The sequence below is a fragment of the Paenibacillus sp. BIHB 4019 genome, from assembly GCF_002741035.1.
Taxonomy (GTDB): Bacteria; Bacillota; Bacilli; order Paenibacillales; family Paenibacillaceae; genus Pristimantibacillus.
Map to the genome: position 1 here is coordinate 576,580 of NZ_CP016808.1, position 57,671 is coordinate 634,250.

At 46.3% G+C, this 57,671-nt stretch carries 47 protein-coding genes and 1 pseudogene (1 of these 48 running past the window's edge); 6 read left to right on the plus strand and 42 right to left on the minus strand.

Annotated elements, in window-relative coordinates:
* From BBD42_RS02620 to BBD42_RS02650, 7 genes are all read right to left on the minus strand, one after another.
* On the minus strand, nt 1-31 hold the beginning of the coding sequence (locus tag BBD42_RS02620; RefSeq protein WP_099516869.1) for a S8 family serine peptidase. 5,774 nt of this gene lie to the left of the window's left edge; 31 of the gene's 5,805 nt are visible here — the first part of the coding sequence; its start codon is at nt 29-31; its stop codon lies beyond the left edge, outside the window.
* Nucleotides 32-197: 166 nt separating this feature from the next.
* The gene (locus BBD42_RS02625) at nt 198-392 is read right to left on the minus strand and encodes a hypothetical protein (RefSeq protein WP_099516870.1); all 195 of its coding nucleotides are present in this window, start codon (nt 390-392) and stop codon (nt 198-200) included.
* A gap of 280 nt (nt 393-672) precedes the next feature.
* The gene (locus BBD42_RS02630; protein WP_099516871.1) at nt 673-2,244 is read right to left on the minus strand and encodes an ABC transporter substrate-binding protein; all 1,572 of its coding nucleotides are present in this window, start codon (nt 2,242-2,244) and stop codon (nt 673-675) included.
* 69 nt (nt 2,245-2,313) lie between these two features.
* Complete coding sequence (locus BBD42_RS02635; protein WP_237163342.1) at nt 2,314-3,240, minus strand: carbohydrate ABC transporter permease; 927 nt, start codon at nt 3,238-3,240, stop codon at nt 2,314-2,316.
* A 15-nt stretch (nt 3,241-3,255) separates the two neighbouring features.
* Nucleotides 3,256-4,176, minus strand: a complete 921-nt coding sequence (locus tag BBD42_RS02640) for an ABC transporter permease (RefSeq protein ID WP_099516873.1) — start codon at nt 4,174-4,176, stop codon at nt 3,256-3,258.
* Between the two features lie 178 nt (nt 4,177-4,354).
* Entirely contained in the window at nt 4,355-5,929 is a 1,575-nt protein-coding gene (locus tag BBD42_RS02645) for a response regulator (protein WP_099516874.1), read from the minus strand.
* Nucleotides 5,930-5,954: 25 nt separating this feature from the next.
* Nucleotides 5,955-7,748: a sensor histidine kinase gene (locus tag BBD42_RS02650; protein WP_099516875.1), complete on the minus strand. Its 1,794-nt coding sequence runs from the start codon at nt 7,746-7,748 to the stop codon at nt 5,955-5,957.
* A gap of 686 nt (nt 7,749-8,434) precedes the next feature.
* Between BBD42_RS02650 and BBD42_RS32650 the strand changes: the two genes are divergently transcribed.
* Together BBD42_RS32650 and BBD42_RS02660 are read left to right on the plus strand one after the other, a co-directional pair.
* Nucleotides 8,435-8,782, plus strand: coding sequence for an ATP-binding cassette domain-containing protein (locus BBD42_RS32650; RefSeq protein WP_099516876.1), 348 nt, complete (start codon nt 8,435-8,437; stop codon nt 8,780-8,782).
* A gap of 149 nt (nt 8,783-8,931) precedes the next feature.
* Nucleotides 8,932-9,897, plus strand: coding sequence for a hypothetical protein (locus BBD42_RS02660; RefSeq protein ID WP_099516877.1), 966 nt, complete (start codon nt 8,932-8,934; stop codon nt 9,895-9,897).
* A gap of 140 nt (nt 9,898-10,037) precedes the next feature.
* Here the strand turns inward: BBD42_RS02660 and BBD42_RS02665 are convergent, their stop codons facing one another.
* The 4 genes from BBD42_RS02665 to BBD42_RS02680 all read right to left on the minus strand — a co-directional run bounded on the left by BBD42_RS02665 (nt 10,038) and on the right by BBD42_RS02680 (nt 17,670).
* The gene (locus tag BBD42_RS02665) at nt 10,038-11,990 is read right to left on the minus strand and encodes an AraC family transcriptional regulator (RefSeq protein ID WP_237163343.1); all 1,953 of its coding nucleotides are present in this window, start codon (nt 11,988-11,990) and stop codon (nt 10,038-10,040) included.
* A 359-nt stretch (nt 11,991-12,349) separates the two neighbouring features.
* Nucleotides 12,350-14,407, minus strand: a complete 2,058-nt coding sequence (locus BBD42_RS02670) for an iron ABC transporter permease (RefSeq protein WP_099516878.1) — start codon at nt 14,405-14,407, stop codon at nt 12,350-12,352.
* Between the two features lie 8 nt (nt 14,408-14,415).
* Complete coding sequence (locus BBD42_RS02675; RefSeq protein WP_099516879.1) at nt 14,416-15,444, minus strand: ABC transporter substrate-binding protein; 1,029 nt, start codon at nt 15,442-15,444, stop codon at nt 14,416-14,418.
* 288 nt (nt 15,445-15,732) lie between these two features.
* A complete protein-coding gene (locus BBD42_RS02680) occupies nt 15,733-17,670 on the minus strand; it encodes a glycoside hydrolase family 127 protein (protein ID WP_099516880.1) in 1,938 nt (645 codons plus the stop codon).
* 130 nt (nt 17,671-17,800) lie between these two features.
* On the opposite strand from BBD42_RS02680, the gene BBD42_RS02685 reads away from it, so the two are divergent.
* Nucleotides 17,801-18,652: a helix-turn-helix transcriptional regulator gene (locus BBD42_RS02685; protein ID WP_237163344.1), complete on the plus strand. Its 852-nt coding sequence runs from the start codon at nt 17,801-17,803 to the stop codon at nt 18,650-18,652.
* A gap of 147 nt (nt 18,653-18,799) precedes the next feature.
* Here the strand turns inward: BBD42_RS02685 and BBD42_RS02690 are convergent, their stop codons facing one another.
* The 11 genes from BBD42_RS02690 to BBD42_RS02740 all read right to left on the minus strand — a co-directional run bounded on the left by BBD42_RS02690 (nt 18,800) and on the right by BBD42_RS02740 (nt 31,235).
* Entirely contained in the window at nt 18,800-19,258 is a 459-nt protein-coding gene (locus BBD42_RS02690) for a heme-degrading domain-containing protein (protein WP_099516882.1), read from the minus strand.
* A gap of 42 nt (nt 19,259-19,300) precedes the next feature.
* A complete protein-coding gene (locus BBD42_RS02695; RefSeq protein WP_099516883.1) occupies nt 19,301-20,317 on the minus strand; it encodes a Gfo/Idh/MocA family protein in 1,017 nt (338 codons plus the stop codon).
* Between the two features lie 136 nt (nt 20,318-20,453).
* The gene (locus tag BBD42_RS02700) at nt 20,454-22,094 is read right to left on the minus strand and encodes a response regulator transcription factor (protein WP_099516884.1); all 1,641 of its coding nucleotides are present in this window, start codon (nt 22,092-22,094) and stop codon (nt 20,454-20,456) included.
* On the minus strand, nt 22,078-23,808 hold the full coding sequence (locus tag BBD42_RS02705) for a sensor histidine kinase (protein WP_172455370.1): 1,731 nt from the start codon (nt 23,806-23,808) through the stop codon (nt 22,078-22,080). The genes BBD42_RS02700 and BBD42_RS02705 overlap by 17 nt, the downstream gene beginning before the upstream one ends.
* Nucleotides 23,809-23,888: 80 nt before the next feature.
* Nucleotides 23,889-24,767 carry a carbohydrate ABC transporter permease gene (locus BBD42_RS02710; protein WP_099516886.1) on the minus strand — a complete coding sequence of 293 codons (879 nt, stop codon included), beginning with the start codon at nt 24,765-24,767 and terminating at the stop codon, nt 23,889-23,891.
* A 112-nt stretch (nt 24,768-24,879) separates the two neighbouring features.
* Nucleotides 24,880-25,770: an ABC transporter permease gene (locus BBD42_RS02715; RefSeq protein ID WP_099521414.1), complete on the minus strand. Its 891-nt coding sequence runs from the start codon at nt 25,768-25,770 to the stop codon at nt 24,880-24,882.
* Between the two features lie 98 nt (nt 25,771-25,868).
* The gene (locus BBD42_RS02720; protein WP_099516887.1) at nt 25,869-27,638 is read right to left on the minus strand and encodes an extracellular solute-binding protein; all 1,770 of its coding nucleotides are present in this window, start codon (nt 27,636-27,638) and stop codon (nt 25,869-25,871) included.
* Nucleotides 27,639-27,936: 298 nt separating this feature from the next.
* Nucleotides 27,937-28,377, minus strand: a complete 441-nt coding sequence (locus BBD42_RS02725; protein ID WP_099516888.1) for a MarR family winged helix-turn-helix transcriptional regulator — start codon at nt 28,375-28,377, stop codon at nt 27,937-27,939.
* A gap of 312 nt (nt 28,378-28,689) precedes the next feature.
* The gene (locus tag BBD42_RS02730) at nt 28,690-29,712 is read right to left on the minus strand and encodes an NADH:flavin oxidoreductase/NADH oxidase (RefSeq protein ID WP_099516889.1); all 1,023 of its coding nucleotides are present in this window, start codon (nt 29,710-29,712) and stop codon (nt 28,690-28,692) included.
* Between the two features lie 104 nt (nt 29,713-29,816).
* Nucleotides 29,817-30,161 (minus strand): rhodanese-like domain-containing protein, encoded by a 345-nt coding sequence (locus BBD42_RS02735; protein ID WP_099516890.1) that lies wholly within the window; start codon nt 30,159-30,161, stop codon nt 29,817-29,819.
* 273 nt (nt 30,162-30,434) lie between these two features.
* Nucleotides 30,435-31,235: an AraC family transcriptional regulator gene (locus tag BBD42_RS02740; protein WP_172455371.1), complete on the minus strand. Its 801-nt coding sequence runs from the start codon at nt 31,233-31,235 to the stop codon at nt 30,435-30,437.
* Nucleotides 31,236-31,425: 190 nt separating this feature from the next.
* Between BBD42_RS02740 and BBD42_RS02745 the strand changes: the two genes are divergently transcribed.
* Nucleotides 31,426-32,628 carry an MFS transporter gene (locus BBD42_RS02745; protein ID WP_099516892.1) on the plus strand — a complete coding sequence of 401 codons (1,203 nt, stop codon included), beginning with the start codon at nt 31,426-31,428 and terminating at the stop codon, nt 32,626-32,628.
* Between the two features lie 191 nt (nt 32,629-32,819).
* On the opposite strand, the pseudogene BBD42_RS02750 reads toward BBD42_RS02745, so the two are convergent.
* The 5 genes and pseudogenes from BBD42_RS02750 to BBD42_RS02770 all read right to left on the minus strand — a co-directional run.
* Nucleotides 32,820-33,902 (minus strand): annotated as a pseudogene (locus tag BBD42_RS02750) (hemolysin family protein); the annotation flags it as partial.
* Between the two features lie 496 nt (nt 33,903-34,398).
* A complete protein-coding gene (locus BBD42_RS02755) occupies nt 34,399-36,660 on the minus strand; it encodes a glycoside hydrolase family 95 protein (protein ID WP_481855960.1) in 2,262 nt (753 codons plus the stop codon).
* A gap of 318 nt (nt 36,661-36,978) precedes the next feature.
* Nucleotides 36,979-38,250: an MFS transporter gene (locus tag BBD42_RS02760; protein WP_099516895.1), complete on the minus strand. Its 1,272-nt coding sequence runs from the start codon at nt 38,248-38,250 to the stop codon at nt 36,979-36,981.
* Nucleotides 38,251-38,379: 129 nt separating this feature from the next.
* A complete protein-coding gene (locus BBD42_RS02765; RefSeq protein WP_099516896.1) occupies nt 38,380-39,465 on the minus strand; it encodes a Gfo/Idh/MocA family protein in 1,086 nt (361 codons plus the stop codon).
* A 69-nt stretch (nt 39,466-39,534) separates the two neighbouring features.
* Nucleotides 39,535-40,629 (minus strand): Gfo/Idh/MocA family protein, encoded by a 1,095-nt coding sequence (locus BBD42_RS02770; RefSeq protein ID WP_099516897.1) that lies wholly within the window; start codon nt 40,627-40,629, stop codon nt 39,535-39,537.
* Between the two features lie 221 nt (nt 40,630-40,850).
* Between BBD42_RS02770 and BBD42_RS02775 the strand changes: the two genes are divergently transcribed.
* Nucleotides 40,851-42,119 carry a helix-turn-helix domain-containing protein gene (locus tag BBD42_RS02775; RefSeq protein WP_099516898.1) on the plus strand — a complete coding sequence of 423 codons (1,269 nt, stop codon included), beginning with the start codon at nt 40,851-40,853 and terminating at the stop codon, nt 42,117-42,119.
* A gap of 124 nt (nt 42,120-42,243) precedes the next feature.
* Here the strand turns inward: BBD42_RS02775 and BBD42_RS02780 are convergent, their stop codons facing one another.
* The 14 genes from BBD42_RS02780 to coxB all read right to left on the minus strand — a co-directional run bounded on the left by BBD42_RS02780 (nt 42,244) and on the right by coxB (nt 55,362).
* A complete protein-coding gene (locus tag BBD42_RS02780; protein WP_099516899.1) occupies nt 42,244-43,563 on the minus strand; it encodes an ABC transporter permease in 1,320 nt (439 codons plus the stop codon).
* Nucleotides 43,556-44,458, minus strand: coding sequence for an ABC transporter ATP-binding protein (locus tag BBD42_RS02785; protein ID WP_099516900.1), 903 nt, complete (start codon nt 44,456-44,458; stop codon nt 43,556-43,558). Before BBD42_RS02785 ends, BBD42_RS02780 begins: the two co-directional genes overlap by 8 nt.
* A 19-nt stretch (nt 44,459-44,477) precedes the next feature.
* Nucleotides 44,478-45,389, minus strand: a complete 912-nt coding sequence (locus BBD42_RS02790) for an ABC transporter ATP-binding protein (protein ID WP_099516901.1) — start codon at nt 45,387-45,389, stop codon at nt 44,478-44,480.
* Nucleotides 45,390-45,403: 14 nt separating this feature from the next.
* Complete coding sequence (locus BBD42_RS02795) at nt 45,404-45,799, minus strand: GntR family transcriptional regulator (RefSeq protein ID WP_099516902.1); 396 nt, start codon at nt 45,797-45,799, stop codon at nt 45,404-45,406.
* A 45-nt stretch (nt 45,800-45,844) separates the two neighbouring features.
* The gene (locus BBD42_RS02800) at nt 45,845-46,558 is read right to left on the minus strand and encodes a hypothetical protein (protein WP_150131499.1); all 714 of its coding nucleotides are present in this window, start codon (nt 46,556-46,558) and stop codon (nt 45,845-45,847) included.
* Between the two features lie 208 nt (nt 46,559-46,766).
* Entirely contained in the window at nt 46,767-47,393 is a 627-nt protein-coding gene (locus BBD42_RS02805) for an FMN-dependent NADH-azoreductase (protein ID WP_099516904.1), read from the minus strand.
* A gap of 155 nt (nt 47,394-47,548) precedes the next feature.
* Complete coding sequence (locus tag BBD42_RS02810; protein ID WP_099521415.1) at nt 47,549-48,268, minus strand: response regulator; 720 nt, start codon at nt 48,266-48,268, stop codon at nt 47,549-47,551.
* A 3-nt stretch (nt 48,269-48,271) separates the two neighbouring features.
* Nucleotides 48,272-49,909, minus strand: coding sequence for a GAF domain-containing sensor histidine kinase (locus BBD42_RS02815; RefSeq protein ID WP_099516905.1), 1,638 nt, complete (start codon nt 49,907-49,909; stop codon nt 48,272-48,274).
* Between the two features lie 64 nt (nt 49,910-49,973).
* Nucleotides 49,974-50,438, minus strand: coding sequence for a DUF420 domain-containing protein (locus BBD42_RS02820; protein ID WP_099516906.1), 465 nt, complete (start codon nt 50,436-50,438; stop codon nt 49,974-49,976).
* A gap of 45 nt (nt 50,439-50,483) precedes the next feature.
* Entirely contained in the window at nt 50,484-51,380 is an 897-nt protein-coding gene (gene ctaG, locus BBD42_RS02825; RefSeq protein WP_099516907.1) for a cytochrome c oxidase assembly factor CtaG, read from the minus strand.
* A gap of 80 nt (nt 51,381-51,460) precedes the next feature.
* A complete protein-coding gene (locus BBD42_RS02830; RefSeq protein ID WP_099516908.1) occupies nt 51,461-51,784 on the minus strand; it encodes a cytochrome C oxidase subunit IV family protein in 324 nt (107 codons plus the stop codon).
* A gap of 4 nt (nt 51,785-51,788) precedes the next feature.
* Nucleotides 51,789-52,406 (minus strand): cytochrome (ubi)quinol oxidase subunit III, encoded by a 618-nt coding sequence (locus BBD42_RS02835; RefSeq protein ID WP_099516909.1) that lies wholly within the window; start codon nt 52,404-52,406, stop codon nt 51,789-51,791.
* A complete protein-coding gene (gene ctaD, locus BBD42_RS02840; protein ID WP_099521416.1) occupies nt 52,403-54,244 on the minus strand; it encodes a cytochrome c oxidase subunit I in 1,842 nt (613 codons plus the stop codon). The genes BBD42_RS02835 and ctaD overlap by 4 nt, the downstream gene beginning before the upstream one ends.
* A 68-nt stretch (nt 54,245-54,312) precedes the next feature.
* Nucleotides 54,313-55,362: a cytochrome c oxidase subunit II gene (gene coxB / locus BBD42_RS02845; protein WP_099516910.1), complete on the minus strand. Its 1,050-nt coding sequence runs from the start codon at nt 55,360-55,362 to the stop codon at nt 54,313-54,315.
* Nucleotides 55,363-55,685: 323 nt separating this feature from the next.
* Here coxB and BBD42_RS02850 point away from each other — a divergent pair, with 323 nt between their 5' ends.
* Complete coding sequence (locus BBD42_RS02850; RefSeq protein WP_099516911.1) at nt 55,686-56,393, plus strand: YhcN/YlaJ family sporulation lipoprotein; 708 nt, start codon at nt 55,686-55,688, stop codon at nt 56,391-56,393.
* 80 nt (nt 56,394-56,473) lie between these two features.
* Here the strand turns inward: BBD42_RS02850 and BBD42_RS02855 are convergent, their stop codons facing one another.
* Nucleotides 56,474-57,622 (minus strand): MFS transporter, encoded by a 1,149-nt coding sequence (locus BBD42_RS02855; RefSeq protein ID WP_099516912.1) that lies wholly within the window; start codon nt 57,620-57,622, stop codon nt 56,474-56,476.
* Nucleotides 57,623-57,671 lie beyond the last annotated feature (49 nt).

The following is a 57,671-nucleotide window of genomic DNA, read 5'->3' on the forward strand; positions in this document are numbered from 1 at the left end:
TTGATTTCCATTTTCGAGATAATCCATACATGTGAAACAAAACTCCTTCTCCGATAAAATAATTGGATGACGCTAAAAACACAAAAAACCTTCCGCCGCATGGCAAGAAGGCCTACTAAAAACAGTCTCCCCCCTCCATCGTCAATCACAGTGAAAGAGGGTTTTACTCACAAAAACCACCTCTATAGCTTATTGCGTTATAATATTTCCGCCTGAGCTTGCGGCTGGTAATCAACAGTGTAGCGATACTGTTTACCGCAGGAGACAATAATCTCTTTTTGCCCCCGCTTAAGCAGCCTCATCTCGATTTTGATCTCCCCAAAACCATCATGCTCAAACACGGATTGATAGAGCTCTTGAATTTTGCCCAGCACTTGTTCGTGAGCATTCATCCCCGACTTCACCGCTTTCTACTACACATTCTCTCATTCTACTGCCCCATCAAAATCAGAGCTAATAGAACAACTAGATGAAGTATATTGAAAATGATTATTAATGTCAATTAGAAAAATCAATATTAGCAGCTGTTATGCTCAAAAGCTTGCAAACGCAGCATAATTTCAGGAACTTGTTTCAGTTTCCGCCTAAAAAAGAAAATACCCACAGTCGGAGCACCTGTTGCTTGGTGTCCCAACTATGGGTATGCTACAGCTCAATGGATTAGAGCTGCTATTATTTTTTGGCTGCTAGAAAAGCATCGATCTGGCTTTGCACTTCTGCGAGAATTTTATCAATGCCGGCCGCTTTCACCTGCTTGTTCAAATCCTCAAGGCCTTTATCTACATCCTTGATCGCGCCGTATTCCAGCGGAATTGCAAAGCGGAGCATCACATTGCCGACGTTAGCCACTTCCGTCTTCACCTTGCTGTTGTCAAAAACGAACGTTTCCAGTGGGTAGTGGTAAACCTTTCCTTCCCAATCGTTCGTGAGCGCGGTTGCTTCCTCTGGGAAGGATGCGTTGTCACGATTGAGCGGCGAGTTGAAGCCCCAGCTGGAGAAGCCTGTGAAGTTTACGCTTTTATCGGTCGAGTCGTATTTATCGTCGCCAACTGCTGTGAAATGTACGCCTGGGATACCGTATTGCACCAAGTCATGAAGCTCTCTGTCATTTTGCATCAAGTCGACGAACATCAGCGAACGCTCCGGATTTTTGGACGTTGCATGGATAGAAACGCCGTTTTGCGTCGATACGGCATTCGATTTTTTCGTATTCGGCGTAATGTCAGCAAGGGCAAGCTCGTAAGGAGATTTATCCATGCGCATCGTTGCGATGAGTGAGCCGAGTGTTCCCAAGTTATGCGTAATGGACGCTGTTTTGCCTTCCTTGAAATCCTGCTGATGGTCATTTTTATTATTCAATACGTTTTTCGACCAGGCATTATTGTCGGCAAGATCTTTGTAATAATAGAGCAAATCCTTGAATTCCTGTGTTTCATAGACGTTAAACACTTTGCCCGCTTCATCCGTCAGCTTAAAGCCGATTGGCAGGTCAAAATCTAGCATGTTCCAGTCATTTTTCTGCTTGAGCAGGATACGGTCTAAGTTATGCAGCTTCCAGTCGCCTGTTTCAGGAGTGAATGGCGTAATGCCCTTCTCATTTTGAGCGACCGCTTTCAAATAGTTAGCATAAGCTTCCGGGCTGTCGATAGCAGGAAGATTGTATTTTTTGCGCAGGTCCTCCCGGTACAAAATCAGCTTCTCTACCGACTCGCCTCTGTTTTGCGGAACCATGTACAGCTTGCCGTTTACTTTCGCCTGATCCCAGCCTACTTTGTCCATCGCTTTCCATGTTTGCGGCATATATTTGGACAGCATATCATCGGTTAGCTCCAAGAAGCCGCCTTTAAGCGCCTGATCGTTATAGCCCGCCCAGTTCGCGGAATAGATAAGGTCGAAATCTTCATTCGCCGCCAGCTTCAGCGGATATTTTTGCGCCCAATCGGACCAATCCAAAAACTCGGCATCGACGGTTGCATTGATTTTTTCCTTGAGCTTTTTGTTGATTTCCGCAAATACGCTATCATAATCAACCGGCTTTGGTCCAACGAACACCATTTTCAGCTTGACCTCTTTGGAAATATCTAAGCCGTCCTTTGTCTCTGCCGGCTGCGTGGCAGCATTGGTGCCTGTTGCTGGCGCTGTGCTCGCTTCTGTTCCTGTATTGCCACCGTTGCCGCATGCACCAAGAACCATGGCCAAAGTTAAGGCTACCGCCGGTATAACGATTGTTTTCTTCTTTTGCATATTGAATTTCCCCCTTTAAGGTAACTGTCCATCTATTGATCTATCATGATAAACCAAGTTTCCTTGGGATTATCCTTTCACGGCGCCAATCGTCAAGCCTTTTACAAAATACTTTTGGATGAAGGGATAGGCAAGCAGGATCGGGCCGCTCGCTACTACCGTCATCGCCATCTTGAGACCCTCTGTCGGCAGGCTTGTCGTCACGACAGCGCCCGAGCCCATCATCGCCTTGCGCATGCCATCCATATTGCCGAGCATTTTGTACAAATAATATTGCAGCGGCATCAGCTTGTCGTCGGCAACGAACAGCAGGGCGTTATACCAATCGTTCCAATACCCAAGGGCAAGGAAGAGGCCGATTGTGGCAAGAGCCGGCTTGGACAGCGGAAGAATAAGCTTCATGAAAATCAGGAAATCGCCAGCGCCATCGATTTTGGCAGATTCAACAATCGCTTCTGGAATATTGCTCATAAACGATTTCATGACGATAATATAAAACACGTTCAGCAGCAGCGGCACAATGAGCGCCAGCGCCGTATCCTTCATATGGAGATAGTTGACGATGAGCAGGTACCAAGGCACAAGCCCGCCGCTGAACAGCGTCGTAAAGAAAAAGAAGAAGGAAAAAAAATTGCGCCACTTGAAATCTTTGCGAGACAGGCAATAGGCGGTCATAGCCGTCAGGAACAGGCCGATCGCGGTACCGATAACGGTAACGGAGATGGTTACCCCATACGCCCGAATCATTTGTTCAGGATATTTGAACAGGATTTTATAAGGCTCCACAGAAAAGGCCGTCGGGAAAAATTGATAACCCTCACGCACAATGGTGCTTTCCTCGGTAAACGAAGAGGATACGATCAAAATAAAGGGCAATATGCACAGAACCGACAGTATGGTTAAGGAAGCATAGCCGATAATGGCAAGAAGTTGGCGGTCGAGCTGACCGCTTTTCACAGATTTGTTGCTGACGATATTAGCATCAGATACACTCATTTTCATGACCTCCCACTAGAATAAGGCGCGATCTTTGTCATACTTGCGAACGGCATAGTTAAACAGCATAATGGTGGTAAATCCGAGAACCGATTGATAAACCCCAGCTGCGGCCGACATGCCAATATCATTCGAAGTGATGAGCGATCTGAATACGAACGTATCAATAACATCAGTAGACGAGAACAGCACACCATTATTGCCAACCATATTGTAAAACATCCCAAAATCGCCTTTGAAAATATTGCCGACTGCCAGCAGCACCAATATAATGACGGTCGGATATAAATTAGGAATCGTCACCTTGAAGATACGCTGAAAAATATTCGCGCCATCGATTTCGGCTGCCTCATACATTTCGGTATCAATGCTCGTAATCGCCGCCAAATACATGATCGTACCATAACCGAGCGTTTTCCATGCCGCTACCAGTACGAGAATAACCGGCCAATAGGCGGGCGTATTGTAAATATCAATCGGCTCCATACCGATATTCCTCAGCAGGGAATTAACCGTGCCGATGTCAAAGCTGAGCAGGTTGTAGGCAATCGCCCCAACGACGACCCAGGAAATAAAATAAGGCAGAAACAAAATCGACTGGGCGATTTTGCGGAACCATTTGCCCCCAACCTCGAACAGCAAAATCGCTGTGAAAATTTGCAGCACATTGTTGACCACAATAAAAGCGATATTATAGAGCGCCGTATTTCTGGTTATGCGCCACGCATCCCCCGACTCAAAGAAAAATCGAAAGTTGTCCAGCCCATTCCACGCGCTGCCAAAGATCCCGCCAGCATAATCATAATGCTTGAAAGCAATAATAATGCCCGCCATCGGTATATAAGCAAATAGCAGAAAAAACAAAACGGCTGGCAGCAGCATGAGCAAAATAGCCCGATATTTGATAACATCCTGTATAAATCCGTATCGCTTCATCTGTGCTCCCCTCTCCTCTCTTGTCTGCTTTCATTATAAGAAATGCGGACCGTCCGCATAATTAAGGGGAACAACTAAAACTTATACTAATTCAACGATTGGAATGGTTATCATTTAAAAATAACCCGGAATCCGTCGGACCCCGGGCCATTACCATGAAATGAAAACAGAAATACGATTAAATATTATGCTTTTTCCGATATTCTCCCGGCGACATGCCAACCTGCTGCTTGAATTGACGATTAAAATAAATAATATTTTTATAGCCAGCCAGCTCGGCAATTTCGTAAATTTTCTTGGTCGGGTCCTCCAGAAGCTTGCACACATGCTTCATCCGCAGCTCGCTTAGAAAATCGCTGAACAGCGTATTCGTCTCGGCTTTGAACAGCTGGCCCAAATAGTTCGGCGTAAAGTCAAAGTGGGCCGCAACCTCATTAAGCGTAATTTTCTGATCAAGCCGCTGCTCGACATATAGCGCGATTTCTTCAATCAGCTTCCGCTTTTGCCGCTGCTTCTTCAAATACAGCAGCTCGGACAGCTCGAAAAACCGCCTTCTCAGCCAGGAGAGAATGTCATGCACCGTCTCGAATTGGAACAAAACAAACGGCTGATGGGAGTCCCATTTTAAAATTTCATATAAATGCTCGTTCATTTGCTGGAGATCGGCATGCAGCTTGGACGTAATGCGAATGATGAGGTCGTAGATGTCGTTTTTCCCGGTTAACGGCTGGTCGCCGCTGAACAGCTCCCGCAAGCAATCATCAACCGTCGTCAGGTCATATTCCAGCATCGCGCGCAGCATGCGGTCGACCGTCTCTTCGAGGCTGTAGGCCATCGCTTCTTTGGGCGACCAAGCCGCTGCATCGTGAATAAGCCTGTTTTTCCCGACGATCCATTTGATGCTGAGCGCTGCCTGTGCCTGCTGATAGGCGTCATGCAGCTTGGCAATAACCGTTGTATGCATGCCAGCGCCAATCGTAATCGAATAAGGAAAAGCTTCATTAAACGCTTGCACCAGCTTCTCAAGCAGCGCTTTGCATTCCGCCTCCTGCACCGTCGCCAGCAGCACAAAATGATAGTCATAGCTGGTCAGCACCATTCCAACTTGATGGCGATCTACGAAGGAACGAATAAACAATGCCATTTCCGCTGTTAAGGAACGGCGCTCGCCAGCTGCCATTTTGCCCAGCTTCCACTCCATATCGTCGATTTCAATAATGGCAACGGCTGCTCCGCCCTGCAGCAGCGGCAAGAGGAAGCTGTGAAGATGCTGCTCCACCCGCCCCGATGTCGGCTCGTTAAACCAGCGCAGCAGCAGCTCCTGATGCACAAGCGTCAGCGTCTCGGTCAGCGACTGGTTTTGCATCCGCTCCTGCTCGATTTTGTTGCACAGCTCCAGCAGCATATCATGAAGCTCATTGTCGTCAACCGGCTTAAGCAAATATCCAGAGGCATTCAGCTGGATCGCTTCCTTCGCATAGCTGAAGTCCTGATGGCCGCTTATAAAAACAAGATGAGCCTGCGGATTAATCGCCTTCGCCCTGCGCGCAAACTCCATCCCCGACATAATCGGCATGCGAATATCCGAGAGAATCAGGTCGATGCGCTTCTGCTCCATCATTTCCAGCGCCTCAAACCCGCTAGTGGCCACGGACACATCCTGCAAATGCAGGCGCTCATTGCCGACTACCCTTCGGCGGAGCCATTCCAAATCGATCGCCTCATCATCCACCAACAATATACTAATGTCCATCCCCGCACTCTCCCCTCTAAGCTGCCTATGGCCGAAGCCCTTCTGCATCCTCCCGCATCTCGGCGTTTTCGACCGGAAGAATAATTTGCACCGTTGTGCCTGCGCCATAATGGCTGCCAATTCGAATGCCAAAATCTGTGCCGTAGCGCAGCTTGATCCGCTCTTCGACGTTTTTCAGCCCATATTTATCCGATTGGCCTTCTTCCGCGCTATCCGTCGGGCCCGCATGAGCCGGCATAAGCAAAGCCGTATTCGAGAGCATTTTCCTCAGCGTATCCGGGCGCATTCCGATGCCGGTATCAATAATTTTCAGCTCAATGCGGTCGCCCAGCCGCCTGCCCGTTATGCGAATCGCTATCGTTTTGCCAAACCAGGCGTGCTTAAATATATTTTCGACAAATGGCTGTAAAATAAGCTTAATAATCGGCGTTTGCAAAATATCCGGCTCAACATCGTAATAAACCTCGAACGTGTCCGCATATTTGACCCGCTGAATGTCCAAATACGTCTTAACCTGCTCAAGCTCCTTCTCCAGCGTAATGTACACATTGCCGCCATTCAGCGTTAAACGGTAAAACTTCGACAGCCCCTGAACCATCGCGGTTACCTTGTCCGTCTCGCCCAAATTAGCCAAGCTGCCAATCGTCGAGAGCGTGTTATACAAAAAATGAGGGCTGATCTGCGCTTGCAGCACGTCCAGCTCCGCCTGTTTTTTCTGAATGCCCTGCACGTAAACGTTTTTAATCAGCTCTTGAATGCTGGTCGCCATCTGGTTGAAGGAATTGGCGATGTGGACAAACTCGTCATTGCCGGTAAAACCGATCCGCTTATGAAAGTTCCCCTCCTGGAAGGAGCGGACCAAGGTGACGATTCGCTTCATCTTCTTGCCGGAAAGCCGAGCGACGATGTAGCCAATAAACACCATGACCAGAAAGCTGATCAAGCACACGGCGAAAATAACCTTTTGCATACGGCTGGCGTCCTTGTTTAAATACGCATGCGGCACAATCGTTTCAATGATGAACGGGGTTCCGGGTATTTCCTCTTTTACACTAAGGTAAGAGGCCGAATTAGACTGGTCGCCTGTTATGCCGCGCGTATACATGACCTCGCCCGATTGGGTGTTTAGAAAACGCATGCTGATGCCCTCGTCGATCGGAAACGTATCGAAATTGCCAAGCAATTCATCGAACCGGGCTGTCACGCGCACATAACCGATAATAGATGCCATCCCGCTGGAGGATACCAGCTTGCGAAAATGCGATATATTGTCCAGCTTGCGGTCGGAATCCAGCTGCATCCAAAGATTATCCTGATTCGACGCCTGGAGGGACTTGAACCAATCGGTATTCTCGATCTGATGCACCGAAAGCACGTAATAGTCTCTGCGCTGAATGGGCTTGTCCATATCATCGCCCGGCACCTCATACATTTTCTCGTCTACGGTGTAGACGGCGAGCCTGATATTGTTCCCATACAGCTGGAGCGGCGCTCTCATCTGCGGTATGATGTCGTCCTTCATTTTCAGCATAATTTCCAGCGGTTCTCCCGTGTTTTGCAGGGCGTTCTGAAACGTTAGGCTGCTGAAAAGCGTGCTCGAAATGCGCTCTATTTCATCCATTTGATATTCAATATTGTTGCGCGTCTGCTCCATCGCGGTGCGAATATTCGTCTCCGCCATCTCCGTCCGCGATTGGATGAGCATCGTATACGATATATAGCCGACCAGCACATCCGTCAGCAGCACAAGCGCCATATAGGGAATCATCATTTTATACGTAAATGGTATATACAGCTTGCTCAGCTGGAAGCTCTTCATCTGTCTTCTCCTTTCGTATCATGCAGCACTTATGTGCATCATTCTACAATATGGGAGGGGATTTTGATATGGCAATAAAATCACTATTTTCTGCACTTATTTAAGCTTTACATTATAGCGAACTACACTAAAACACTAAAAACATCAACAGGCCAAAAGAACCGAAAAATTCCCAAATTTAATATTTAAATAATAATAATGCCAAATTATTCACACATTTGATATTGAATATATTTTCTATAAAGTTTAAAATTATTTTACAACTAGTAAAATCATAAAAAATAAAATAAAAAACGTAAGGAATTTTTTGATTTATGAAAAGAAAGGGATTTTTCGGTATTATGCGGGGTTACTTTGTGTGTATCATTAATCGGATCTATATTTCCTAATCATGCTATTGCATCAGTCACAACACAAGAAAAAGGATTCATTTTTCCAAATACAGTAAAGCTAGGTGGTATCGCGAAACAACAAACGTCCGTAGCCTCTTACCATATTTATAAATCCGATACCACATTAGGCGCTGGAACAGTCACACCATGGGGAGCAAAAAATATTTATGAAGTCGATTTCGCGGATTATATAAAGGGGGATAAATTAGGTAACTATAGCACATATTAAATAATTCAAATGAGGAAACATCAACTGCGTTATTAGTCGGTGTTTCCTTTTGAGGAGAAATAACAATGATAGAAATTACTGATTTAACAAAAAGATATGGTAAACATATTGTGTTTAAAGATTTGAACATTACCTTTCCTAAAAACAAATTCACTCTCATAACTGGACCCAATGGTTCTGGGAAAACAACGTTATTAAAATGTCTTCTCGGTCTAGAAAGATATACGGGAATCATTAAATTTTCCAATAGATGCATCTATGATATTTTAGATGATGTCCAAGTTGTTTATGATAATTGTCCACTTTATGCTAATTTGTCCGGCTATCAAAATATCAATTTACTAGGTAATAACATCCTAGATCAAGTTGAAGAACTTCTGCCAAATATACGAATCCCTCTTGCAAATCAGTGATATCTTGAAAAATTCAGATCAACTAATGACAATTATAGCTATCGGTTATTCTCTTGAGTTTTATTCTCCACTAGTAAATCATCTTGTAATCATTAAAAATAACACGGTTGTGTCACAAGAAGTTTTAACGTTTAGTGGAGGTGGTTTGGTTGATCTCTACAAACAAAATATTTAATTGCTATAAAGACGAACTTAAATATCAAATATACTCCAAAACATTATTACTTATTTTCATAATAACTATCGGCCTTTCAACTCTTAATCTATTTGGGCTTGTAAGTAAAGCAGAGGGTACATATGATGTTTATGTTAAAACTTACAATGAGTTTAAAGATGCTGGCATAGATGTTGAAGCCATGTTAAAAAGCCCAATTAACCGAGATATAAAACAAAACGGGTCAGATCGATTGACTAAGGTAGATAATCCTGTACGCTTTCAATTTGAAGAGGCTGGAGCAGCGAGCCAACTCTTAAAAGGTACTAATATAATTACGAATACTCTTGAATGGTTGGACTTTGTCTTTTTCCCTATCATATTCACTTTATTAGGAATACATTTTGTTTCCTATGATTACAAATATAAAACATACAAACTAAAAGTTATTAAAGCCAAATGGAATAAACTATTTGCAGGAAAGCTTTTTGCTTTATTTACTTGCACATTTTTTATATTTATCTTCACTTTAATTGCCTCATATATGATAGGACTTTATTTTCATTCACAAGTAGTTAATCGAATTCCAATCGAGCAATTTTCAAGCTTGCCTCAAATCGAAAATAACAAGTTTATTATACAATTGGTATTCAGTTTGTTTATTTGCATCTTTTTCTCACTAATCGGTTTTTTAATGGGTATCTTATTTAAAAGCTTTATATTACCGACGATCATTTTTCTAGTTTTCAATTTACTTCTCCCTGTCCTTGGAAAATATGATATTAGGAATATGATTGCCATCATCTCACATGAAATTTTTGAGTTTAAAGGCCGATTTATACTTTTCATGCCTGCTTATATTCCGCTCTATCAATCCATTATGTTATTAGTCTCAATAACTTGTTTTATGATAGCTACTTCTTTCTTTTATCTTTATAAACAAGGAATATACTATAATTAGATGCTATTCCCCTCTTAATTCCTATTTATTAATGATCAAGAACCCACCCCTTCCTTGATAGAGGGTGGGTTTTTTGATTATTTGGAGCCATATACCTGAGTGGCTCCAACCATATATTTTTCAGCTTTCTACCTGAAAATTTATTTCACAATACTCTCAAGCACATCATCAATCATCTGCGAGTTGGCAATCGTTCCTGTATACAGCCAACTGGCGTTGTTGTCATACGCGTAGACGTTGTTATTTTTAACCGCAGGAATGCCCTGCCAGATTGGATCGCTCAAAATTTCCTCTTTCGTCGCTTCCCTGCTGTTCACAATAAACAGGTAATCGGCGTCCAGCTCGGCCAGCTTCTCCTTGGAAATCGCACTCCAATTCGCCTTCGCTGTCGACGATATTTCCGCAACAACATTCGGAACGGTTAAGCCCAGATCCCGATAAAGCAAATCGCCGCTGGATAAGTTTTGGTTGACGACGTACACATTTTTAGCCGTAACCCAGAGAACCGCAGCCGACTTGTCACCAATCGCCTGTTGCAGCTTTTCCTTGGCATCCGCTGCTTTCGCTTCATAATCAGCCAGCACCTGCTTCGCTTCCTCGCTCTTATTCAGCACTTCGCCTACCGTCAGCAGCTCCTGCCGCCAATCATTGTTGACATCGCTGCCTACCGTATAGGTTGGGGCAATTTTAGCATATTGAGCATACTTATCTCCCATTACCATTTCCGCATTGTCGATAATAATAAGATCAGGCTGGTAGCTCATCACGACTTCATAGGGAAGCTCGGACGGAATAGCAGGGATATTCGCCAGCTCCTTCTGCAAATAATTTTGCACCTTCCCATCACTGACCGACCACTGAGCAACCGGAATAACGCCTAGCGCCACCAAATGATCTTCCAGATAAGAGGCTATAACCCGTTTAGGATTAGCCGGAACCTTTACTTCATTGCCCAAACCATCCTTCAGTGTCCGCTCACTCGCTGTCTGTTCCGCTGCATTGCTGCTTGCGGCTGGCGCAGTGCCATTTGTCGCTGGAGAATTTGCCGGACTTGCGCATGCACTGACCAATAAAGTCATCGCAAGCAGCATCATAATGGCAATGGATTGTTTCGAACCTCTGTTCATTTTTAATGCCCCTTCACTACTATTTTGATAATGATTATCACCAATAACAGTATGCCCGCTGCGTCTTCTCGACACAATAGGGTATCGGGACATCAATAATGGATTATAAGGGCGTTTTCGCGGAGCGCTCGCTTCCGTTTTATAATGGATCGGCGAAATGCCTGTATGCTTTTTAAAAATGCGACTGAAAAAATAGACGTCCGGATAACCGACACCGGCAGCGATTTCCTGTAAAGTTCCCTCCGTGCTCGTCAGCAGCTCCTTCGCCTTCTCGATACGAAGCTGGATGAGATAATCGATCGGACTATGCTGGATTTGATTTTTGAATAGGCGTGTTAAATGCCTTGGCGTGCACTCCAGCACCTTCGCCAGCCGCTCCAGTGTAATGGCCTCGGCATAATGCTCATGGATGAACCTGACCGCCTGGGCGACCAGATCCGCTTTTATAACGGAAACCTCCTGCTCACTGAGCTGCTGCATCCATTCGTATATAAAATCGTAAAACAATGTTTTCACATGCAGCTCGGCAAGCTTGCCGCCCTTGTGAAACTCCTCGTCCAGCTGCTTCAGCTTCTCATAAAGAGCTATTGGAAAAGCAGGCGTAACGCCGTATTGCATGCGAAAAGGATTTTTCTCCAGCAGCCGCTGTTTCTCCGGCATATTCAGAAGCGGCTGAACCGCTTTGTAGAGAATGAGATAATATTCAAAAAGCTCCTCCGTCGAGCGAATATCCAAATAGAAGCCTTTTCCGCCATGCAGCAATTGAAATTTTTTGAATGCATACTCCCGGTTGTCCAATGCGACCGCCGCACTGCCTCGCAGTGCAAACAAAAACGCATGGGCCGGAAGCCGATAGGCGCTAAGCGCTTCCCCTAGCTTCATTTTTATATGCCGAACGTCCATTACTTTAATGGCGCTATGCGTGAACCAATAAAGCTGCTCGTCGATATTTATCTTGTCATTCATGACTTCCACCCTATCTTCACTCCTTGCTCTAACGCTCCACTCGTCTATATTTGAAAAAACGGACAAAAAAGCAAAAAACAGGCCAATCATGGTAATATCTAACCATAATCGAACTGTTTCATGCAACTAACTTTGATACCTTTAAATGTTGAAGGACTGAGGTTCCGCTTTTTTGGGCTTTTGACTCGATTTCAGGCCATAAGCGGACAGGAAATCCGTTATTGCCCTCAATATCCCGTCAAAATGGCTTATGGCCGTGCATTAGCTGCCCCTGAGTCCGCAGCCTGTGCCATATCCGTGATTTTGCCGTAATAGCGGCTGTTTTGTCCGTCAAACCTCCTGAAACTTCCTGAAACCTTCTAAAATTTCCTAATCACCGAGCGGTACATGAGGAACAGGAAATACGGACTGCCAATCAGCATAATAATTAGGCCTGACGGAATTTCTTTCGGCGCCATGATCGTTCTTCCGAGCGTATCGGCAATGACGAGCAGCAAGCCGCCGAGCAGTCCTGACAAAATAATGGAGCGTCTCGTGTGATGCCCAATCATCATGCGCACGACATGCGGCGCCATAAGTCCAAGAAAACCTATCGTACCTACGCTCGCAACAGCTCCCGCTGCCAGCAAAACGCCGATAATCATCGCCCAGAGACGCGTTCCTCGAACCGGAAGGCCAAGGCCTACCGAACTTTCATCGCCAAACGCCAGCAAATCAAATTTCCGTCCTAAATAGTAGGCAACCGGTAAAAGGATAAGCAGAAACAGCATAATGCTATAAAATTGGTTCCAGCCTCGCCCATAGGTCGTGCCCGTTAACCATATTAGCGCTGTACTGTTCCACAGGCTCGCCTTGACGATCATCGCCTGTATGCCCGCAGCGCCGATTGCCGATACTGCGATGCCAAGCAAAATAAGAACAGACGGATTTAAGGATTTGCGCCATGCTAAGAAAAATACAAAGGCTGCGGCAACAATCCCGCCTGCAATTGCAGCAAACGGAAGGGCGAAGATTGTTAAATTCGGCAGTGCAACCAATACGATTAGCGCGCCAAACCCCGCCCCTGACGTTACGCCAATAATTGAGGCGTCGGCCAGCGGATTTCGGACGGCGCTTTGAATCAAGACGCCGCTAATTGCAAGCGCAATACCGCCTCCAGCCGCAACAAGCGTACGCGGGAGCCTTAAATTCAGCAGCACAGAATAGGAGGAGTCTCCTCCACCGGCAAGGCTGCCCAGCAAATCGGCAATCGGTATTCTCGTTCCCCCAAGCGACAAGCTTACAAGAATGATAACGATGAGCAGCGCTGCCATGAATATAGCAGTCGGAGCAAAGCGCATGCGCAGCGCTACCCCGCCGATGTTCATAGATGACTGCCCAGAGCCTGCTCCGGATATATTTTTCATCTTGGCGAGTACGAGCCAAATGAGCCAAGGCGCACCAATAATCGCCATGACCGCGCCAACTGGCATTTCCCCTAAATTGCTCCGTACCATACGAGCAAGCAAATCCGCCGCCGTAATGAGCAGCGCTCCCCACAATGCGCTGGCAGGAATGAGCAGGCGATGCTTGCGAATACCGCTAAGCCGGACAAGATGGGGAGCTACCAAACCAACGAAGCCAATCGGGCCAACTACACTGACTACAATGGCAGCCAGCAGTACCGAGAGGCCAAGCCCCATTGCCCGTGTTAATCCTACACGCTGCCCAAGCGAACGCGCAGTAGACTCGTCGAGCTCCAAGGCATCAAATTGCCTTCCTGCGAGCAGCGCGATCCCAAGCAGGGCAATGACGAAAGGCCATGCATATTCGACGCCGCTCCAGTTCAGCTGAATCAAGGAGCCTGAGCCCCATAAAAATAAATTTTGCGTTTCCGTTTGCTTAAAAATTTGAATGGCCGTTGTAAACGCCCCAAGCACCATAGATACGATCATGCCTGATAAGGCAAGTCTGATAGGTGTGGCCTTCCGGCCGCCGCTCAGGAAATAGGCTATTAACGCCGCCAGCAAACCTCCCGCCGCCGCCAGCAAAAATGGGAACTGCTGCTGCAGAGCAGGAAAAGCTACCACGCCAAGGACAACCATAAAATAAGCCCCGGCATTGATACCTAATGTATCGGAGGCAGCGAGCGGATTTTTCGTTATCGTTTGCAGTAAAGCACCAGCCGCAGCGAGCGCGGCACCAGCTAAAATACCTATAACCGTGCGCGGCATACGGATATCCCAGAGCAGATTATGCTCCATTATATCCTGGCGGCCGAGCAACCCCTCTAATACGGTAGCTGCCGGGATTTTGGCCTCCCCGAAGCAAAGGCTTAAAATCGATAATACGAAAAGGGCGGCAATGCCGCCCCCAAATATTCCAATTACCCGCCAGGTCATTCTGATAGCAGCTTCATTGTTAAGATTTTCGTTCATCGTGCCACTCATTTCGTTAATGTATTTACAACTTCATCAACGATCACTTTAGAGGAGATTGGACCGCCGAACACCCAGGTCGCGCTATCTAATCCGAAGAAACGTTTTTCCTTAACGAAGGCAAGACCGTTCCAAACGGAGTTATCCTTTAGTTCTTTCGAAAAAATATCATCATCCTTTTGGACGATGTAGATTAGATTGGTATCTTGAACCGCAGGCAGCGCTTCAACCGTCGAAGTGCTAAATCCAAAAACCTCAAAATTTTCCGATTTCCAATCGTTTTTCAAGCCAATCCGATTCAACGTTTGTACGGCAAGCGAATTATCAGTAAAAAGACGCAACGTTGCTGCATTTTGGTAGCTGTACGCTTGTGTCAGTACATAATTCAAGCCGCCCTTGCCTGCCGCATCAAGCTTCGCCTTTGCATCTGCATAATGCGCATCCAGATCAGCTAGAACCTTCTTACCTTCTTCTGTTTTGCCAACGGCAGCTGCAATCGTTTTGAACACTTCTTCCATTTGGTCATATTGATTGGTTTCCCCTTCAAGCGGGTACAGGCTAAAAATCAACGTTGGCGCAATGCTTTTCAATTGATCATAGATTGCTTCGTGGCTATCCGTATTCGCAATAATCAAATCTGGCTTCAAAGCGGCAATCGTCTCCAGGTTCGGCTCTTCACGCAAACCAACATCCGTCACGTTTGCATCCAGTGATGCCTCTGATGTCACATACTGCTTATATTGTGCGTTATCGGTATTCCCCACTGGCTGCATGCCAAGCGCAATCACGTCTTCCGTAAACGTCCACTCTAGTACGACAACCTTTTGCGCGGGCTTATCCAGCTTAACCTCGCCTTTAGCATCCTTAAGTACAATAGGACCAGCCGCCGCCGCAGACTCCCCATTTGTATTTGCAGCAGCTGCATTATCAGTTGCCGTTCCTTCTGCTGCTGATTGATTCGTTGTGTTAGATCCACAGCCTGCCGCGACCAGCATAACCAGGATGGCCATAATTAAACCCATTAGCCTTTTGTTCATTTTATAGATCCCCCTATTTTTTCAAAAATCAAAGCTGCTCCAATGTGATAATGCTTATCATTATATTGATAATGATTATCATAATTAGACACAATAGCTATATTAGCTACCATTTCACCGAAAGTCAATGTTTAAATTTCCAATTCCCACTTTATCCGACCCGAATACAAAAAAAAGGACAGGATACGTTCTCCTGTCCCTTGCTACCTTATCTTGTCTTTCTGCCGCAAGCTGTATCTATGCCCCCGTTGCCGTTGCATCAATCCCGCAGCTAAACGCTCAAATCTTTCAGCTTCGCAGCCAGACGCTCATTTCGCCAGGCTGGCGATTGCCCCATAAATAATATGGGATGGACTTGAACCGCACAGCTGTTCTCTGCTTCGTAAATGGACGATATGGCTTGCCATCTGACCACGAAGCAGAGTCTGTCATTACGCCGTCTCCTTCTACAATAACGCAGCTGCCAAGAAGATTTTGTGCGGTATACTCCGTTAAATTTGGTTCCTCCGCCAATGAGAGCGAGGCAATCGGAGCTCCATTGTCCGCTTCCTCCAAGCAATAAACGAGCGGCCCGCGCTGAATAGCCACTTTGCCAGCATCAGCGCGAATGGACGGGTGGGCAGCAATAAACTTCGCCTCCATCGGAAGCAGCCACTCCAATGTATCGCCCTCTGACCAATTTCGCTCTACTTTCGCATAGCCATTTTCAACTCGATAAGGCTGCGCTGCGCCATTTACTTTTAACGTTGGCTGCTCGCTTTGGAACCAATCAGGTATGCGTAAGGCCATTTCAAATGCAGCACTTGCTGTGCCCTCCGGAAGGGAAACCGACCATTCAACATGCCCGCTCCAAGGCAGCTCGGAGCGTTGATGCAGCGTTACGTTGACGCCGCCCAGTTCAAAGGAAGCTTTGCTTCCGATAAACAAATGGGTGTACACCGTTCTGCCATCAGCAGACACGTCGTAAATATAATCGTTTAGCGAAGATAGCAGCCGTGCGACGTTGGGCGGACAGCAGGAGCAGCCGAACCATTTTTGCCGAACTGGCTTTACGTGATGCCGGTCTGGACTTTTGCAGCTTGCTTCTGGCCATACCTCTAGCGGGTTGACATAGAAAAAATGTTTGCCGTCGTTGGACATGCTGCCCAGCACATTGTTGTACAGCGCTCTCTCCATCACATCCGCATATTCGCTCCTTGCTTCAAGCTGCAGCATGCGGCGTGCCCAGAAAATCAAGCCGATAGAGGCACAGGTTTCTGCATAAACCGTATCGTTAGGAAGATCGTAGTCAAACGTGAAGGCTTCTCCGTGATGCGTTGAACCAATGCCCCCCGTAATGTACATTTGTTTGCCTGTCGTATTGGACCAAAGGCGCTCGCAAGCTTCGCGCAGCCCCGCGTCTTCCGTCAAACGGGCGAGGTCAGCCATCGCCGTGTACATGTAGACAGCTCTAACGGAGTGGCCGACAGCGACCGTTTGCTCACGTACGGGAAGATGGCATTGGTATACTTCCAAATTAGGCATGCCTTGTGACCAAATGTTCGTCCTGCCGCCGCGTTTCCATTCCTCTACAAAATAGTTTGGCTCGTTTCCACGCTCATCAATGAAGTAGCGGCTAAGGTTCAAATAACGCTCCTCCCCGGTAACTCCATACAGCTTGACCAAGGCCAATTCAATTTCCTGATGCCCGCAGTAAGCCCGGATCTGGCCCGGTTCGGTTCCAAACAAGCTTGCAATCAGGTCAGCGAAACGGCAAGAGAGGTCGAGCAATTTGCGCTTGCCTGTCGCTTCGTAATAAGCAACTGCTGCTTCAATCAAATGGCCTGCACAATAAAGCTCATGGGCCTCGTAAAGATTCGTCCACTGTTTTCCAGGCTCTTTAATCGTAAAATAGGTATTCAAATAGCCGTTGTTTTGCTGGGCTTGGCCGATCAGATCAATAGCTTCATCAGCCGTTTGCTCCAGCTCAGGATCGGGGTGGCGATGCAGCGAATAGGCAACAGCCTCCAGCCATTTGTACAGATCGCTATCTTGAAAAACCCAGCCGCCAAATTCCCCTTTCGCAAGTCCCGCAGCTATTTTAAAATTTCGAATGGCGTAGCTTGGCTCAGCACCTTCTATCCTATCGTTCAGTGCTTCCCACTGATAAGGGATAACGGTTTGGCGAACAAGCTCGGAATATTGGTTCCAAAAATCGTCTTGGATAAAAATCTGATTTTTTCGCATACATATCCACCTCGAAGCTATAAAATTTGACTCTCTATAGCATCGAGTATATGCTTTTTATAGCTGTCATCATAGAAACGGTTTGACCTTTTTTCTATAAAATATAACACAGAAAAATGAGGGTAATCATTTGAAGAACGAGTTAATGGTTTCGCTTCAGACCCCGACCCTTCCTTATTTTTGGGAAGCTGGCCGCGCAGACTTTCGCGCAGGAGATCGCCATCCGAATCGAAAGCATTTCGGCCTGTTCGATTTGCTGCTTGTAGTTAATGGAACCCTGCACATTGGTGAAGACGGGACAGAATGGCCGCTTGGCGCAGGGGATACGTTATTGCTGCTGCCGGAAGGGGAGCATTATTCGGTCAGGCCATGCGAGGAGGAAACGGTTTTTTACTGGGTTCATTTCGAGCACGAGGTATGGCGTCAAACTGCTGCGATTGCTGAAGCAGAAGCAGCGGCCCCATCATCTCCCTTCGATAATCCAAAATTAATCCATATCCCTAAGCACGCCTCGCTGCCTAACCCCCAGATCGCGTTTGATCTGATGAGGCAGCTTCTGGAGCTGCCGATCGGCGAAGCCTTCTGGGAGAAGCAGCACTTGCTGTTCCAACTGCTCGCTTTGCTGGAAAATGGAAGATCGGGGATGACTAGTACGCCCGCAACGCGTCTGGCTGAGAAAACTGCAGCTTACTTGCAGCGCAACTACCAAGAGGAAATTACCAATGAAACGCTGGCATTAGCGCTGCACTTCCACCCTAACTACATTGTGCGTTGCATGAAAATGAAATATGGGGTCACGCCCATTCATTATTTGCTGCAATTCCGGATGGAGCGGGCCAAGCAGCTTCTCGTCTCGACGGAATGGTCCATCGATCGCATAGCTGAGGAGGTCGGCTTCCGATATTCCCCTTACTTCTCGACCTGTTTCAAGCGCAGCGTTGGAATGACTCCACTCCACTTTCGCAAGAAATATTTGAATTAAAGGATTGCGATTACTATTTATCTGAGGTTTGAAATTTAGAAAAGGCACCGTATATTTATAGCCAACAAAAAAACAACGACCGATCATCATCGATGACCGGTCGTTGTTTTTAAAAGTTAGAGTGTTTGCTGCCTGCTCCATTATTTTTCAGCTTATACCCAAATAAGCGCTCAAACAACTTGTGATACGCTCATGTTCATCAACGTCCGAGGTGCCCGTAACCGCAATGGCCCCAATAAAGCCAACTCCCCTTACTACGATTGGGAATCCGCCTCCTGCTGCTACATAATCAACAGGGCTTAAATGGAGAGCCTCCTCCAGTGTCACACCTTGCTCCTTCAGCTTCAATTGAATGCCCAATGTGCTTTGATTGAGCCTATAAACCGTATTTTTCTTCTTCCGAAGCCATTCATCGTTGTCTACGGTCGTCCCTTCCAATGCAGCGTGGAAGATTTGTTGTCCGCATTTAGAAATATCTACTGCAATAGACTTTCCTTCACTTCTGGCTTTGTTTAGCAGCAATAAACCAATTTCTATTCCCATGTCATGACTAAACGTATCAAATTGCAATAACCTTTCTTGTTTGGCAATCATCTCAATATTCATCGTCTATTCCTCCATCCTTTTGCGATATATTAGCCTCTTCCCTTAATCCTCAAAAGGATATTTAAGCCCCCATTGACGCCGCAATTCATCGCACTGCTTCATAATGGACAGGCTTTGTTCCCAGGTCATAATGGGCGACTGCTTCAGATTTCCCCTTATGCATTCATTCACATGCGCAATTTCATATTGAAAGCCATCATCTTGAATGCCTTCGACACTTTGAGGCGCTTTTTCTTCATAGGTCGTAATATTGCCATTCTTCATCACATGGATTAAAGTAGGCTTCCAAAAGGACGGCACTTCAATATAGCCCCCAGTACCATAGATCATGGCAGTATCGACCATATCCGTTCTCACGCCACTGCTCATGACGACAAGCTCGCCTTTATCATACTTGGCAATATAGCTTGCTTGCTCGTCAACCTGTATATGGTATTCATCCGAATCAATAGTAGCGAATCCTGTAAGGGCAACGGGATTTTTCCCTAATACGGCTTCGGCAAAATGAAGATTATAAATGCCTGTATCCAGCAAGCCGCCACCAGCAAGCTCCGGATTCATCCATCGTTGATCACGGAATTCGCCCGGCATTCTAAAAGAAAACGCAATATTCATCGCTCTAACTTCACCGATGCCCTCATCATTTAAAAATGACCTTATCTTGTTCATCATCGGAAAAAATCTTGTCCACATGCCCTCCATGAAAAATACATTATTTTTCTTGGCACATTCTAAAACTTCAGTTAATTCGCCTGCATTGACACATGCCGGCTTTTCTACCAATACTGATTTTCCGTGCTCCATCGCCATGATTGCCATTTTTTTATGTGCGGGATGCGGGACGGGAATATAGACAACATCAATATCCGGCCTTTTTAGCAAAGCATCATACTCTAGCGCCAAGGGAATATCGTGCTTTTGAGCCATCTTCTGCGCACTTTCTATTGTTCGCGACGATACAGCCACAATTTCCACATCCTTGAGCTGTTTGGCGCCACAAATCCATCTGTCTACAATACCTCCTGACCCTAATAAACCCCATCTTATTTTTCTATCCATTGTTATACTCCTCCTTTTCGCTTCGCCTGACCTGATGCCTCAAACCTTGTATTCGCTTTCATTCTAGCTTCTAGTTTACATGGTGGAACGACGAATTCCGATTGTCCAAACCAAGGCGTTTTTACCCAAAACCGGGCTACACCCCCGTTCGATCGCGATATTCCTGGGGAGTCATGTTCGAAAATGTCCTAAACAGCTTAATGAAATGCGGTACGGCCTGATACCCTATGATTCGGGCGATTTCATAAATTTTCTTGTCGCTGCTGCGCAGCAAATACGCGGCCAATTCCATCCGGTATCGCAAAATATATTCGCTCAAATTGTTTCCTGTTTCTGCCCGGTACGCTCTCGACAAATAAGCGGGATGAAGACCGATTTGCGCCGCAAGCGTCTGCAGCGATAAATTGTCGTTCATGTTTTGCTCGATGAATTTATGGACTTTGTCCACCAATCCTGTCTGCTTGACGCATGAATCTTCCAATTGTTCTTTAAGGCAGCGGAATATGAAAAATGCCCACTTCTCCAACTGCTTAAGAGAAGGAGCAGTTGGCATGAGACCGAAGGAGGATGCCCCGAACTCGCTTAGCAGCTTTCCTTTCTTGTGCGCCATATACTGATAGGCGTTAGCAATGGCGAAATACGCTTCATTGGCATACTCGGGGGGATAATCTACGCTTTTCAGTTCCTTGAATATTTCGATTAGCTTTTCCTCCGCATGCAGCCAGTTTCCCGTATCGAGCAAATGAATGAGGAGAGGAGGGCGATATAGCGATGTCAGCGTTCCAATTCGAACCTGATCAAGTAGGCCCGTGATCCGCAAAAATAAGCTTTGCCGCCCTTCTTCTATCCGCCTCATGCCATCGATTACTGAGCGGTACAGCCCGGGAAGGCCTTCGGGAAAAGACACCCCGTTCACGGCTAGCGCGATGGACACACTGCCATTCAAGAGGGACTCCGCCTTTTTCTTCAGTGCAGCCACCCGGACGTCCATCGTAATCCGATCGATTGTCGTGGCTTGTTGAGCCTGCCCGTTCGTACTGGCTTCCCCTTTGGCCGAAACGACAAAGACGAGATATTCATTATGATCACGGCAGAACCACAAGTGAAAGACGTCCCTAAACAATTCTTCCGCCATATTCGTGACCGCATATTCAATAAGCCCTCTATCCATGCTTTCATATTCTTGCAGCCTGCCCTCCAGCCTTACGATGAACAAGCCTACCTCCTGTCCCAAGGTGAAAGGCAAGTCCAATAGGAAAAGCTTTCGTTCCAGCTCCGCGAACGGGATGCCGTTATCGTGCAGCAAACGATTCAACAGCTCGTTGCGCAGCGTAGGCAAATTTTCTCTGAAGGCGTATACGTCACGTTGCTGCTGCTGCTGTTGCCTCATCTCGCAGGTAATTTCTTCGGATAATTTGCCCAGCATCTCCCGAAGCTGTTCGGGATTTACCGGCTTCATTAAGTAGCCAGACGTATTATACGGTACAACACCTTGTGCATATTCGAAATCGGCATACCCCGAAATAACGATAATTTTGACTTTGCGTCCCATTTCACGTATTTCTCGAATGAGTTCAATTCCGTTCATCTCCGGCATTCGAATATCCGTAATGATGATATGAATGTTTTGTTCCCGATAAAGCTTTAAAGCCTCCTCACCCGTATGGGCTTTATGAATATGCCTGATTTTAAGTTCATCCTTTGGAATGGTAGCGGCTATGCTGTCAACCTGGGAGGGAATATCGTCTACGATCAGCACTTCAAATATCGGAATCACCTCCGTTCTTAATCATCAATCCCACGCGAAGCCCACCTAAAGAGGAATGGTCGATCAAAAGCCCTGAGGATTGTCCGAAGTAATGCCTTAGACGTTGATGAACGTTCCTTAGCCCAAGGCTGTGATCCGCGCTTGATTTCAACTGCAAGGAATGCCTTAAAGCATTCAATTCCGCTTGCTGCATTCCGACGCCGTTATCTTCTACGATGAGTTCCCAGCCTTCCTCGGTCTGTTTGCCGGTTATGACGATTTCAAATTTCCCCATCTTGCCTTCCATTCCATGCACAATCGCATTTTCGACAAGCGGCTGAAACAGCAAGCGGGGCATAAGCAAAGAAAACATGCCTAATTCGATCTGTTCATGAAATTGCAGGCGCTCGGACTGCATCCGGTGGATTTCCAAATAATTGCGAATCAATTCCATCTCTTCGGCCAATGAAGTCAATTGCTGCTCCGTTCTGGTCGTATAACGATAATACTGGCTCAAGTGCTGGGTGAAGGCGACAATCGCTTTCGTCCGTTCAAGCTGAGCCATGCTTTGGATATATGCGAAGTTGTTATACAGAAAATGCGGATTGATTTGCGCCTGCAAATGCTTGAGGGACGACTCTTTGGCCTGAAGCTGTTCCGTGTACACTTTATCGATTAGCGTCTGAATATCGTGGGACATCAGGTTAAACTGCTCGATCAAATAATAAAACTCATTATTCGATATATGCTTGACCCGATGACCGTATTCGCCCCGCCGAAGCGACTTCACCGCCCGAATTAAATCGTAGATCGGCTTCTGCACGTTGCGGTACAAAAGCGCTGCGGCGGCAACCCCGAGAACCAGCAAAAGCAAGCCTGCGGCATAAAACATTTTCTTGCTATGATCAATGGGCTCCAGCACTTTTTGCATCGGTTGGAAATCGATTAAATACCATCCCAACGAGGCGGATGCCACATAATTGACAAGATACGGTTCATTGCGAAACGTCAATTTGACCGACCCTTCGGTCGGGTTCTGCGCTTTGATTTTATCGAATTGCTTAGCCATGGCATTGATTAAATCGGGCTCCGACTCCCGCGGCATAATCGGCTCGAAGCCCGGACAATAGAGAAACGGCTCTCCGACGCTGCCTTGCTTAAAACGATCCAGCATTTTGACTAGATTTTCCGACGAGAACGAGACTTCGACATACAAATTCGGATTTTCCGGCTTGGCGTTTGATTCGAAAGGCGTTATTAAATCCCGCACAAATGCGTTTTCCGGTCCCCGCTCCGTAACAATCATGCGATAATCCCAGCGCTGCTGGCTCGAATTTCTGAAGTAATCCGCATCGTGCTGCTGCAAATAATTCGTAGAAACCATTACGTCCGAAACCGGGGAATACACGGTGAAATCATTTACCCATTGGAAGGTGGTAGACTGCATATCCAGCTTCTGCAGCAGAAGCGTCTTCGATTGCAGCATGGAATAGGAAGGTTCGGAAGAAGAGCGGAGCTGCAGCTGCAGCGCATCCGGGTCGGACGCAACGACGAAGGCGGCTCTCCATAAACGGTCTGCTTCAACGTCCATCTGCTCCACAAAAAAACGGATGCGATTCATATTGACTTGAAGCAGCTCCTGCTCAACAACGCCGGTACTGATCTTATTCGACGAATTATACATCATAACGACAGGGATGAGCATGAGAACGATCACGATCATGACTTTCGTGAATATATTCATTCTGCCTCCCATAACGCTTCTGCTGTATAACATAGGTCTCCTCCAATTCAATTCTATCTTATCGGCCGGGAAGAATTACCCTAGGACTTCACCGAGCCAAGCACAATTCCTTTAACAAAATACTTTTGCAAAAATGGATACACGAGTAAAATCGGCAACGCGCCGATAAAAATTTGCGCTGTTTTAACCGTACGGTTGGAGAAATTGGCTATACTTTCCGATGTTACACCAATCCGCGACATATTGTCACTAACAATCATGGAATGCAAATAAGTGGCGAGCGGATAGCCATCCGGATTGGTCATATAGATTACGCCGTCAAACCATGAATTCCAATGAGATACCATCGAAAATAAAGATAATGTCGCAATGGACGGCATCGATACGGGCAAATAAACGCTCCAAAGCACTCTCAAATGACCAGCTCCATCGATATGGGCAGCCTCTTCCAGCTCCTGTGGAATCGTCCGGAAGAAATTGAGCATCAAAATCATATTCCACACGCTGACGGCTGAAGGCAAGATCAACGCCCAAATAGTATCGATTAGATGCAGCTTGCTGACCAATATATACGAGGGAATCAGACCGCCCGAGAACAGCATCGTGAATACAAAAATCCAGATGTAAATTTGACGCCCCGGGAATTTGTAGCTGGACTTCGATAAGCTGTAGGAAGCCATCGTGACCACTACCATGGAAAGGATCGTGCCTAACACGGTCCTCTCTACGCCAATCCACATGGCTTTAAGAAATTTCCCGTTGGCTAGCGTCTGGACATAGGCGTCAGTCGTAAAGCCGACCGGCCAAAAATTGACGATATTCGCTGTTGCCGCAGCCCGTGAGCTGAAGGATACCGCTAGCACATGGACAAGAGGAAGAATGCAAATGAGCGCCAGCAGGCAGAGAAAGACGGTGTTCAGTATCGTAAATACGGTGTAGCCTCTAGAGCGGTAGTGCATGGTCGACCTCCTCAAGCTTAAACGGATGAAGCCGTCCTTTGGCGGCAAAGCAACCGTTTCGCGATGAAATATAAGTCTATTTATAAGAGTGAGGCTTATAAATTCTTATATTTTAAAAAATCCGGTAGTTAGCTAGTTTATATGCCAATCTGTAGCTGATGACGATTAGAATGAAGCCGATTAATGACTTGAATAGTCCAACCGCCGTTCCGAAGCTGAATTGTCCGTTGTTCAGACCTTCCCGGTAAACGAATGTATCAATGATATCTCCGTGCGAATACACGAGCGGATTGTACAAGTTCAAAATTTGATCGAAGCCGGCATCCAAAATCCGGCCAAGCGATAGCGTCGCTACCACGATTACGATTGGCAAAATGAGCGGAATGGATATGGATTTGACTTGCTGCCAACGGGTAGCCCCGTCGATTTCGGCCGCTTCATATAAAGCCGGATTAATGCCTATTAGGGTAGCTAAGAAAATAATGGCAGAGAAACCAAATTCCTTCCACACGTCGCTTAGAATGACCGTAAACCGGAACCATGGACCGTTTCCTAAGAAAAAGATGCTGTCTATGCCGAATGAATTAAGGACGCGATTGACAATTCCGCCCTCCGTCGATAAAATATCGAGCATAATGCCACCTAAGATGACCCATGACAAAAAGTGCGGCAAATACACAAGCGTCTGCACGACTCTCTTGAAAAAAATCTTCCTGACTTCATTGAGCAGCAGAGCGAATACAATGGGGATGAATAAATTCATAATTACTTTAAATGCGGCGATAATTAACGTATTCCATATGACCTGCTTGCCGTCCGGATACGTGAACAGATACCGGAAATGATCCAAGCCCACCCAAGTCGACCCCTTGATGCCAAGCCAAGGCTGATAATCTTGGAAAGCAATGACAACTCCAAACAACGGGATATATTGAAACACGATGCATAATAGTAAGGCCGGCAACAATAGCATGTGGAACGGCCATGTTTTTCTCCAGTACATTGCCACTTCATACCCATCCTTTCATCGGAAAAACGGAAAGGAGACCGGCAGCAAATGCTGCCCTCTCCTCCGTCCTCCATTCCTGTTGTCAGCGCGCGTTACTGGTTTTCCGCATACCACGCATTGACTTCATCCGTAATTTTCTGGCCGCCATTATCCAGCCATTCTTTGACGAATTCATCGAAATATTCGATCGGTTGATCGCCATAAATAATTTTGAGGTAGCTTTCAGTAGCAAGCTTCTTCAGCAATTCGCCTTTGGATTTCATCGTCGGCGTCATTGGGCCGGTAAAATAGTTTTTCCCCTCCGTGATGCCTTGGTTAATGCGGACGCCCTGACCATCGATTTGTTTCTTCTTCATTTGTTTAACGTCAAATTCTTTGGAACTTACGGGTTCAGCGTTAGGGTCGGCCAAAAACTTCTTGACTGGAGCCTCGTTGGAGTAAGGAATCGTCACGCTTGAACCGAGAATATTCGTCATCATGAATCTCATATCCATACTTCTTCCGTCTTTAAGCGGCCATTGGTCTGCCGGAACGCCCGCTGCTTCGTAGTCGCCCTTGATGAGCTTGCCGTTGTATTTCACATAATCGTATCCTTCATAGTAACCGTCTTTCCAACGTGGATCGAAGAACGGATCGCCTTCTTGCTCCAATTGCTTCGCGAACATTTTGTTGAAATAAGCAAACCATACTTCGATATCCTTGAAGTCTTTATTAAATACGGTGAAGCCCGAAACCAACATTTTCTCCGCACGTCCTACCAAGCCATCCGGACCAGCTGGAAGCGGATATGGCTCAAAGTCGGCTTTGGGGTCGTTCTTGGTCGCGTCGCTCAGCGGCCAGTCACCCATCCAAGCCGGACCGAACATAATGCCGGCTTTGCCGCTGGCAACCAATTCGGAGGATTTTGACGGATCCTTGATTCCAGCTTCTTTGTCCATATAACCTTTGCTCATCCAATCTTTCATCGTCTGCAAATACAATTTGGCATCTGGATTAATCGCGCCATAGGTCAGCTTGCCATCTTCCCCCTTATTCCAGAAACTGCGGATGTCAGAGGTATTGATCATTTGGGTGGTAAGGGCTGCAACAATGGCGTCCGTCTGCCCCATCCAAGTCCACGGTCCTTCTTTAAGCGGAACGGCCAGACCGATCGTATCGTTCTTTCCGTTTTTATCGGGGTCATTCTCCGTAAATTGCTTGAGCACGTTTTCGAACTCGGCCAGCGTCTTAGGCGGCTGAAGACCTAGATTATCAAGCCAGTCTTTGCGAATCCACATAACCGTGCCTTCGTCACCCATGAAGAAGGATGGCAAACCATAAATTTTGCCGTCTTTTTTCACTTCACCTAGTGTGTATCCATAATTTTTCAATAATTCCTTATAGCCTGGATGCGCATATTTCTCTATAGCTTCGTCCAGAGACATTAGTTTATTAGCTGCAAGCAAGCTTTGAAGCGGTTCCCCCTGGGCTCTGAAAGCATCAGGAAGCTTGGCGCCACTGGAAAGCAGGAGGCGAAGCTTCGTATCGTAATCTTCCGGCTTCGTTACAATAAAATCGAATTTCACGTTGATGCCCATATTTTCTTTCATCCAGCGAAGATTCATGTTGTCTTCCATCGACTCGCCAGGCTTGAACGCATTGCCCCTCGAGGCGCCATCATCGACAATGGCAGTCGTAATCGTAACCGGTGGATTAAACTTCTGTTCCCACGTACCCGCCCCAGACGAAGCGCTTTCAGCTGTGCTTGCCGGGCTGCCAGACGGCTCTTGATTATTATTGCTCGAACATGCGGTTAAAGTCGGCAATACTCCAATCGCAATAGAAAGCGCTAACAACTTTGCAAACTTAACATAATGACCCATGTTTTACCCCATTTCTATATATTGATGGTACATAGGAGCTGCGAGAAAATTAGCGGTCCTTTATTTCGTCGCAATCTCATAGCTAATTATAGGGTCATAGAGCGGCTGTTTATATATTCCGTTTTTAACATCATATCGAAAATCGTACATTTGCCATTCCGCTCAAGCCTCCCTTAGTGGTTGAGTTACAGAAAGCTATACAAAAAAAGAGCTCAGCCTATTATACAAAGCAATAGGTTGAGCTCTCTGATAGGAGTGCTTTATTTAAGCGCTAACTTACTAACCGAACCGCCTTGAATTACTCATTTATGGCGCTTTGCTGAATCAAGATATGAAGTTCTTTTTGAAATCCGTCTGCCAAGCAAGCCGTTTGAATGATTTCATTAAAAGTATCCATAGCTTTTCTGAATTTATTATCGCCCAGTTCGGTTAAGCAGGTATATACGCCTCTACGATCATCCTCGCAAACATGCCGTTGCAAAGCGCCACAATTTTTGGCTTCCATCCTCACTACCAATCTTGAAATAGCGCTCTGACTCAAGCCGACCATTTCTTGCAATTGCTGCAATCTTAGTTTTTTATCGGTCGTTTGGGATAGAAAGTACAGGACATAAAACTCCTTTAATGACAAGCTGTACTTTTCCTCTAAAGCACTCTCAAGCTTATTGTTAATCTTGGTTTGTATGTCGCTGAAGCTTATCCAATTATCTATGAGTTTATTATTATTGTTGGTATTCATCAAGTTTTCACCTGTTCTATTTCATAGTATTTAGTCAATAGGCTGATCACTTTGAACATTTGTTCATCTGCATATCATGATTATAACCTTAACCTTGTATCCGTACCAGAGCTAGCATTATTATTGCTCCATTTTCCGCGGATATACAAAGCAAAGTCAGGCCACTAATAATTGCAGGTTCACCTTTATACAAGCGATGGCTGCTACGGCACATTTTACTACAAATAGAGAGAGAAAATACATTCAAATTGTCCTGTTCAATAGAAGCCCAAAGTTTACAAGTGTTCTATCTACAGGACAGCCAACAACCAATTAAAAACCAGCAGTTAACGGTTTAGGAATTTCGGTTTCTTTGCGCAAGGCTGCAGCCGCTTCTAATGCCCAATACGGATTTCTTAGCAGCCCTCTTCCAACCGCAACCAAATCAGCATCTTCATTTCCGATTACGGCGTTTGCCAGCGTTGGGTCGTCGAGTCTTCCAACCGCAATCACGGGAACGTTAAGGGCTAGTTTAATCTCTTTAGCGAGCGGCACCTGATATGCTGCATGTGTTCCTGGTCTGCCCCATGCCGTTATAGGTCCCTCGCCACCGGAGGAGATATCGAATATGTCCACCCCTGCCTCTTGATATTCCTTGGCAAATGCGGCGCTTTCCTGAATGCCGTATCCTCCCTCAACGTACTCCTTGGCTGAAATGCGCATGAGGAGCGGCATATTTTCAGGCATTTCAGCCTTCGCCGCTCGTATAATCTCCCGTCCAAACCGGGCAAGGTCTTTCCCGTATTCATCATCCCGTTTGTTAGTAAGCGGAGAATGGAATTGATGAATTAAATAGCCATGTGCTCCATGAAGCTCAATGGCATCGAAACCAGCCTGGACTGCGCGGGCTACAGCCGAACGAAATTTCTGTACAAGCCCTTTAACTTCTTCTGTTGCAAGCGCGCGAGGCTGCTTTGAGTTTTCGTCAAACGCAATGGCGGATGGCGCTACAGGAACCTCGGCATCCTCTGCCTTGCGTCCAGCATGGGCAATCTGAATTCCTACTTTTGCACCGTAGCTATGGCATGCATCTACAATTCGCTTCAAAGCCGGAATCTGCTCATCTGACCATAACCCCAGATCAAAGTCGGAAATACGTCCATCCGGCTCTACGTCTGTCATTTCAATGAGAATAAAACCAGTCCCGCCTATCGCTCGACTGACATAGTGCATATAATGCCAATCTGTAGCAATGCCATCCTTCTGATCAACCGAGTATTGGCACATCGGTGACATGACAATGCGGTTTTTCAATTCCAAGCCTTTAATCGTATATGGACTAAATAAATCTTTCATGGGAAAGACCCCTCTCTAATTGGAATTTTATGGAGATACTATAGGGATTTATCATGCATGCGCAAGCATGTATTTAATCGTGAGTTGTCTTATCAACCGCTCCATTATTTAATAATATAGAGAAATTGAAATCCTTGCTTTCGCAAAATTCGCGCAGCTTTTCTTGCTTTGAAAACCTTCGTAGACCAGATCATGACAGCATCCTCACGAGCCAGATGCTTTTTCCATACATAAGGAAGGCGACCTAACGAAATATTGATCGTGTCCGCAGTAGGCTCAGCCAAATACTCGACAGCATCCCGGATATCAATGATTTTGTATGCACGAAACTCTTCTCGCCGTTTCAAAAAGTCTTGATGATCGATAAGCTTGAGGTTCGGTAAAGGCCATAAACAGCGTATAGCTGAGAACATCACAATGATGATGAATAAAAAAATATACCAAAACATTCCGAATCCCTCTCTTATGCCATTCGGATTTTAACTGCAATTGCTGTTCCTGTTCCCGGTTCATTCAGAACAATGCTTCGCTGCGTAATACGGCAAAATCCCCTTGTTCTATTCAATCACTCCTTGCTAACGCGTTTGTCTGAATCATTCATCTATCCAACCTTATAAAAGCATGCGCATGCATTTAATTTAACGCAAAAAATAAATGGTGTCAAGTCGCGCGCTCCTTCTTCATATACAGCTTCCACGGAGAATCGCTGCCTCCCCCGCTCTTTATAAATTTATCCTTTCGCGAAGCTCACGTTTACGGTATTGGCTAGGTGATTCAGTCATTAGTCGTGTAAATAAAATAGTAAAATAATTCGCATTTTCATAACCGAGCAAATGGGCGATTACCGAAATTTTCAGCTTGGTCGAAACAAGCAATTGCCTGGCTTCGGCCATGCGACGATTTAAAATATAATTGATCGGCGAATCGTTGTACTTGCGATGAAACACATGGGAAATATAATAGGGATTCAAGTGAAACTCGGTGGCAATATCCTGCAGCGTAAGATGGCGCAAATAATGAATATCCAAATATTCTTTGATTCCAATCGCCAAGGACTCAGCATCCCGAACCTTATTCAAGGTCGTATTTTCTTTATTCAGCCGATGCACCCAGACTACCAATACCGCCAATAATTGCTGGGTGGCCTGCTGGTACTGATCCCGTTTATGCTGCGCCTCTTCAAATAATAAATCAAATAACGATTGAATTGTATTTTTGTGCTCTTTCGTTTTCATGACAGGGCAGCATTCCAGCGGAATTAACATCTCCATAGCTGGATGTAAAATACCGCTATAGTAAAGCGCCAGCGGATTATTCTGACTGGAGTACTCCTCATGCATTACGCCTTTATTGTATACTAGCAGGTCTCCCTCCTGCACTGCGTAACGCTCCCCCGCAATCGTTACAACGCCTTCGCCCTTCGTTACAAAAATCAGCTCGCTGAAATGCTGATGCCGATGCGCCGGAAAGTTCCAATCCGGCTGCTCCAATACTTTTCCAATATATTGCAAGGTTAAATTCATAGATGTTCTCGTCCTCATATCCCATATTGCTTGCTCTCCCCTTATTATCATTTATAGAGGCCACAAATAGCAAGATCTATCACATTTTGATGAAGGAAGCCAAGATGTTGCATTGTAAATCCATTGATCAGAAATTATGATTATATCTTGTATATTATATAGAGAAACAGACAGGATAGGAGAATTTTCAATGTTAAATTCACAATCGCTTGCGGGCGTTCAGTCACAGCGCAAGGAGAAAATGCCAGCCTCGCTTATATGGTTAACGATGGGAGCCTTCGCCATCGGCATGACTGAATTTTTAGTCATGGGACTGCTGCCTAACGTGGCGTCCGATCTTAACGTGACCATTCCCCAAGCAGGTCAAATCATTACGAGCTATGCCTTGGGCGTTGCAATCGGCGCACCGCTACTGACCATTATGACGCATTCCGTTGCCAAGAAAAGGCTGTTGCTGCTGCTTATACTCATTTTTATTTTGGGCAATGCCTTTTCCATGCTTGCTCCAACCTACCCCTTGCTGATCTTCGCAAGAATCGTCACGGCACTGGCACATGGCACTTTCCTTGGCGCAGGCACCTTAATCGCAACACATCTCGTCGCTCCCCACAGAAAGGGAAGCGCAGTAGCACTTGTATTAGCCGGACTTACGATTGCCAATATTGTTGGCGTACCCTTCGGCACCTTTATCGGTCAGGAATTCGGATGGAGAGCTTCATTTGGGGTCATCACCGTTTTGGGCATAATTTCACTTGCAGGAATTTGGAAATATATCCCTATTATTTCCGAAAGCCACAATGCGAGCGTTATGCAGGAAATTAAGGCTGTTGTTAAACCTCAGGTTTTGCTTATGCTTATAGCTGGCTTATTTGGCTGCGCAAGCCTGTTCGCCTTATTTACCTACATCTCGCCCGTGCTTCAGGAGATTAGCGGGTTTAAGGAGCAAAACGTCACCTGGATTCTTGTCATTTTTGGCATATCCGTAACTATCGGCAATATAATTGGGGGCAAGCTGGCAGATTGGAAGCTGCTTCCTGCTCTTATGGTTAACTTTGCATGTTTAAGCATCGTGTTAGCAGCTTTGTCGGTAACCTTGCACCATCCTATTTTGGCCATAGCCACTTTATTTATTTGGGGAATTGCCGCCTTCAGCATTATGCCGGGCATTCAGCTTCGCACAATGACTTTGGCGAGTGAGGCGCCCATGCTTGTCGCGACATCCAATCACTCATTCCTCAATATGGGGAATGCCTTGGGCGCCTACATTGGCGGAGTCGTCATTACGCATGCAGGTCTAGGCGGCTTGCCGTGGCTGGCAGCGGGCCTTGCGTTGATCGGTTTTTTGCTGGTCATCGTCATCCTATTGGCTGATAAAAAGACCGTTCGTATCTAAGTACTAAGTATCTAAATAAATACAAATAACTCCGCAGCTCTTCATTCCTAGCTGTAAATGCCCAACGAAATACAAACAGAAGAAGGCCGTTTTTCACGGTCTTCTTCTGTTTGTAAAACTTGTTTACTGGGTAAGATTCGCTTCAATAACCACTTCTACTTTAAGAATGCGGTCCTTGCTGACTGTATCTACATATATTTATTTTCAGTGATTTTCTCCATTCCTTTACGCTCATCTCCATCAAATTCATCATGGATTTCTCCTACAATTTCTTCTAGAATGTCCTCTATGGTTACAAGGCCGGACGTTCCCCCATATTCGTCTATAAGAATAGCAAGATGAACCCGCTCCTGCTGCATACGTTTAAGCAATACTTTCAAAGGTGTTGCTTCGGAAACGGTCACTACAGGACGAAGAAGCTTTTTCACATCAAATTCATGGTCAATATCCTCATTTTGCAAAAATAATTGCTTCGTGTTAATCATCCCTACTATTTGGTCTTTATGATCTGTCGCTACAGGAAAACGTGTATATTGCTCCTTCTGAAGGATTTCCATGTTCTCGGATATAGATAAATTCGTAAATAGGCAAACCATATCCGTTCTTGGAACCATGACATCCTTTGCAACCATATCATCGAAAGCAAAAATACGATTCATATAACTATATTCTGTATTGTTAATTTTACCGCTTTGAAGGCTATCGTTTAATATGATTTGAATCTCTTCTTCCGAGTGCGCTTCTTCATGTTCTTTAACGGCTTTCAAGCCGAAAAAACGAACCAAAGCGTTTGCTGAACCATTCAAAAGCCAGATGAATGGGTACATGACCTTATGGAAAAAGATGATCGGTTTGGCTACCGCAAAACTAATGAATTCTGGTTTTTGAATAGCCCACGTTTTCGGAGCAAGCTCACCGACAACGACGTGAAGAAAAGTAACGAACGAGAAAGCAATTAGAAAGGATAAGATGTGGCTAATATCGGTATTCAAGTTCATGCTTTCAAATACAGGGAAAAGAATCTTCTCCACGGTTGGTTCCCCCAACCATCCGAGACCTAATGCAGTAATGGTTATACCCAATTGACATGCAGACAAATACCCATCCAAATTTCGAGTTACATGTAGTACAGCACTAGCATTTTTCCGCCCCTCTAAGACCAGTTGGTCTACACGACTGGAGCGAAGTTTAATGATGGCGAATTCAGTAGCTACAAAAAATGCGGTCAGTAAAATTAGCAAAGCAATCAAGAACAAACTTAAACCAGTACTCATTTGAGTCTCATCACAATCCTTCTTTTTGTTTTGGGTTCATATGAACTATTATATTGAACTATTCATTAAACCTCAAAATGCTCCAAAGATCATGAATGGCTGCTTTTGATTAAATAAGGCCATTTTCGCAATAAAATAATCGCTTCTTCACGTTTCTCTATAGCTCATGTAGTATTGCTGGCCCTTACAGAATATGTGTCAATCTGAGGAACGCTTGTTCAAGCACATAAGTGGATTTAGCACTAGCAAGAGGAGTTTCATTTGATCCTACCTCCTGTTTGTTGTTAATTTCTTATCCATCCAAGGTTCAATGCATACAAAGAAGCCAAACAACGAATCCCTCCTGCACAAGCGTAAACGGCTGAAGCCGTCCTCTGGCGGCAAAGCTGCCGTTTCGCGTAGAAATATAGAGAAAGGATCGAAAAATCACATCCTTTCTCTATATTTGAGAAATCGCCGTTTGGCTTACTGATTATAGAAGCTTGAAGATAGAAGCCTATGGATTTATTTTCTCATTCGGAGAGAAGGAATAGGTCTGTCCTGCTTCAGCCATAAATTCGACCCTCGCGAGACCCGGCCCGCTTATTCTGCATAGGCCCGCTGCTGCACACTCTATCCTAGCCTCTACTACCTTCATTTCCGACCACTGCATGCTTACAGTAAATCCTCCTCGCGCTCTAAGACCGCGGACAAATCCGCTATCCCAGGCTGCCGGCAGTGCTGGCAGGAGCAGGATTTCCTCCGTATGACTTTGCAAAAGCATCTCGGCGATACCTGCCGTTCCACCAAAGTTGCCGTCTATTTGAAACGGCGGATGATTGTCGAACAAATTAGGCAGTGTCGAATGATTTAATAACGCTAACACATTGGAGAAGGCTTTCTCCCCATCCTGAAGACGCGCCCAGAAATTAATGATCCAGGCACGGCTCCATCCCGTATGCCCGCCGCCAGCGCTCAGCCTGCGCTCCAATGTTACACGTGATGCTGCTGCAAATTCTGGCGACTGCTTCTGGTTAAACTCGTCGCCAGGATAGAGGGCAAACAGATGGGAAATGTGCCGGTGGCCCGGCTCCTGCTCCTCATAATCCTCCATCCATTCCTGAACCTGTCCATATTTGCCGATCTGTGGCTTCGGCAGCCGTTCCAGCGTCGCAGCAAGTTCTTCAGCGAACGGCTGATCGCGGTTCAAAATTTCACAGCTTGTTATGCAAGCGCCGAACAACGCTCTAATGATTTGAAAATCCATAGAGGCACCTACACAGAGTACACCGCTCTCCCCTCCGGGAAGGGTATAGCGATTCTCGGGAGATACAGAAGGACAGGTGACCAACCTTCCTTCTGTATCTTCTATTAAATAATCCAGTAAAAACTCTGCCGACTCCTTCATGGTCTCATAGGCCTGTTCCAGAAAGCTGCGGTCTTTTCCAAAACGATAATGCTCCCAAAGATGCAGGCAGAGCCATGCTGCGCCCATCGGCCAGAAGGAAGCTGGCAAATAAGTATCCTGCGGGGCGGTATCCGCCCAGATGTCTGTATTATGATGGGCTGTAAAGCCACGGCAGCCATACATGACTCTGGCTGTGCGGCGGCCAGGTTCTCTCATCCGCTCAATCAGTCCAAATAAAGGCTCGTGACACTCCGCTAAATTGCAATTTTCCGCCAGCCAGTAGTTCATCTGAGTGTTAATATTAATTGTAAATTTACTGTCCCATGGCGGCAAAAAGCTGTCATTCCAGATGCCCTGCAAATTGGCAGGCAAAGAACCCGGACGACTGGAGGAAATGAGCAGATAGCGCCCATACTGAAAGTACAGGGCGACTAAACCATTATCCACCTTCCCTTCTTTGACCCTGTTTAGCCTTGCATCCGTTGGCAACTGCTCGATTACCTCATTAACTCCCGCGAGCCCCAACTCCACCCGATCATATAGTGCTCTATAATCCTGAGTATGCTTCACAAATAATTCATTATAGGACAGCTTCTCCAGTGTGCCCAAATGCAATTTGCAATGTGCCTCGGGGTCGCTGTAACGAAAGGTAGTGGCTGCCATAAGCAATAAAGTTACACTGTCCGCCTTCTCAATAAGGAGATGTTCACCAACAGTCCGGCAGCTTCCTCCTTCAAGGACAGCTTTAAGCACCACCCGGAACTGACTTCCCCCTTCACCTCCGCATTCGCCTCTCATAACCAGTCCGTCATGACCCCATTTTTCGGTCTTCTCCATATACTTCCACCGATTGCGGTTGAATCGGGCCTTCAGTGATATAGCTCCTGGCTTATCGGCAGTCAAACGCAGCACAATCGTCTGGTCGGGATGGCTGGCGAACAGCTCCCGGGAGCAGGTTACATCGCCTAAACGATAACTGACCCGGGCCACTCCGTCAGACAAATCCAGCTCTCGGCGGTAATCCACAGCATTCTGGTCATGCCCAGCCATAGTAAGAAGCAGGTCGCCGAGCGGCAAATAATGCCGCTGGGTTTCCGGCAAGCCCGGCATTGTCAGTGCTGCAAGCTCCTCGGCTTCCTTCAGCCGCCCTTGCATGAGCAGCTCACGCAGCTGCGGCAAATGAGGAAGCGCATCTTCATTATTTCTGTCTCGCGGTCCGCCGTACCACACCGTATCCTCATTTAGCTGAAGCTTTTCTTCATATATTCCACCGAAAATCATTGCACCCAACTGGCCATTGCCTACAGGCAGCGCCTCATTCCACTCTGAGGCCGGCTCTTTATACCACAATTTATTCCTCTGTTCGTTAATCAACAAGCTCCCTCCCTAGTAATAAAAATGAGCTATGGTCATGTATGTGAACATTATAAAGATAAACCGTATAGAATAAAGCTTGTAATTAATCTCTATTAATAGGACTCTTTCATTCTAATTTAAACGTCTTAAACAAAGAATGTATAAAATTAACTTATGCATGAACAATTCTATCCTCTTGAATGCTGTACTGAGCTTAAACACGAAAAACCCTGATCGATCAACGTTCTTGATCGTATCAGGGCATATTTAAGTCTCATTAATAACGGTTATTCCCACAAGCATTGACTCTATTGCTTTATGAGCCGAATCGTTTTAGACCGAAGCGGTCTGTTTAATATCCCCGTCATTAACGGTTTCGTTTGGCAGCTTGAGAAATGCCGTAATGACCGCTCCGACAAGGTACAAAATGACAAAGACGAATACAACGCCGTTTGTGCCAATAATCCGAATTAGACTGCCGACTAAGGCTGGTGCCAAAAAAGAGGAAAGACCGGAGCCCAAATTTAGCGCTGACATCGCTGCGCCTTTATCCTTCGGAGCCAGCGAAGGGAGCAGCGCGGAAAGCGGCACATAACCAGCTAATGTCGCGCCGGACAAACAGACGGCAATCAGCATCATCGTGTAGTTGTGCCCAAAAACTTGCGGAGTATAATAAACAATGAGTGTTGCTATGGCGCTCCCAACTCCGCCAAACCAGGCAATCGTCGTTCTCCAGCCGATTTTATCGCTTAAAAACCCGAACACTACGTTGAAAATTATCGCAACCATAAACATGGCGCTGTACAGCTGGAGCCATTCACTCGTGGAGAAGCCATAATCGACGAGATAAGTTGGCAAAAATATTGCAAATCCAAAAACGGCAACAGGATTGATTATTTTTACAAGTACGCCCAAAGAAACCTTTGGCTTTCTGTATAAAATCGTTATCCCCTTTAACAGCTCCTCTTTCTTGTTGCCGCTGCTAACCTTTGAAAGATCAAACTTCGCACGATTCAATGCAATCGCCACAATACCACCAAGCGTAACAAAAAATAACGACAGCCACAGGGTTTGAATATTTCCGATTACAGGAATCGTGTAACCCGCAATAAATGGACCGACGACATTCATGCCAAGCGACATGACAAAATAAAACCATCCCATTGCGCTTGCCAATTTATTTTGCCCGGTGCTGTAGGTTACCCAAGTGAGAAAGCCGAAGGCAAATAAAGGATAGCCTAAACCGCGAACCAAATAAGTCAGCAGCATGACGTGAAAATTCAACGGGCCTATCCCTAACCCAATGAACAAAATCGTACCGATAATAAACATAATAAGCCCCACCAGCATCGTCTTCTTCGGCCCAATCGTTTGCACAAAAACGCCCGACAGCCACGCAGCAATCGCAGTTGCAATGCCATATACAGAAAACATTAAAGAGCTGTTCTCGATCGTAACCCCTCTTTCGATTAAATAAGGGGAAAGCCAGCCTTGCTCCAAACCTTCACCAATCATAAAAATAATGATGCCGATAAAGCCCCAAATCAAATTAGATGGAATGCCGATTTTATCTAAAAAGGTATGTTTATCAGTTAGCTTTTCCATGTCTGCACCGCCCGTAATAAAGTGGGTATACCCCCATAAAATTAAGCGTTTTCATTTATGGTAAATATTTAGGAAAGACGCTTAAACGCCCTTCCCGTACAACTTTCTTTTTCAACCGCAATAATCGTTTTAGCCGCGCTTTAAAGCGTCAATAATCATTTTAAAAAGAACAAGATCGTCCTTATAATCCTCAGGCGTCGTTTTGATTGCTCCACCCGCTGTAATTGCCTCGTGCAAGGTTTCCAGTTCAATCGTGTACGGATTAATATAAGTTGGACGAATAATCGTCTCCCTGAACTCTCCGCCAATGGTTTCATTAATAATTAATTTTATTGGCAATCCTTTAATGTAAGGCGTATCATATTCAACGCGGACTGATTTGGTTTCGCCATAAACCTCCAAATGCGCATCAAATCTACCCTGCTGGTCGATGCCCGTTTCATAGCTCACATTAAAATGCTCGTAGGTGAACAAAGCATTAAGAAAAATGCCATTTTTCCCTGCTGCTGCTCCGGCAACTCCGGTCGGCATTCCGAGCGCTTCTCTCATGACGGATAGATCATGGCTGCCAAGACCGCCAAGCAGCCTGTACATCCATGCGAGCGAAGCATCCACTTCCCCTAATGCTTCGGTCACAAGCGCTTGCCCACGCTCCTGCTTGTCCGTTATTGCAGCTTGCGGAACATCTGTAAAGCGCTTAGGATACGTGCCGGATTGGCTCACAAAAAAATCGTTAGGGCCGATAATATCTCTGACCCGTGCGTAAAGTACCTTCTCCAGCCCGCCGATTTCCTTCACGGCAGCTTCCAAGGCTGGCGCATATCTTCGCATGTAACCTACCATTATTTTAATGTTATTTTTGTTTTTGGCCTCAATAATGGCATCCGCATCCTTTAACGTCAACGCCATCGGCTTTTCTATTAATACGTGCTTGCCTTCGTTCGCTGCATCAATCGCTACTTCAGCATGGTATTCATCGCTATTGAGAACGAAAACTACATCAATATCCTTTTGCTTAACAAGCGCTTTCGCGTCTGTATACCAATTTGCAGAAGGGACTCTAAACTTCTCTCCGTTATAAGCCAATGATTCCTCGGACACGTCGCATAGCGCCGCGATGCGGAATTTATCAGACATTGCCTCAAGAAGCGGCAAATGCACCGTTTGGGCTATTTCTCCTGTTCCAACAACACCAATGTTCAATATTTTAGTCATCTCATCTCTTCCCCTCTGAATGATGTTTTTCTTCCCTTGGACCCTTTCCGCCAAACTTGTTGCCTTTTATCAAGCTAACGTAACCGTTTGACCAGTAGCAGCGGATTCATAAATGGCTTCCAAAATACGAGTCACCTCATAAGCTTGCTCTGCAGTGACGACTGGCTCCTTTTCCTCCAAAATGGCTTCAATCCATTGTCCAATTTCACGATCCGCCTCTGTCTCCTCATTTGGCGAAATATAAGCAATACCCGCTGGGTTCTGCAGCTTGGTATCGACGAGATTCCCGTACAGCTCATGATTAAAAATAAGCTCATTAGCTTGTGTCACATGATTTTTACGCATTTCCGCCCCGCCTTTTGTACCCGAGAGCGTCGTCATCGCCTCGCGCTCATCCGTTGTATTCAATGCCCAGGCCGCCTCTAAATAAATGGAAGCGCCATTTTTCATTTTAATGAAGGCAAATGCCGACTCTTCCACATTGAAGGTTTCAGGGTCCCAAGGGCCGAATAGATTTGCCTGATTTTGATATTTTAATTTGTTATGAATAACGCCAGTGACGGATGCTGCCTCATAGTTATCCATGCACCACAAGGTTAAATCCAGGGCATGGGTACCAATATCAATTAGCGGGCCTCCCCCCTGCAATTCCTTGTTCATGAACACTCCCCAGGTTGGCACCCCGCGACGGCGAACCGCATGGGCTTTCGCTACATAAATTTCGCCCAGATCTCCCCTGGTGCAAGCTTCCTTTAGGAGCAGCGAGTCTTTTCTAAAACGATTTTGATAAGCGATCGTCAATTTTTTCCCGGATTCCCGGCTAGCATCAAGCATTCTTTTAGCATCCGATGCGTTTATCGCCATTGGCTTCTCGCACATGACATGCTTGCCTGCCTGAAGTGCAGCTATCGCTATTTCCGCATGAAGAGCATTCGGCGTGCAAATATGCACAACATCTACATCGCTCTCCTTTATTAGCTTGGCATACTCGGCATACACCACGGCATCCTTATTGAACAAATCTGCAACCCTGCGGGCATTTTTCACCTTCCCGTCGCAGAAAGCAACCAGTTCAACCTTGTCGCTTAATTTGGCTAATGCAGGCAAGTGCTTCTGCACAGCGATTGCTCCGCATCCAATAATGCCAACTCGCAGCTTGCTCATCGACATTCCTCCAATCTCTTGTCTATTTATTTTGTTAAAGCGTGATTTCCAGAAAGCTGTTGACCAATTGGATAAGCTTATTCTATAGACAATGTAAACGCTTATATATTAATATCTATATATTATTTTTGATTTTTGCATATGAAATTTACGCCAGATCGTTCATTCAGTAAGAAGAGGCAGTAGCGCATTTTAACTCGTCAGGATGGAGGAAACAAAATATGAGCAAAGTTAGAGCAGCGGATCATGAGCGAATCGCCTATATTTGCCGTTTAATTTATGATGCGTACAAAATGCCTGTATGCTATATAAAATCGGACGGAGTATTGGAGAGCGAGTTCCTGTCTTCCATTAAAAGCCATCCGCTCTTGAAGGATCGGACTGCCTTCTTACAGAAGCTGTATCACGAGGGGAATGCTGCTCCTTTTCCTATTTTAGAAACGACAGCATTTTCAGAAAGATATATTGGCTTGCATGTCTTAGAAGAGGATGAACATCAGGGGACGATTATTATTGGGCCAGTCATTTCGCTCGCCCCTTCGGAAGCCACCATAGGATGCATGCTTCATGATTACCAGCTGCCCTCCAATTATCAAGAAGAATTCCTTGATTATTACAAAAGCTTGCGGGTCGTCAATGATAAGCAGGTCATTAACCTTAGTTTATTGGCCTATTTCCTGCTCTATAATCGGCGTCTGGATCAGCAGTCCATTATTGATCGAAGCCATTCCAGCTTGCCTTACGATGCCGTAGAGGTAGAAAGCGAGGTCCACAACAGTCTGTTTAAAAAACGAATGGAAAATACCTTCTATATGGATTATGTACAGGAATGTTATACGTGGGATTTGCTGCAGGCAGGAGACAAAAAAAAGCTCATCGAGCATCTGGATAATTTTCCGATTGGCGGCAGCGGGATTTTATCTAAAAAAAGCTATAAGCGATCGCAAAAGAACCTTGCGATTGTTTGCATCGCTATTGCTGCCCGGCGGGCTATTGAAAGCGGGCTGCATACGGAAATTGCTTATACGATGAGCGACTACTACATCCAGCAAGTTGAGGAAACGAACGATACTACGCAGCCATGGAAAATAATGAAGGACTGTTGCATTGCCTTTTTTGATAAAATCAATTTGTACAAAACATCTAGCAACTCCAAGTCTGTGCAATTATGCAAGGAATACATTTTTAGCTACATTTTCAAAGAGATCACCATTGCCGAGCTGGCTAATCAGCTCAATTTAAACCCCGTTTACCTCTCCCAACTATTTAAAAAAGAAACGGGAACGCCACTTGGGACATACATTCAGCAGCAAAAAATTGAAGAAGCCAAAAAAATGCTTCTCCATTCTCAGCATTCTATTTCCAGCATTAGCAGCTCCTTGAATTTTAATGACCAAAGCTATTTTACTACGGTGTTCAAGAGACTAACTGGGCAGACACCTAGCCAATTCCGCAATCGTTCTAATCCGGCGAATAATCAGCTTGCTTAGCACTGTGTGTGCTGGAACTAAAAAATAGCCCCTTCGTATGGCGCTGAGCAGCTGCTCAATGGCATACGAAGGGGCTGGCCTAACGTCATTTTTAGATAAAGTCTACAATCTTATAAACAATCGATTAAACCTTATAAGCCCGCATCGCCTTGCGCAGCTCTTTAAATGTCGGGCGCTTGCCGTACATCAGGACGCCGGTGCGATAAATTTTCGCTCCCAGCCAGCCGAAGATGTAGATCGATACGAACAAAATGCCTAAGGACAGCAGCACCTGCCACACTGGCGGGTTCGTCAGCCCAATTCGCAGCATCATGACGAATGGCGAGAAAAACGGCACATAGGAAGCGACTTTCACGAGCATCGTGTCCGGATTCGAAATGCTGAATGTGCTAATGTAGAAGCCTGCCAGCGATAAAATCGTAATCGGCATGACTGCCTGTGCCAAATCCTCGGTCCGGCTCACAATGGAGCCAATTGCCGCATACAGCATCGCGTACAGGAAATAGCCTGCCAAGTAGTAGATGACCGCATACACAATCAGCGACGGATCAATTTGGTCAAAATGAATATTCAAATTCGTAAACGCATCTTTATTTTGCGGCATCGATAAATTGATGATCATAACGGCTCCATACAGCACCAGCTGGAACAAGCCGACGAGGAACATCCCGAACACCTTTCCGAACATTTGCATCAGCGGCGATACACTGGTAATGAGAATTTCCATAACCCGCGAGCCTTTTTCCGACGTAATTTCTGTCGCAATCAGCTGCCCGGTCACCATAATAACAAAGAACAGCATAATGACAATAATCGATACGAGTCCCATATTGACCGCTTGCTGCTCTGGGGACAGCCCCTCTGCATTGGAACCTGCTCCCGCTTCAGCAGCAATTTGCATGGTATCAATCGTAACAGGCGCGAACAGCTGTACCTTTTGTTCCTCGCTCAGTCCCGCTTCCTTGAAAATCATTTCGGTGCGTATGTTTTGCAGCGCTCCTTGCAGGGAACGGGTTGTAGATTCATCCAGCAGCTTCTCGGATTTATAAGTTACAGCTGGAAGACCGTTTGCCTGAACGTCGCCAAAGGTCAAATACCCTTTAATTTTCTGATCGATAATGCCCTGCTTAAGTGCTTGCTCATTGCCTGCATCGTTGCCTGTATCCGCAAAATCAACCAGCTCAACATTTGGCTGCTCCTGCTGCGAATAATAGACTTTGAGCTGCTCCGCAAGCTTAGTACCCTCTGCCCCACTGCCCGCTTCCGCCTGGATATAACCGATGGAGGTGGTTTTTACTCCGTCATTGTTAAACTGGGAGATGAGATAAGGCAGATTGGCACCAATTGTAATAATAATTGCGAAAATCAACGTCATAACCAAAAAGGATTTTGTCCGAAACTTATTGCGAACGGTAAAGCTGACTACTGTCCAAAAATTACTCATGCTTTTCACCCACCAATTTTATAAAGATTTCGTTTAAGGTTGGCTCCATAATTTCAAACCGCCTAACTTCTGTTTGCTCCATCGCATGACGTAAAATAAGCCCGCCCGCCGCTTCGTTCTCAATTCGGAGCTCGTAACCCGATTCATTGCGCTGCACATTCGTTACGCCTTCCAGCGTCTCAAGCCCCTTTACGGTGCGCTCGGTGCCCAGCATGACGCGCTCGCGAGGATATTGGCCCTTAAGCTCCTTAAGGTTGCCCTGCAGTACCGCGTTCGAGCGGTGCATGATCGTAATATTGCGGCACAGCTCTTCCACATGCTCCATGCGGTGTGTCGAGAACAGCATCGTCGTGCCTTCTTCACGCAGCTCCTTCACCGCTGCCTTAAGCAGCTCCACGTTCACCGGGTCAAGCCCGCTAAAGGCTTCATCCAAAATAACGATTTTCGGCTTATGAATGACCGAAGCAATGAACTGGATTTTTTGCTGGTTGCCCTTCGACAGCTCCTCCAGCTTCTTGTTGTAATATTCCGGCACGCCGAATTTTTCCAGCCAATACTTCAAGCTTTGATCGGCATCCCGCTTCGACATCCCCCGCAGCTTCGCCAAATACAGCAGTTGGTCGCTTACGCGAACACGCGGATACATCCCCCGCTCCTCCGGCAAATAACCGAGCATTTGCAGCTGATTATGGCTGTAAGGCTTGCCGTTGTATAAAATTTGGCCCCCATCAGGAAAAATAAGTCCCAGCACCATTCGCATCGTCGTCGTTTTGCCCGCTCCGTTCGCACCTAGCAGGCCGTAAATTTCACCTTCTCCTACTTCAAGGCTAATGCCATTTACCGCTGTTTTATCGCCATACTGCTTATAGATTTGTTCAATTTTTAGTGGCTTCATTGTAGTCTCCTCCTTGATATCAAGCTCTAATATGCTGTCTGTCCTGTTCAATCAATACCGCCAAAATATCATCCAGATCAAGCGCCTTCCGTCCCATAATCGCGATATGTTCCCGCTCGCACCAGCGCTCGGTTTCCATTGCCTGCCGGGTAACGATTCGCAGATTGCCGCCCCCTGCATCTTCCACCATACATTTTCCGGGGATGCTCTTCACATCCTTGCCTACAAGCTCGCTGCCACTCACATAAAACATATGCCAGCTGCTGAGCAGCTCATCCTTCTCATACATGCCTAGTATTCGGCCCTGTGCCATAAAGACAATATAATCTGCAAGCCGTTTCACTTCATCCACAATGTGGGATGCCATGAGAATCGTTCGCTGGCCATCATTCATATAGTTGTGCAAAAAGCTCATCATGCTGCGCCAGGCTAGCGGATCGAAGCCCGAGGAAGGCTCGTCGAGCAGCAGCAGCTCGGGATGATGGGCGAGCACAAGCGCGAATTCATACTTGCGCCGCGTCCCTTTGGACATTTTGCCGAGCTTAATGCTATCATCGACCTCGAACATCCGCAAAATTTCACGATAAAGGTTTATATCCCAATTCGGGTACCATTTTCGCACAAAATCCGTCTTGTCCGAAGCTCTCAGCTTATTCTCATGGCTGCCGAACAGCTCTGGCACATAACCGATTTTATTTTTCCATCCGGTATCCTTCTGGTCTGCGATTGAATGGCCGAGCAAGCTCAGCTCGCCTTTATCCGGCTTAATTAGATTCAACAGCATCCGAAAGGTCGAGCTTTTGCCTGAACCATTCGGGCCGACAATTGCAGTAACGCAGCCCTTCGGTACTTCCAATGAAAGAGGGCCAAGCTGAAACCGTTCACGCCGCAGCTCTACTTCCTGTATACGAATCGCAATATCGTTGCTCATGACGCCGCCTCCCCCTAAACGTTATCTTTAAAACGCTTCTCCAGCTGTTCGCGAAAAATCTGTTCCAGCTCCTCGCGTGAGCATTTAACCCGCTGTCCTGCTGTGATTGCAATCTCGAATGCTTCCACGACTGCCACCAAGCGGTAACGATCTCGATCATCCTGCTCAACGGCCGCAACGTAGGTTCCCGTCCCCTGCCTCGTTCGCAGCAGCCCTTCCGACTCCAGATCCTGATAAACCCGGCGCACCGTAATGACGCTGCATTTCAGCGACTGCGCCAGCTCCCTAATGGAGGGGAGCAGCATCCCTTCGGCTAATTGCCCGCTGACAATTAATGCTCTCAGCTGTACTTCTATTTGATAATAAAGCGGCTCGGCGCTTTGCTCATTTATTTGAATCGGCAGCCACACGGCTTCACCTTCTTTACTTCTTTACTTTTTTACTCCATTGCTTATTTAGAAGCTCCGTGTTTCCAACCGATGCTTAAGACACACATAGCTGATGGCTATTCCGGTCATACTGACAAGCAGCCCAACTAACAAATACCACCACTCCCCATTTTCAAATCCTGTCAGCACACTGTTGACGATAGAAAAGCCATTAAAGCTGAGCAGAGTGCTGATAAGCATATACATGATGCAATACAACACGCAAACGATCATGTACGTCTTTCCTGTGAAGCCATATTCCCAGATGGCATACGTAGCAGCCATGCCAAGCGAATATAAAAACCAGAATAGTCCATATAAAAGATAAGCGCCTGGAGAAATGGCCTCTCTTAAGCCATCCACCAAAAAATATTGAATCAGGAAGAAAATAATTTGCAGCGGGAACAGCATAACCGCTATTTGCAGCATTCTGCCCCATATGATCTGCGGCACCGTAATAGGCATCGTACGCCATTCTGCAAGCTTTTCACTATAGGTATCATTGCGCCAGCAGCTCATACTAGAGCGGCTTAGCACAAAGCCGAGACAAGGCAGCGTCGTGAGAAAAACAAAATCGATCGCCCAATATTCCCCTGCCGAAACATCCATTTCATTAAATCGGTACAAAAATCCCAGCACAATTGCCATATATAAAGCTAGTAAAAGCGAACCTAGAAAACCCCAGCGCGTCTTCCGCAATTCGTAGATTAAAATATGCCATGCCCCTTGCCACATGCTCACAAGTTTTCCTCCTGTCACTCTATATACTGTATATATCTTTATACACAGTATAATCACACCTCATTTGGTTGTCAATACGTCCCAGCCTTTTTTCGAAAAAGGGCACTGCCTAGCCATGTTTGTTCAGCGGCAAATCAAAAAAAGCCTTGGACACGAGCTTAGAGGCTCAGACCAAGGCTTTATATCTTATATAGGATGTGCTGCTGTTTTAGAAGCGCGCTGCTGCTGCTTTGGCTTCTTCAATCGCATAGGCAACAATCGCTTCTGCTTCATTCGGCTTTTGGTTATGGCCTTCTGCAACAACGATTTCGAAATTCGTCACGCCGAAAAATTGCATAATATTGCGGATATAATTCAAGGACATTTCAGCTGCCGCTGCTGGACCTTCGGAGTACACCCCGCCTCTTGCATTCAGCAGAGCAACTTTTTTATCAGGAATCAGTCCAACCGGACCTTGCTCGGTATATTTGAACGTTTTGCCTGCTTCGTAAATGTAGTCAATATACGTATGCAGCACAGCTGGAATCGTCAGGTTCCATAGTGGAAAACCGAAAACGACCTTGTCCGCAGCAAGAAATTGATCAATATATTTGCTGGAAACATTAACTGCCGCCTGCTCCTCAGGTGTCAGCTCATAACCGCGCGCCGCTTTAAATTTACCGTTAATCATATCGGCATTCAAATACGGAAGCTCTTCTTGGAACAAATCCAGTTCCGTAACGTTATCATTTGGATGTGTCTCTTTGTAAGTATCCAGGAAAGCTTGGTAGAGCTTCACGCTCACTGCTTGGTCCAAACCACGATCATTTGCTTTTACAAAAAGTACAGTACTCATAATAATTATTCCCTCCGTAAAAAAGCGCTAAATGCAGGCAGCTTCTCAATTGTGTATTTGTAATAAGCTTTATTTTACAAGCCTTGTTCTTACAAATCATCGGCCAATAGCATGAAAGTCGCCCGTATTGAGTCTCAGAGGGCTTAGGTCTAGTCTTACGACTCTGGGCCCAAATAATGAATGCCGCGCAGCGCGGCTTGTGTTCGATCGGTTACATCCAGCTTGCTAAGAATGCTGCTGACATGGGTTTTGACTGTTTTTTCGGCAACGACTAATGCCCGGGCAATTTCTTTATTGCTTTTCCCTTTCATCAGCTGCCTAAGCACCTCTATTTCACGAGGCGTTAGCGATGTAAAGGCTAATTGATCTGACTTAACGCGCGTTGAATCAGGTTCCGACTGTAATGGGAGCGGTGGATGCAATAAACGATCCTCTGTTCTTTCAAACCGTCCAGCTGGTGTCCCACCCCCGATGAGCACGCCGGAAATATCAGGATGCAGCTGAATATTGCCTTTATAAGCGCTGCGTATCGCCTCCGCCAGCTGATCCGGTGCGACATCCTTCAGCATATACCCAATCGCCCCCGTCTGAAGAGCAGGAACAATATGGCCGCGGTCGGAGAAGCTGGTCAGCACCAGCACTTTAATCGCCGGGTGCTGCTCGGCAATGATTCGGCTTGCCTCTATGCCATCCATGACAGGCATTTGCAAGTCCATCAAGATCATATCCGGCTGGAGCTCGGCCGCTTTCTCCACTGCTTCCTTCCCGTTGGCTGCCTCGCCGACAATTTCAAAATCCGGCTGCAAATTCAGAAAGAAGGCAATGCCCTTCAAAACAATTTGATGATCGTCAACGAGTAAAAGCTTAATTTTCATCATTCACCCTCCCTCCTCTGCAGCGAGCGGTATGCTCGCCCGAATGACGGTTCGCTGCCCCATCTCGCTATGAATGATAAACTCACCTCCAAGCGCCTCTGCTCTTTCGCGCATAGACAGCATCCCCATCGTCTGTCCCTGCAGTTGTTTTGGGGTAAAGCCCCGGCCATGATCCTCGATTTCCAGCGTTACTTCACGCTCTGATTTCACAAGCCGAATATAGGCAGCTTCTGCACCTGAATGCTTCCGAATGTTGTTAAGCCCTTCTTGGCCAATCCGCCATAACCCTTCTTCAAGCGCACGGGGCAGCTCCTTCAACCCTTCCGCCTCTGCATGTACGACAAGGTCCATTCTTTCGCCATACTGCTTAAGCGCAGGCAGCAGGCCATTCTCAAGACCAGCGGGATGCAGCTGCCAAATAAGCGTCCGCATCTCCCTGAGTGTTTCCTGCGACAAGCTGGCCATTTCCTGAAGCGAGCGTTCCACGATCGGCTCTTTCCCGCCGAGAATCTTTTCTGCCCCTTTGGCGATAAAAGACAGCGAAAATATTTTTTGCATCACCGAATCATGCAAATCCCGTGCCATTCGGATTCGTTCCTCCATACGGGCTAGCTCCCGGCGCTGCTCATTTACTCTCAAATTATCTATGCTGAGCGTCAAATGCTCACCGAGGGCATACATAAATTCTTCATGATAATGATCGAATTGCCCACTATCGTTACTGCTAATGAACAAAACACCGAAGGGGCAGCTGCCCCTTCGCAGCGGAATCGCTGCGGCCGATGTGAATGCCTTTAGACCTTTCGCTGTTAGCGGGACGACCGCTTCCTCCTTGCTGTCTGCAACAACGATGAGACGATTATGGTGAAAAGCGTCGGCCACAACTCCCCCGTTTCCACAATTGAGCTGCTGCCAGCCTTCCCTCGTCTGCTCCCCGTCATAATAGGCACGCAGCGAGAGATTATCCTGCTCATAGACGAATAAAGCAATTTGCGGCCAGTCGAAAGCAGCGCTAATATGTTCAACCGCTTTCAAGGGCAGCTGGCTAATGTCCTGCACCGCATGGATACGCGTAATGACATCGCCAAGCTTCGCATAGAGCAGCGCATTTCGCTCCTGTGCCTGATATAGGCGAATACGCTTAATCGCTGTGCCTATCTGGTAGGCAACCGCCTGCAGCAGGGCAAGCTCCTCATTTGAAAAAAATTCTTTGCCCGCCTGCGCAGCATTCAGCAATCCAAAGCTCTCCGCGCCTGCCTTCAGCGGCACCGTCGCATGATGCGTCAAGCCGCCTCTATCGCCAGCATTGTATTCCGCTGCATATACAATTCGTGAGCATTCAATAATGTTGACCGCACGATTCAGCTTGTTTTGGCGGTAGCTTTCGGTGCACCAGCAGCCTTCTCCGCACATCGCTGCATTATCGTTGGCTGCAAGGGTTGAGGGGAGATTTTGCGCGGCCGCACATATGCTGTCTGAATGCTCATCAAGCAAGAAGATCCAGCCCGTCGTAAAGCTGGTCACCTCAAGAAGCTTCACCAGCACCGCATTTAGCATAACCTTCATATCATTCATCGAATTGAGCATCTCCGCAATTTCCTTGAGCGCCGCCAGCTCATCTGCGCGAATCTCTCTGGACAAGGCAAATCCCCCTTAATACAGCAAAGCCGCGAATCAGCTTCGCGGCTTCCTTGTCATATGAACTTTATAGACCAAATATAGCATCAATCATCGGCTTCGTATGGCCGCCTGGATATAATAAATACAGCAGGACATAAACGATAACGCCCGTAATCGCTGTGAAAAACCAGATAATCGACGTCACGCGGCCCCATTTGCGATGCTTGGCATATTTGCTCTTGAAGCCTAGCACGAGTGTCGTAATGCCGAATACCGCTGCTACCGTCGCAAGCGTAATATGGAAAATCAGAAAGACAACATAATAGAGATGCATGCTGTCAGGTCCGCCCCATGTCGTATTGCCGACAACTATTGTTCGTGAGGAGTAAATAATAAAGAAGATGATGGCTGCAATTGCAGCTGCGATCATCACTTTCTTATGCGCCTCAACTTTACGCTTAATAATCAGTGCCCAACCAATCGCAACCAGAATCGCGCTAATAACGATAAATGATGTGCTTATTGTAGGGAGAATAAAATACCAATCCAATGTCGATCCCACCTATATCGGTAAAGTAGTAAATCCTCATGTCTATTACGCCGTACCTGTATTGGTATTCGGCAAATCGTCTTCTTTACGCTCACGCTTGTACCATTGCTTGAATATATACGCCAGTATAATCCCGTACATCAACTCTTGCAATAGCTTCATGACAATGCCGCCTAGCTGCTGGTCCTCTACCACTTCCATTAAATTGAAAAATTGAGGACCGTCAAACATCGTAAGCAGCCTCGATGGATCACCTGATACACAGTAGCCCATCGCCAGCACCCATACGTTGGGATCATTGTAAATCGCATATAAGGGAGTGCTTGCAAATATAATTAAGGCGCACGCGGGAGTCAGCAAAATGCCATTCGCGAAAACATACGCCATCTTCTTCAAATCCGTCAGGCGATTCCATTCCGGCACAGGACATGCAATCTGCCACCACATCATGATCGCAGCAATTAGCATAACAAAATAATAGATACGGTGAATCGTATAGTGGGTCATGACAAAGTCATGTATGACTGGTACATGGTAAAAAGAAAATAAGAGATTAAACAGCAGCAGCGATAAAATAGGATTCATTAGAAAGTTGAGTGAACGCCATTTTTTCGAAGCAAACAGCTTGCGCCACATAAATGCGGGTATCGATAATATAAGCATCGGCGGCACAATGAGATAAGAAATCGACATATTGAACATATGGAAGGTAAACATTAAATGTCCCAGGAAATTAAGCGGCCCGCCATTGCACAAATAATAGAGAATAGCCGAAACAACAAACATAAACCGCTGCTTGCCTGTTGCAGACGCCTCAAGCGGTGCGTGCTTCTCCCGCCATGGTCCGTTCAAATAAAAATACAAAATGATTACAGCAATTGTACCGAACATATACCATGGGGTCCACAACTCTTCAAAACTGAAATATTCCAGGCCAAGCATGGCTGCAACCTCCCTTTATTTTCTGCAAAAGAGGAGGGAACCCGCCCGGGACCCCTCCTCTGTGCAATTGCAAATCCGTTTTACCACCAAACCCAATATTCAGCCATAATGAAGGCTGTAAAAGCAATAAATACACCCATAAGAATGCCGACCGTAGCAAAAACGTGACCGCGGTCTTTCATATGCATCCAGAATGCCATTTGTACGAACACTTGGAGCAAAGCGCAACCCATAATAATGATGTAGATGAAGCTTTTATTGATTTCGCCAGCCGCTACCGCAGCAAATGCTACGAGTGTCAGCAATATGGAGAAAATGAACGCAATAATGTGCTTCTTTGGTCCCTCTGAGTTGTGGCGAACTGGACGCTGCTGTTCTTCAGCTGTCGAGTGATTGCTTGCCATTTGGCTAGACCACCTTTCCCATCAAATAAACGACGGTGAAGATAAATACCCAAACTACGTCGATAAAGTGCCAGTACATTCCTGCAACATACACTTTAGGAGCTGTAACAACTGTAAGGCCTTTTTTCATCAACTGTCCGATAATGCTGGAAATCCAGAAAATACCGAACGCAACGTGGGCGCCGTGGAATCCGACTAACGTATAGAAGGAAGAACTGAACGCACTTGTCGTAAAGCCATGTCCTTCATGCACATAGTGGTAAAACTCATAAATTTCGAGTCCCAGGAATCCAAGTCCAAGCACAACGGTTACGATCAACCAGTTGATTAAAGCTTTTACATTATGATTATGCAGCGCTTGGATAGCAAATACGCTAGTCAAGCTTGATGTAAGCAAAATTGCAGTTGCAGCTGCAACGAGCGAAAGCTTGAACAGCTCGTTCGGCTGTGGTCCGTCAAGCACTTGGTGGCGAAGGGCAAGGAACGCCGAGAACAGCGTTCCGAACAAAACCGTTTCACCGCCAAGAAATAGCCAGAAACCTAATACTTTATTGCGGCCCTCAAGAGTGGCTTTCTCGGGCTCATGAGGAAGATGCCCCTCTGCATGTGAATGTGTACTCATGCCTTAACCCCCTTGTCTTCCAACTCTTCCGGCTCAATGTGGAAACCATGATCATCATATACCGAGCGAAGGAACATGCTTCCGAACGTAATCAACAGGCCCAGACCGGCAACATAGAAACCAATATGTTCTGTAATAAACGTCCAATCCCTCGAATACATCAGGCCAAAGCCTGTAATGAACAAGCCAAGCGACATTGTGAACGGCAGAATAGAAGGAGATGGCATATGGATTGAGCCAATTGGCTCAGCAGGCGTCATGCCTTTGTGTCCATCCATTTTCTCTTTCCAATAAGCATCGTAGCCGCGAACAAGCGGAGTTTGCTTAAAGTTATATTCTGGAGGCGGCGATGGAATGGTCCATTCCAGCGTACGGCCATCCTCCCAAGGATCATCTGCTGCATTTTGTGGTTTTGCATTAGTGATAACTACGTTCAGGAAGAACATAATTGTACCAATACCCATCATGATTGCACCAATTGTACTGATCAAGTTCATTTCATTAAATCCAAGGCCGTCGAGGTACGTCCAAATACGACGAGGCATACCAAGCAAACCGAGGAAATGCTGAATAAAGAATGTCAAATGGAAACCGATGTAGAACATCCAGAACGTCCATTTTCCAAGCGTTTCATTCAACACGCGACCGAACATTTTAGGCCACCAGTAGTGAAGACCGGAGAAAATACCTAAAATCAGACCGCCGACGATAACGTAGTGGAAATGCGCAACTACGAAATACGTATCGTGATACTGGAAATCCGCTGGCGCAGCTGCAAGCATAACGCCTGTAACGCCGCCCATTACGAAGGTCGGAATAAAACCAACGGCATACAAGTTAGCGCTCGTAAACTTGATCGAGCCGCCCCACATTGTAAAGATCCAGTTGAAGATTTTAATACCTGTTGGCACTGCAATCAGCATCGTTGCTATTGAGAACAATGCGTTAGCTACAGGCCCCAGACCCGTCGTAAACATGTGATGCGCCCATACCATGAAGCCCAAAAAGCCGATCAGAATTGTCGCGAATACCATCGAGCTGTAACCGAAAAGGCGTTTACGCGAGAATGTACTGATTACCTCGGAAATAACACCAAAGGCAGGCAGGATGAGAATATACACTTCAGGGTGTCCGAAAATCCAGAAAATATGCTCCCATAGTACAGCGTTACCGCCATTGTTAGGGTCGAAGAAGTTGGCATCGAATACCCTGTCGAACATCAGTGCAGCCAAACCTACAGCAAGTGCAGGGAAAGCGAACAAGATAAGCGCCGACGTAATGAACGAAGCCCATGTAAACATCGGCATCCGCATGAAGGTCATGCCAGGTGCGCGCATATTAATGATCGTTACCAGGAAGTTAATCCCCCCAATAAGCGTACCAATACCCGCTATCTGGAGACCTAGGACATAATAATCCATCCCATGGCCAGTACTGAACGCCGGCCCCGAAAGTGGTGCGTAAGCCGTCCAGCCGGCAGCTGGCGCGCCTGTGCTTGTAAACCAGCTGACATTCAATAATACGGCTCCGAAGAAAAACGTCCAGAAGCCAAGTGCATTTACAAAAGGAAAAGCAACGTCGCGTGCGCCGATTTGCAGCGGCACGACCGCGTTCATTAAAGCAAATAGCATCGGCATCGCAGCCAAGAAGATCATTGTCGTACCGTGCATAGTAATCAGCTCATTGTATGTATCCGCACTAACGAAATCATTTAGCGGCTTCCAAAGCTGAATCCGAATAAGAAGTGCTTCCAAACCACCGACCAGAAAGAAAAAACCGCCGGCGATCAAATATAAAATACCGATTTTTTTGTGGTCAACCGTTGTTAACCAGTCCATCAGACCAGAGTAACGCTTAACCGCGTGTCCTTGAGCCAAGTTGGTACCTCCTTTTCATCACCGATGATCTATTTTTCGTAGTCCAATGTTAATTCCGATAAGTATTTCGCAATACCATCAAGCTCTTGCTGCGTCAGATCGATCTTGCCCATCAGATTGCCTGGTTTGACATCATCAGGATTTTCGATCCAACGATGAAGATTGTCATAAGTGGAACCTTCATTGGAGTACTTAGGATCATCTGTATTAATCAGGATACCACCAACGGAATCACGGCTTCCAATACCTGTAAGGTTCGGGTACAATGGTCCGCCTTTGTCGCCAACAGCGTGGCAAACGAGACATTTGCTTTCGAAAGCAGCGGCAATGGCCGGATCGCTTGGCATTGCTACTGGCTCTTGAAGCGCTGCTGCCCAACGGTCGAACGAGGCATCATCAACCGATTTCACCTTAAAGTCCATCAAGCCGTGGGAAGGTCCGCAAAGCTCGGCGCATTTGCCCAAGTAAACGCCTTCTTTTGGTGCCGAGAAGAACATTTTATTTGTTGAACCACCAGGATTAGTATCGATTTTACCTGCAAGGGAAGGAACCCAGAACGAGTGAAGCACGTCTGCTGTCTTCGCTTCAATTGTAATGGTCTTGCCTTTTGGAATAACCAGCTCCTGCGCCGTCTTGATGCCCAGATCCGGATACTCGAATTCCCACCAATATTGATGTGAAGTTACTATTACTTTAACCGCATCTGGATCGTTTGAATGATCCTTTGACAGGTTAAATACGGTCTGAACGGTAGGAACACCCAAAATAATCAAGAGAATAATAGGAATTACGGTCCAAATAATCTCTAGCTTGTGGCTACCTTCGACCTGCTTGGGAATCGACTTATCTCCCTTACGTCTGCGAAAACGGACAATGACAAACAAACAAAGTGCAAATACAATCACTACTACACCGATCATGATTGAAAATGCGAGCTTCATCAATCCGAATTGCTCTTGCGCTACGGGCCCCTGGGGATTCAGCGCGGATAGATCTGCTCGTCCGCATGCTGACAGCACCAATACCATCAAGGCCAGAAGCGGCGCAAGCCGTTTAAAAAACTGCCACCGATTCATCAATAATCAACCCCACTTTTGACGTTTTTGCAGCTGTAAACACCCCGAAATTGTGGCAAACTGCTTGTTTTTAAGCTAATAAAAAATGACAACTTCTGCGACCTTAATACCTTATTAAATATAAAGTTGAAGCCCTTATTTGTCAATGTTCCACAGAGAGTTCACAAATTGTTCGCAAAGCTGTCAAATTCGTTATTTTAAAGCGCTTTTTTCGAGAATCGCGGGCTTTCCGTTCACAAAGTCAAATCTGTATAGCTTTTCCTGCGTATATTTAATCGTTCCCTACAAACCCTATTCTTATTACAGCAGGAATGGAGGACATCTAAATGCCAAAAAAACGAATGTTTTATGCATTGTTATGCAGCGCCCTCCTCGTATGCTCATCGACTGCCTGCAACTACGAGCAGCGGGTACAGGACAGCGACTACGATTATGGCAGCAGGCAAGCTGGCGATCCCAAAATGCTGGGCAGCAAAATGTATGGAACGACGACGAACAATCCGCATCAGCATGACAATGCTTTTTTCGAATACAGCAATACGTTGTCTAAGAAGGTGACCAACTTAAATGGCGTGGCCGCGGCGAACGTCATGCTGACCGACAAAAATGCTTATGTCGGCATCGTGCTTGATTGGACCGCTGTCGGTACAAGAGGGGCTGGAGGCAATCGGGAGCAGTTGAACGGCGGAAAGCCAGAGGACGCCTATAACACGAGCCGTGTCAGCCCGCTTGAGGACAATCGGCTGCTCGTCAAGCCTTATCAGTCGTATTTCTCGGTCAACGACCACAATGAGCTGTCCCCGGAGCTTAAGCAAACGATCGCCACGCGTATTCGCGAGCTTGCCCCGATGGTGCAGGAGGTGCACATATCCGCCAATATGGATTTCGTGAATAAGCTGAATGATTATGCAGTGGAGTCGTGGGGAGGACGATCACTGACCCCGCATGTGGATGCTTTCAACACTTTGGTGAAATATCAATTCGTCGGCGGCCAGGAAATGCCCAAGCCAATTACTTCCAAAAAAACACCATAAAGATGAGCCTCGCATTTGTATATCAAAAAAACTCTTCTATTATATATGCTGATGCAACGCAACATTGATGAAGGGGACCTTTAAGCAGGGTCCCCTTTTCGCTGTTTCAGCATGATGAATAGACACAGCAGCATGGCAGCAAACGACCAAACAGCCATTGCACTATAAAGTTTCGTCCCGCCATACTGATCAATGAACCACCCTCCGACGGTCGCCGATATGATGCTCGAAACTCCAAAAAGCAGCACCGCTAGCACCGTCTGGCCCGTCGCCTTCCATTCCTCAGGTACAAGCTTATACAAATATTGAATCGACGCCGCATAAAACAGCACAAAGGAGACCCCTTGCAGCAGTTGCAGCCATATCAGAGCAGCAGGATCAGTGACGACAGCAGACAGCGCAAAGCGCAGCGCATAGCAACTAGCAGCAGCGGCGATAACAGCCAGCTCTTTTCCCGGTTTAATGAAATAATGGCTAATGGCGAAAAAAACAACTTCTATAATCGTCATAACGGTCCAGGCTTGCCCGACTAACTGGACATCGCCGCCCAAGCTTTTAATATACAGGCCGATATAATTATCATTCATCCGGTGCGGCACCGCTAGAAACAGGACAAGTCCGAGAAACCATAGCGTCTGCTTGCTTCTGAAAAACAAGCCGATCTCCCTCAGCGCCATCGGTTTGGCAGTTGCCGGCACTTCCGCAAGCAGGCTGCACAGCAGCAAGGTGATGACCCCATACACGAGGAATAATACCGCCAAGCTGCCGATGCCATAGTGCTTGCCTGCATAGCCAATGATAGAAGATGCCATCGCAAAACCAAGTGAGCCAAACATCCGGATCGAGCCGAAATTGACCTTATATTGAAGGGACACACGATAATTAAAGCTTTCTACCAAAGGGTCCGTCGGCATGAAGAAGAAATACATCAAGCTAATGCCTACAAACAACGGCACCAGCTCCGTGGAGCGATAGAGCAGTCCGCCGATTACGACAGATACCGCAATAAGCAGCAGCAACACCTTTTTGATTACCTTGTATTTGTCGCTTATCATTCCCCAAAGCGGCTGGGATACGACCCCAATGAGGCTGCCCAGCCCCAGCATCAACCCAATATTCGTGGCGCTAATATCGCGTTCAGCCAAATAAATAGGCAGAAAGGAGAGAAATAATGCAAACAGCGAGAAATAGAAGTAATTGTATGCGCGCAAAAATAAAACCTGTCTCATAGCCCGCCCCTTATCGTTATGTATATACACCTCCGTACATTTTAAAATA

Excerpts from the sequence above, each read along its gene's own strand:
- BBD42_RS02625 (WP_099516870.1), bottom strand. The coding sequence starts at position 392 with ATGAATGCTCACGAACAAGTGCTGGGCAAAATTCAAGAGCTCTATCAA.
- BBD42_RS02630 (WP_099516871.1), bottom strand. The coding sequence starts at position 2,244 with ATGCAAAAGAAGAAAACAATCGTTATACCGGCGGTAGCCTTAACTTTG.
- BBD42_RS02635 (WP_237163342.1), bottom strand. The coding sequence starts at position 3,240 with ATGAGTGTATCTGATGCTAATATCGTCAGCAACAAATCTGTGAAAAGC.
- BBD42_RS02640 (WP_099516873.1), bottom strand. The coding sequence starts at position 4,176 with ATGAAGCGATACGGATTTATACAGGATGTTATCAAATATCGGGCTATT.
- BBD42_RS02645 (WP_099516874.1), bottom strand. The coding sequence starts at position 5,929 with ATGGACATTAGTATATTGTTGGTGGATGATGAGGCGATCGATTTGGAA.
- BBD42_RS02650 (WP_099516875.1), bottom strand. The coding sequence starts at position 7,748 with ATGAAGAGCTTCCAGCTGAGCAAGCTGTATATACCATTTACGTATAAA.
- BBD42_RS32650 (WP_099516876.1), top strand. The coding sequence starts at position 8,435 with ATGATAGAAATTACTGATTTAACAAAAAGATATGGTAAACATATTGTG.
- BBD42_RS02665 (WP_237163343.1), bottom strand. The coding sequence starts at position 11,990 with ATGAATGACAAGATAAATATCGACGAGCAGCTTTATTGGTTCACGCAT.
- BBD42_RS02670 (WP_099516878.1), bottom strand. The coding sequence starts at position 14,407 with ATGAACGAAAATCTTAACAATGAAGCTGCTATCAGAATGACCTGGCGG.
- BBD42_RS02675 (WP_099516879.1), bottom strand. The coding sequence starts at position 15,444 with ATGAACAAAAGGCTAATGGGTTTAATTATGGCCATCCTGGTTATGCTG.
- BBD42_RS02680 (WP_099516880.1), bottom strand. The coding sequence starts at position 17,670 with ATGCGAAAAAATCAGATTTTTATCCAAGACGATTTTTGGAACCAATAT.
- BBD42_RS02690 (WP_099516882.1), bottom strand. The coding sequence starts at position 19,258 with ATGAATATTGAGATGATTGCCAAACAAGAAAGGTTATTGCAATTTGAT.
- BBD42_RS02695 (WP_099516883.1), bottom strand. The coding sequence starts at position 20,317 with ATGGATAGAAAAATAAGATGGGGTTTATTAGGGTCAGGAGGTATTGTA.
- BBD42_RS02705 (WP_172455370.1), bottom strand. The coding sequence starts at position 23,808 with ATGAATATATTCACGAAAGTCATGATCGTGATCGTTCTCATGCTCATC.
- BBD42_RS02710 (WP_099516886.1), bottom strand. The coding sequence starts at position 24,767 with ATGCACTACCGCTCTAGAGGCTACACCGTATTTACGATACTGAACACC.
- BBD42_RS02715 (WP_099521414.1), bottom strand. The coding sequence starts at position 25,770 with ATGTACTGGAGAAAAACATGGCCGTTCCACATGCTATTGTTGCCGGCC.
- BBD42_RS02720 (WP_099516887.1), bottom strand. The coding sequence starts at position 27,638 with ATGGGTCATTATGTTAAGTTTGCAAAGTTGTTAGCGCTTTCTATTGCG.
- BBD42_RS02725 (WP_099516888.1), bottom strand. The coding sequence starts at position 28,377 with ATGAATACCAACAATAATAATAAACTCATAGATAATTGGATAAGCTTC.
- BBD42_RS02730 (WP_099516889.1), bottom strand. The coding sequence starts at position 29,712 with ATGAAAGATTTATTTAGTCCATATACGATTAAAGGCTTGGAATTGAAA.
- BBD42_RS02735 (WP_099516890.1), bottom strand. The coding sequence starts at position 30,161 with ATGTTTTGGTATATTTTTTTATTCATCATCATTGTGATGTTCTCAGCT.
- BBD42_RS02740 (WP_172455371.1), bottom strand. The coding sequence starts at position 31,235 with ATGAATTTAACCTTGCAATATATTGGAAAAGTATTGGAGCAGCCGGAT.
- BBD42_RS02745 (WP_099516892.1), top strand. The coding sequence starts at position 31,426 with ATGTTAAATTCACAATCGCTTGCGGGCGTTCAGTCACAGCGCAAGGAG.
- BBD42_RS02760 (WP_099516895.1), bottom strand. The coding sequence starts at position 38,250 with ATGGAAAAGCTAACTGATAAACATACCTTTTTAGATAAAATCGGCATT.
- BBD42_RS02765 (WP_099516896.1), bottom strand. The coding sequence starts at position 39,465 with ATGACTAAAATATTGAACATTGGTGTTGTTGGAACAGGAGAAATAGCC.
- BBD42_RS02770 (WP_099516897.1), bottom strand. The coding sequence starts at position 40,629 with ATGAGCAAGCTGCGAGTTGGCATTATTGGATGCGGAGCAATCGCTGTG.
- BBD42_RS02775 (WP_099516898.1), top strand. The coding sequence starts at position 40,851 with ATGAGCAAAGTTAGAGCAGCGGATCATGAGCGAATCGCCTATATTTGC.
- BBD42_RS02780 (WP_099516899.1), bottom strand. The coding sequence starts at position 43,563 with ATGAGTAATTTTTGGACAGTAGTCAGCTTTACCGTTCGCAATAAGTTT.
- BBD42_RS02785 (WP_099516900.1), bottom strand. The coding sequence starts at position 44,458 with ATGAAGCCACTAAAAATTGAACAAATCTATAAGCAGTATGGCGATAAA.
- BBD42_RS02790 (WP_099516901.1), bottom strand. The coding sequence starts at position 45,389 with ATGAGCAACGATATTGCGATTCGTATACAGGAAGTAGAGCTGCGGCGT.
- BBD42_RS02805 (WP_099516904.1), bottom strand. The coding sequence starts at position 47,393 with ATGAGTACTGTACTTTTTGTAAAAGCAAATGATCGTGGTTTGGACCAA.
- BBD42_RS02810 (WP_099521415.1), bottom strand. The coding sequence starts at position 48,268 with ATGAAAATTAAGCTTTTACTCGTTGACGATCATCAAATTGTTTTGAAG.
- ctaG (WP_099516907.1), bottom strand. The coding sequence starts at position 51,380 with ATGCTTGGCCTGGAATATTTCAGTTTTGAAGAGTTGTGGACCCCATGG.
- BBD42_RS02830 (WP_099516908.1), bottom strand. The coding sequence starts at position 51,784 with ATGGCAAGCAATCACTCGACAGCTGAAGAACAGCAGCGTCCAGTTCGC.
- BBD42_RS02835 (WP_099516909.1), bottom strand. The coding sequence starts at position 52,406 with ATGAGTACACATTCACATGCAGAGGGGCATCTTCCTCATGAGCCCGAG.
- ctaD (WP_099521416.1), bottom strand. The coding sequence starts at position 54,244 with ATGGACTGGTTAACAACGGTTGACCACAAAAAAATCGGTATTTTATAT.
- BBD42_RS02850 (WP_099516911.1), top strand. The coding sequence starts at position 55,686 with ATGCCAAAAAAACGAATGTTTTATGCATTGTTATGCAGCGCCCTCCTC.
- BBD42_RS02855 (WP_099516912.1), bottom strand. The coding sequence starts at position 57,622 with ATGAGACAGGTTTTATTTTTGCGCGCATACAATTACTTCTATTTCTCG.